The 57150-nt window shown below is 69.7% G+C and carries 47 protein-coding genes and 3 pseudogenes (2 of these 50 only partly in view); 34 read left to right on the top strand and 16 right to left on the bottom strand.

The features are described from left to right. The 13 genes from ME121_RS01290 to ME121_RS01345 form a co-directional block, all read left to right on the top strand. Window positions 1-2877: the 3' portion of an efflux RND transporter permease subunit gene (locus ME121_RS01290; RefSeq protein ID WP_059408129.1), read on the top strand. The gene continues 261 nt to the left of window position 1, outside the view; 2877 of the gene's 3138 nt are visible here — the last part of the coding sequence; the start codon falls outside the window, past its left edge; the stop codon is at window positions 2875-2877. Window positions 2878-2989: 112 nt separating this feature from the next. After that, on the top strand, window positions 2990-3205 hold the full coding sequence (locus ME121_RS01295) for a hypothetical protein (protein WP_059408131.1): 216 nt from the start codon (window positions 2990-2992) through the stop codon (window positions 3203-3205). Window positions 3206-3434: 229 nt separating this feature from the next. Beyond that, entirely contained in the window at window positions 3435-3842 is a 408-nt protein-coding gene (locus tag ME121_RS33080) for a Ros/MucR family transcriptional regulator (RefSeq protein ID WP_089230997.1), read from the top strand. Window positions 3843-4170: 328 nt separating this feature from the next. Then, window positions 4171-4830, top strand: a complete 660-nt coding sequence (locus tag ME121_RS01300) for a response regulator transcription factor (protein ID WP_059408134.1) — start codon at window positions 4171-4173, stop codon at window positions 4828-4830. Next, on the top strand, window positions 4827-6128 hold the full coding sequence (locus ME121_RS01305; RefSeq protein ID WP_059408136.1) for a sensor histidine kinase: 1302 nt from the start codon (window positions 4827-4829) through the stop codon (window positions 6126-6128). Before ME121_RS01300 ends, ME121_RS01305 begins: the two co-directional genes overlap by 4 nt. A gap of 92 nt (window positions 6129-6220) precedes the next feature. Then, window positions 6221-6997 carry a COG4705 family protein gene (locus ME121_RS01310; RefSeq protein ID WP_059408139.1) on the top strand — a complete coding sequence of 259 codons (777 nt, stop codon included), beginning with the start codon at window positions 6221-6223 and terminating at the stop codon, window positions 6995-6997. 67 nt (window positions 6998-7064) lie between these two features. Continuing rightward, a complete protein-coding gene (locus tag ME121_RS01315) occupies window positions 7065-7472 on the top strand; it encodes a hypothetical protein (protein ID WP_059408141.1) in 408 nt (135 codons plus the stop codon). 71 nt (window positions 7473-7543) lie between these two features. After that, a complete protein-coding gene (locus tag ME121_RS01320) occupies window positions 7544-8284 on the top strand; it encodes a COG4705 family protein (RefSeq protein ID WP_432442965.1) in 741 nt (246 codons plus the stop codon). Between the two features lie 29 nt (window positions 8285-8313). Then, a complete protein-coding gene (locus ME121_RS01325; RefSeq protein ID WP_059408145.1) occupies window positions 8314-9093 on the top strand; it encodes a COG4705 family protein in 780 nt (259 codons plus the stop codon). 254 nt (window positions 9094-9347) lie between these two features. Then, window positions 9348-11000: an anti-phage dCTP deaminase gene (locus ME121_RS01330; protein ID WP_089230995.1), complete on the top strand. Its 1653-nt coding sequence runs from the start codon at window positions 9348-9350 to the stop codon at window positions 10998-11000. 128 nt (window positions 11001-11128) lie between these two features. Further along, window positions 11129-11539: a hypothetical protein gene (locus ME121_RS01335; RefSeq protein ID WP_059408147.1), complete on the top strand. Its 411-nt coding sequence runs from the start codon at window positions 11129-11131 to the stop codon at window positions 11537-11539. Between the two features lie 619 nt (window positions 11540-12158). Beyond that, a complete protein-coding gene (locus ME121_RS01340) occupies window positions 12159-14372 on the top strand; it encodes an argonaute/piwi family protein (RefSeq protein ID WP_089230993.1) in 2214 nt (737 codons plus the stop codon). After that, complete coding sequence (locus ME121_RS01345; RefSeq protein WP_059408150.1) at window positions 14360-15709, top strand: PD-(D/E)XK nuclease domain-containing protein; 1350 nt, start codon at window positions 14360-14362, stop codon at window positions 15707-15709. The genes ME121_RS01340 and ME121_RS01345 overlap by 13 nt, the downstream gene beginning before the upstream one ends. Here the strand turns inward: ME121_RS01345 and ME121_RS33085 are convergent. The 6 genes from ME121_RS33085 to ME121_RS01370 all read right to left on the bottom strand — a co-directional run bounded on the left by ME121_RS33085 (window position 15706) and on the right by ME121_RS01370 (window position 22399). Then, entirely contained in the window at window positions 15706-15828 is a 123-nt protein-coding gene (locus ME121_RS33085) for a hypothetical protein (RefSeq protein WP_280951349.1), read from the bottom strand. The two genes, ME121_RS01345 and ME121_RS33085, sit on opposite strands and share 4 nt — an antisense overlap. A gap of 128 nt (window positions 15829-15956) precedes the next feature. Then, entirely contained in the window at window positions 15957-18401 is a 2445-nt protein-coding gene (gene gyrB, locus ME121_RS01350) for a DNA topoisomerase (ATP-hydrolyzing) subunit B (RefSeq protein WP_012317341.1), read from the bottom strand. Window positions 18402-18580: 179 nt separating this feature from the next. Continuing rightward, window positions 18581-19543, bottom strand: coding sequence for an aldo/keto reductase (locus ME121_RS01355; protein ID WP_012317340.1), 963 nt, complete (start codon window positions 19541-19543; stop codon window positions 18581-18583). A gap of 5 nt (window positions 19544-19548) precedes the next feature. After that, the gene (locus ME121_RS01360) at window positions 19549-20193 is read right to left on the bottom strand and encodes an MBL fold metallo-hydrolase (protein WP_012317339.1); all 645 of its coding nucleotides are present in this window, start codon (window positions 20191-20193) and stop codon (window positions 19549-19551) included. An 89-nt stretch (window positions 20194-20282) separates the two neighbouring features. Next, on the bottom strand, window positions 20283-20666 hold the full coding sequence (locus ME121_RS01365; RefSeq protein ID WP_012317338.1) for a hypothetical protein: 384 nt from the start codon (window positions 20664-20666) through the stop codon (window positions 20283-20285). 65 nt (window positions 20667-20731) lie between these two features. Further along, window positions 20732-22399, bottom strand: a complete 1668-nt coding sequence (locus tag ME121_RS01370) for an alpha-amylase family protein (protein ID WP_059408152.1) — start codon at window positions 22397-22399, stop codon at window positions 20732-20734. Window positions 22400-22555: 156 nt separating this feature from the next. Here ME121_RS01370 and ME121_RS01375 point away from each other — a divergent pair, with 156 nt between their 5' ends. Both ME121_RS01375 and ME121_RS01380 read left to right on the top strand, forming a co-directional pair. Further along, window positions 22556-25591 carry a penicillin-binding protein 1A gene (locus ME121_RS01375; RefSeq protein WP_059408154.1) on the top strand — a complete coding sequence of 1012 codons (3036 nt, stop codon included), beginning with the start codon at window positions 22556-22558 and terminating at the stop codon, window positions 25589-25591. Window positions 25592-25619: 28 nt separating this feature from the next. After that, window positions 25620-26681 (top strand): hypothetical protein, encoded by a 1062-nt coding sequence (locus ME121_RS01380; protein ID WP_024827733.1) that lies wholly within the window; start codon window positions 25620-25622, stop codon window positions 26679-26681. Between the two features lie 13 nt (window positions 26682-26694). Here the strand turns inward: ME121_RS01380 and ME121_RS01385 are convergent, their stop codons facing one another. Beyond that, window positions 26695-26913 (bottom strand): hypothetical protein, encoded by a 219-nt coding sequence (locus ME121_RS01385; protein ID WP_059408156.1) that lies wholly within the window; start codon window positions 26911-26913, stop codon window positions 26695-26697. Between the two features lie 268 nt (window positions 26914-27181). Here ME121_RS01385 and ME121_RS01390 point away from each other — a divergent pair, with 268 nt between their 5' ends. Next, window positions 27182-27430 carry a hypothetical protein gene (locus ME121_RS01390; RefSeq protein ID WP_012317333.1) on the top strand — a complete coding sequence of 83 codons (249 nt, stop codon included), beginning with the start codon at window positions 27182-27184 and terminating at the stop codon, window positions 27428-27430. Window positions 27431-27605: 175 nt separating this feature from the next. Then, window positions 27606-28244 carry a hypothetical protein gene (locus tag ME121_RS01395; RefSeq protein WP_012317332.1) on the top strand — a complete coding sequence of 213 codons (639 nt, stop codon included), beginning with the start codon at window positions 27606-27608 and terminating at the stop codon, window positions 28242-28244. 15 nt (window positions 28245-28259) lie between these two features. Here ME121_RS01395 and ME121_RS01400 read toward each other — a convergent pair whose 3' ends face one another. Continuing rightward, window positions 28260-28838, bottom strand: a complete 579-nt coding sequence (locus ME121_RS01400; RefSeq protein WP_024827735.1) for a polysaccharide biosynthesis/export family protein — start codon at window positions 28836-28838, stop codon at window positions 28260-28262. Window positions 28839-29027: 189 nt separating this feature from the next. Here ME121_RS01400 and ME121_RS01405 point away from each other — a divergent pair, with 189 nt between their 5' ends. Continuing rightward, a complete protein-coding gene (locus ME121_RS01405) occupies window positions 29028-31241 on the top strand; it encodes a GumC family protein (RefSeq protein ID WP_059408158.1) in 2214 nt (737 codons plus the stop codon). Window positions 31242-31254: 13 nt separating this feature from the next. Here ME121_RS01405 and ME121_RS01410 read toward each other — a convergent pair whose 3' ends face one another. Further along, entirely contained in the window at window positions 31255-32406 is a 1152-nt protein-coding gene (locus tag ME121_RS01410) for a GNAT family N-acetyltransferase (protein WP_245337752.1), read from the bottom strand. Between the two features lie 273 nt (window positions 32407-32679). On the opposite strand from ME121_RS01410, the gene ME121_RS01415 reads away from it, so the two are divergent. Beyond that, on the top strand, window positions 32680-33741 hold the full coding sequence (locus ME121_RS01415; RefSeq protein WP_029358503.1) for a polysaccharide deacetylase family protein: 1062 nt from the start codon (window positions 32680-32682) through the stop codon (window positions 33739-33741). Window positions 33742-33765: 24 nt separating this feature from the next. Here the strand turns inward: ME121_RS01415 and ME121_RS01420 are convergent, their stop codons facing one another. After that, window positions 33766-34422: a DUF2155 domain-containing protein gene (locus tag ME121_RS01420; protein ID WP_012317327.1), complete on the bottom strand. Its 657-nt coding sequence runs from the start codon at window positions 34420-34422 to the stop codon at window positions 33766-33768. Between the two features lie 128 nt (window positions 34423-34550). Then, on the bottom strand, window positions 34551-34967 hold the full coding sequence (locus ME121_RS01425) for an NADH:ubiquinone oxidoreductase subunit NDUFA12 (protein WP_012317326.1): 417 nt from the start codon (window positions 34965-34967) through the stop codon (window positions 34551-34553). A gap of 513 nt (window positions 34968-35480) precedes the next feature. On the opposite strand from ME121_RS01425, the gene ME121_RS01430 reads away from it, so the two are divergent. Next, window positions 35481-39212, top strand: coding sequence for a vitamin B12-dependent ribonucleotide reductase (locus tag ME121_RS01430; RefSeq protein ID WP_029358504.1), 3732 nt, complete (start codon window positions 35481-35483; stop codon window positions 39210-39212). A 278-nt stretch (window positions 39213-39490) separates the two neighbouring features. Here ME121_RS01430 and ME121_RS01435 read toward each other — a convergent pair. Then, a pseudogene (locus ME121_RS01435) lies at window positions 39491-40036 on the bottom strand (tautomerase family protein). On the opposite strand from ME121_RS01435, the gene ME121_RS01440 reads away from it, so the two are divergent. From ME121_RS01440 to ME121_RS01480, 8 genes are all read left to right on the top strand, one after another. After that, window positions 40011-40895: a LysR substrate-binding domain-containing protein gene (locus tag ME121_RS01440; RefSeq protein WP_059408162.1), complete on the top strand. Its 885-nt coding sequence runs from the start codon at window positions 40011-40013 to the stop codon at window positions 40893-40895. The pseudogene ME121_RS01435 and the gene ME121_RS01440 sit on opposite strands and share 26 nt — an antisense overlap. 332 nt (window positions 40896-41227) lie before the next feature. Then, a protein-coding gene (locus ME121_RS33090) for an IS630 family transposase (RefSeq protein ID WP_206406672.1) occupies window positions 41228-42171 on the top strand; the annotation gives its coding sequence in 2 pieces (ribosomal slippage) (window positions 41228-41564 and window positions 41564-42171; 945 coding nt in all). A 131-nt stretch (window positions 42172-42302) separates the two neighbouring features. Continuing rightward, window positions 42303-42686 carry a tautomerase family protein gene (locus ME121_RS01455; protein ID WP_059408168.1) on the top strand — a complete coding sequence of 128 codons (384 nt, stop codon included), beginning with the start codon at window positions 42303-42305 and terminating at the stop codon, window positions 42684-42686. A 278-nt stretch (window positions 42687-42964) separates the two neighbouring features. Next, entirely contained in the window at window positions 42965-44176 is a 1212-nt protein-coding gene (locus tag ME121_RS01460; RefSeq protein WP_012317321.1) for an ABC transporter substrate-binding protein, read from the top strand. Between the two features lie 102 nt (window positions 44177-44278). Beyond that, on the top strand, window positions 44279-45151 hold the full coding sequence (locus ME121_RS01465; protein ID WP_059408170.1) for a branched-chain amino acid ABC transporter permease: 873 nt from the start codon (window positions 44279-44281) through the stop codon (window positions 45149-45151). Window positions 45152-45189: 38 nt separating this feature from the next. Next, a complete protein-coding gene (locus ME121_RS01470; protein ID WP_051252236.1) occupies window positions 45190-47238 on the top strand; it encodes a branched-chain amino acid ABC transporter ATP-binding protein/permease in 2049 nt (682 codons plus the stop codon). Next, the gene (locus ME121_RS01475; protein ID WP_024827743.1) at window positions 47231-47953 is read left to right on the top strand and encodes an ABC transporter ATP-binding protein; all 723 of its coding nucleotides are present in this window, start codon (window positions 47231-47233) and stop codon (window positions 47951-47953) included. The genes ME121_RS01470 and ME121_RS01475 overlap by 8 nt, the downstream gene beginning before the upstream one ends. 315 nt (window positions 47954-48268) lie before the next feature. Then, the gene (locus ME121_RS01480; RefSeq protein WP_076729124.1) at window positions 48269-49624 is read left to right on the top strand and encodes a hemolysin family protein; all 1356 of its coding nucleotides are present in this window, start codon (window positions 48269-48271) and stop codon (window positions 49622-49624) included. A gap of 436 nt (window positions 49625-50060) precedes the next feature. On the opposite strand, the gene ME121_RS01485 is transcribed toward ME121_RS01480, so the two are convergent. Continuing rightward, a complete protein-coding gene (locus tag ME121_RS01485; RefSeq protein WP_012317316.1) occupies window positions 50061-50312 on the bottom strand; it encodes a hypothetical protein in 252 nt (83 codons plus the stop codon). A gap of 785 nt (window positions 50313-51097) precedes the next feature. Between ME121_RS01485 and ME121_RS01490 the strand changes: the two genes are divergently transcribed. Continuing rightward, window positions 51098-51355, top strand: a complete 258-nt coding sequence (locus ME121_RS01490; RefSeq protein ID WP_179239929.1) for a hypothetical protein — start codon at window positions 51098-51100, stop codon at window positions 51353-51355. Between the two features lie 144 nt (window positions 51356-51499). After that, window positions 51500-51751, top strand: coding sequence for a hypothetical protein (locus ME121_RS01495; protein WP_012317314.1), 252 nt, complete (start codon window positions 51500-51502; stop codon window positions 51749-51751). A 208-nt stretch (window positions 51752-51959) separates the two neighbouring features. Here the strand turns inward: ME121_RS01495 and ME121_RS01500 are convergent, their stop codons facing one another. Further along, window positions 51960-52244: a hypothetical protein gene (locus ME121_RS01500; protein WP_012317313.1), complete on the bottom strand. Its 285-nt coding sequence runs from the start codon at window positions 52242-52244 to the stop codon at window positions 51960-51962. 362 nt (window positions 52245-52606) lie between these two features. On the opposite strand from ME121_RS01500, the pseudogene ME121_RS33095 reads away from it, so the two are divergent. Continuing rightward, window positions 52607-52771, top strand: a pseudogene (locus ME121_RS33095) (MOSC domain-containing protein); the annotation flags it as partial. Between the two features lie 88 nt (window positions 52772-52859). On the opposite strand, the pseudogene ME121_RS33100 reads toward ME121_RS33095, so the two are convergent. Further along, window positions 52860-53300 (bottom strand): annotated as a pseudogene (locus ME121_RS33100) (FAD-dependent monooxygenase); the annotation flags it as partial. Between the two features lie 388 nt (window positions 53301-53688). Between ME121_RS33100 and ME121_RS01510 the strand changes: the two are divergent. Beyond that, on the top strand, window positions 53689-55311 hold the full coding sequence (locus ME121_RS01510; protein ID WP_024827747.1) for an adenylate/guanylate cyclase domain-containing protein: 1623 nt from the start codon (window positions 53689-53691) through the stop codon (window positions 55309-55311). A gap of 446 nt (window positions 55312-55757) precedes the next feature. Beyond that, window positions 55758-56093: a type 1 periplasmic-binding domain-containing protein gene (locus ME121_RS33105; RefSeq protein ID WP_127991801.1), complete on the top strand. Its 336-nt coding sequence runs from the start codon at window positions 55758-55760 to the stop codon at window positions 56091-56093. Window positions 56094-56347: 254 nt separating this feature from the next. Here the strand turns inward: ME121_RS33105 and ME121_RS01520 are convergent, their stop codons facing one another. Then, entirely contained in the window at window positions 56348-56881 is a 534-nt protein-coding gene (locus ME121_RS01520; protein ID WP_012317310.1) for a TetR/AcrR family transcriptional regulator, read from the bottom strand. Window positions 56882-57048: 167 nt separating this feature from the next. Between ME121_RS01520 and ME121_RS01525 the strand changes: the two genes are divergently transcribed. Further along, a protein-coding gene (locus tag ME121_RS01525) for an efflux RND transporter periplasmic adaptor subunit (protein WP_059408177.1) crosses the window boundary here: on the top strand, window positions 57049-57150 show its start. Its footprint extends 1059 nt past the window's final position; only the first 102 of its 1161 coding nucleotides appear in the window; the start codon lies at window positions 57049-57051; its stop codon lies beyond the right edge, outside the window.

Raw genomic sequence — 57150 nt, forward strand, 5'->3', positions numbered from 1 at the left:
GGCGTCTCGGCGGTCTACGTCACCTTCGAGGACGGCATGGCCGTCACGGAGGCGCGGGCCCAGGTCTTCCAGCGCCTGCCCCAGGCTAAGGCGATGATGCCGGCCGGCGTCGGCGACCCGCAGATGGGGCCGATGGCGACCGGGCTGGGCGAGATCTACCAGTTCGAGCTGCGCGGGCCGGCCTATTCGCCGATGGAGCTGAAGCGCATCCTGCAATGGACCATCGCCCCGCGGCTGAAGCTGACGCCCGGCATCGCGGACGTGAACATCTACGGCGGCCAGCTCCCGACCTACGAGGTGCGCGTCTCGGCCGAGGCGCTGCACCGCTACGGCGTGACCCTCGGCCAGGTCTACGCGGCGCTCGCCCAGAACAACATGGCGCGCGGCGGCGCCTACATCGAGCACAACGACCAGCAGGAGGTGATCCGCGGCCTCGGCCTGGCCAAGGGTCCCGCGGACATCGCCAACATCGTGGTGGCCACGAACGCGGGCGGCCTGCCCGTCGCCGTCGGCACCCTGGGCGAGGTGGTGGAGGCGCCCAAGGTCCGCCTCGGCGCGGTGAGCCGCGACGCGGCCGGGGAGACCGTCGTCGGCATCGCCATGATGCAGCAGGGCGAGAACGCGAGCGCCATCGTGGAGCGGGTCAAGGCCGCCATTACGGACCTGCGCCCGCAATTGCCGCCCGGCATCGAGGTCGTGCCCTACTACGACCGCTCGGCCCTGGTGGAACGCACGATCCGCACAGTCGAGCACAACCTGCTGGAGGGAGCGGCGCTCGTCGTGGTCGTGCTGCTCCTCCTGCTCGGCAACCTGCGCGCCGGCCTCGTCGTCGCGGTCGCGATCCCGCTCTCCATGCTGATGGCGTTCGCGGGCATGCGGCTCATCGGCCTGTCCGGCAACCTGATGAGCCTCGGCGCCATCGATTTCGGCCTGATCGTCGACGGCGCCGTGGTGATGGTCGAGAACGTGCTGCGCGCCCGGGGCGGGCAGCCCGGGCGGCCGGCCCTCGACGTCATCCGCGACGCCACCGCCGAGGTCGCCAAGCCCATCCTGTTCGCGGTGGCGATCATCATCCTCGTCTACCTGCCGGTGCTGGCGCTCGAAGGGGTGGCGGGCAAGATGTTTCGGCCGATGGCCTTGACCGTCATCCTGGCGCTCGCAGGGTCGCTGATCCTGACCATGACCCTGATGCCCGCGCTCGCGGCCCTCGCGCTCGCGGGCCGGGGCGTCGGCGAGCGCGAGACGCGCCTCGTCCACGGGGTTCGGGCGCTTTACACGCCGGTGCTGCGGCTCGCCGAACGCCGGGCGGGTGCCACGGTGCTCGTCACCATCGCCCTGTTCGCGAGCAGTTGCCTCATCGCCACCCGGCTCGGCGGCGAGTTCCTGCCCAAGCTCTCGGAGGGCTCGGTCGTCGTCACCTCGGAGAAGCTGCCGGGGATCAACCTCGACGCCTCGCTCAAGGCCGTCCACCGGATCGAGACGGTCCTGAAATCCTTTCCCGAGGTCAAGCGGGTCGTCTCGCTGACCGGCAGCGCCGAGATCCCCACCGACCCGATGGGCGTCGAATCGACCGACAGCTTCATCACGCTGGCCGACCCCGCCACCTGGACGACCACCGACACGCAGGACGGTCTCGTCGCGGCCTTCGACAGGCGGCTGAGCGAGGAGGTGCCGGGCGTCGCCTACTCCTTCTCGCAGCCGATCCAGATGCGCATGGACGACCTGCTGGAGGGCGTGCGCGGCGACGTGGCGATCAGCCTCTACGGCGACGACCTCGCCGTGCTGAAGGAGAAGGCCGACGCCATCGTGCGCGCCGTCTCGGACGTGCCTGGCGCGGCGGACGTGAAGGCCGAGGCGCAGGCCGGGATGCCGACCCTGTCGATCCAGGTCGACCGTGCGGCGGCCGCCCGCTACGGCATCAACGTCAGCGACGTCCTCGACACCGTCGAGGCCATCGGCGGCCGCCCTGCAGGCATGGTCTACCGCGACGACAACGCCATCACCGACATCGTGGTGCGGCTCGCCGCCGCCGACCGCGGCGACGTCGAACGCATCCGTGCGCTGCCGGTCGGACGCAACGGCAAGGCCCTCGTCCCGCTCTCACTCGTCGCGTCGGTCGACGTCGCCACCGGTCCGGCCCAGATCAGCCGCGAGCGCCTGCAGCGGCGGATCTCGGTCCAGGCCAACGTGCGCGGGCGCGACGTGCAGAGCTTCGTGTCGGAGGCGCGGGCGACGGTGAAGGCCGAGGTCAGCCTGCCGCCGCGCTACGCCCTCCGGTGGAGCGGACAGTTCCAGAACCTGCAGGAGGCGACGAGCCGGCTTTCCGTGGTGGTGCCGGCCGCCATGGCGGCGATCCTGGTGCTGCTCGTGGTGATGTTCGGCGACATCCGCCTCGCCGGGCTGATCTTCCTCAACGTGCCGGTGGCGGCCACCGGCGGGATTCTGGCGCTGTACTTGCGCGGACTGCCGTTCTCGGTCTCGGCCGCCATCGGCTTCATCGCCACCTTCGGCATCGCCGTGCTGAACGGCGTCGTGCTGACGAGCTACATCAGGGACTTGGAGCGCAAGGGCCTCGACGCGGTCCAGGCGGCGACCGAGGCCGCGGAGATGCGGCTGCGCCCGGTGTTGACGACCGCCCTCGTCGCGACGTTGGGCTTCCTGCCGATGGCGCTCTCGACCAGCGCCGGCGCCGAGGTGCAACGTCCGCTCGCCACCGTGGTGATCGGCGGCCTGATCACGGCGACGCTCCTCACGCTCGTCGTGCTGCCGGCCGTCTACCCCTACGTCTCCGGGCTGCGGCTGCCGTTCGGAGGCAGCGATCCGCACCGTGACGTCCGTCCCCCAAACGCCAAGCGCCGGGTCGGGTCCGATGCCTAGGAGGGCGGTATCGTACCCACTCGCCCTCACCGTGGTCGCCGTTTGTGGCGCCGCTGCACCTGCAGCCGTCGCTGCTCCCTTCGCGTGCTCGGACTTCTTACGGATGCATGGGTTGCTCCGGCGTGCCGCGGCGATCTGCGGCTACTCCGCCTACAACCCCGCCATCGTCGAGCGTGCGAGGAGTTGCTTCGAGGCGGTCGGGTCCCGGGAGGGCGCCCGCCAGATGTACGCCGGCGCGTCGGAGTACGACCGGATGGCGGCCGTGCGCAATCGGGACGCGCTCTGCCTCAGCCTGGCCAGCAAGTTCCCGATGGTGGTGCGCCCGTGAGGAAAGCGTCCGAGGCGTCCGGGAGGTGGCTCCGAGGGGGCAGCTCGCCACAGCCGCCTGCTCTACGGCATCTCAGTCGAAAATGGGGGCGGCATCGAACTACGAGGTCGACGCAGGCCTATGCACCGAAGTGGCGCAAGATAGAATCTTTATCGTTCATAGTTCTCCCAGTTCATGCTCAAGATAAAAATGCAGACTGATGACTTTTCCACCGATGAGGATTCGGGATATGCCAGACTTTCAGCTCCCTGAGACGGAAATTCGCGCGAATCTGACCATCAGCATAGTTTGCGCCTATGTGCGAAACAATGCCGCCGCACCACGCGAGTTGCCTCACCTGATCGCGTCCGTCCACTCGGCCTTGACGGGCTTGTCGGAACCCGCCGCCGCGGCGTGCGAACGGCCGCCCAGACGCTCGCCGGCGGAGGTGAGAAGTTCGATCACGCCCGACGCGCTCGTCAGCTTCATCAACGGCAAGGCCTACGCGCTCCTCAAGCGGCATTTGGCTAGCCATGGATTGACCCCCCGCGCGTACCGGGAACGCTACGGCTTGCCCGACGACTACCCGATGGTGGCACCCCGGTATTCGAAACGTCGGTCGACCTTGGCAAGGGCGACCATGTTGGGTCATAGGTGACCCCACGCGGGAAACCCTTCTCCGCCGCATTCTCGGCGCCGGCCTCTCCGACGGTGCGAATCCGGGTCGGGCCATGCCGCCCGCCCTGACCGGTGACGGCACGGGGCGAAAGGCGTGTCGGCGGTCACGGGATTCCGGTGCGCCCGCGCACCGCGACCCCGGGCAAGCCCGCAATCGTCCTCCGGTCGACCGTCGAGCGGTCTTGCCGTCGCGGCTGCCGGGCTGCAGGCTGGGCCGGTCCGTGGCGCGGATCCGTCCCTATCGCGGCTCGCCGAGCGGGGGCGGCCTGCGCGGCGCCGCGGCGGCCCCGACCTGAACGAAGCGACCCATGCGCGTGCTGCTGATCGAGGACGACCGCATGATCGGCGAAGGGCTGTCGCACGGCCTTGCCGCCGAAGGCTACTCGGTCGATTGGGTGCGCGACGGACCCACGGCCGAAACGGCGCTGCGGGTCGGCGGCCATGCCCTGGTCCTGCTGGACCTCGGCCTGCCGGGCGCCGACGGACTGCAGGTTCTCAGGTCCGCGCGGACGGCGGGCAACGACACGTCGGTGCTCATCATCACGGCGCGGGACGGACTCGACAGCCGCGTCGCGGGCCTCGACCTCGGGGCCGACGACTACCTGGTCAAGCCATTCGAGATGCGCGAGCTGCTCGCCCGGATGCGGGCCATCCTGCGGCGCCGGGCCGGGCGGGCGAGCGCCCGGCTCTTGGCCGCCGAGACCGAACTCGACACGGAGAGCCACGTCCTGTCCCACGCCGGGACCGTCGCGCTCCTGTCGGCGCGCGAATACGCCCTCGTGCACGCGCTCATGGAGCGACCGGGGCGCATCCTCTCGCGGGCGCAGATCGAGGAACGCATCTACGGGTGGGGCGAGGAGGTCGAGAGCAACGCGGTGGACGCCCTGATCCTCACGGTCCGCCGCAAGGTCGGAAAGGGCGCGATCCTCAACGTCCGCGGCGCGGGCTGGATGGTGCCCAAGCCATGAGGGCCGCCTCCGTGCGCCGCACGGCGCTCGGCTGGATGACCGCCCTGCTGGCCGGCATCGGCCTGGCCGCGATGGTCGCGGCCTACGCCCTCGCGCGGATCGAGGCGGCCGATTTCCTCGACGGGCAGCTGCGGCAGGTTGCCCTCAACGCCGGTCCCGGGCTCCCGGACGCGAATGCGGACGCGCCGCCCGCCGCCGACCAGGACCCGGAGGACCAACTCGCCGTCACCATCTGGAAAGACGGGCAGGTCCTGCGCGGCGACCGCGGTGCCGACGTCCGCCGCCCCGGGCGCACGGGATACGCGAACGCCGTCATGGGCGGCGAGCTCTGGCGTACCTACACGACCGTCAACGGCACCATGACCGTCAGGGTGGCCCAGCGCGACGTGGTGAGGGCGGAGTTCGCACGCAATGCGGCGCTCGGCGCCGTGGCCCCCCTGCTGCTCCTCGTCCCGCTGTCGTGGATCGTGGTCGGCTGGGCGATGGACCGGGCGCTCGGGCGGCTCGACGGCTTGGTGCATGACCTCGCCGGGCGCGGGGCCGCCGCCCAGGGTCCCCTGCCGACGCGCGGCGTGCCGACGGAGGTGGCGCCCCTCGTCGAGGCCATGAACGGGCTCATCCTGCGCCTGCAGGCCGCTCTGGCCGCCCAGAAGCGGTTCGTCGCCGACGCCGCGCACGAACTGCGTACGCCGCTTGCCGCGATGCAGATCCAGCTCGACGCCCTCGGCGTGCCTGCCGGTGGCGGGGGCGACGCGCGGCGAATGGCGCTCGCGGGCGGCCTCCGGCGGGCGAACCGGCTGGTGGATCAACTGCTCCGTCTCGCCCGGCTCGACGACGGTGCCGAGGCCCGTCCCGCATCCGTCGACCTCGGCCAGCTCCTGCTCGACTGCGTCGCCGACCACGTCGTGCTCGCCCAGCGCAAGGACATCGACCTGGGCGTCCACATCGAGACGCCCGCGACGCTTCACGCGTCGGAGGACGAGGTCCGCGTCCTGTTCGCCAACCTGGTCGACAACGCCCTGCGCTACACGCCGTCGGGAGGCCGGGTCGACGTCCGTCTGCTGAACCGGGACGGTGCGTGCGTCGTCACGGTTCGGGACACCGGCTGCGGGCTGCCGCCGGGAAGCGAGGGCCGCCTGTTCGACCGCTTCTTCCGGGCCGCGCCACCGGAAGTCGAAGGCACGGGGCTCGGGCTCGCCATCGCCCGCCGCATCGCGGAGCGCAACGACCTCGGCCTGACGGTCGAAAACCGACGGGACGGACGGGGGACCCTCGCAACGGTCAGACTGCCGGCCTGAGGCCGAGCCCGCGGCTCCGCCGGACGAAGCTCATTCCGCCCTCATTCTGGCTCGCTATCACCGTGCCCGACCATGACGGACGGGAGACGGGGATGAGCGAGATCCAGCGCCAGGTCTTGAACAAGGTACCGGAGGTCACCGCGGCCTTCTGGGTCATCAAGATCCTCTCCACGACCGTCGGTGAGACCGGCGCGGACTACCTCGCGGTGAACGTCGGCCTGGGTGCCGCCGTCACCGCCTCCCTCACGGCCGGCCTCCTCGCGGCCGTCCTCGCCCTGCAGGTGCGCGAGCGGCGCTACGTGCCCTGGACCTATTGGTCGACCGTCGTCCTCGTCAGCGTGGTCGGCACGCAGGTCACCGACATCCTGACCGACAAGCTCGGCGTGAGCCTCTTCGTCAGCACCGGCGTGTTCGCGGCCGCCCTCGCCGCCGTGTTCGCCCTCTGGTACGCGACCGAGCGGACGCTCTCGATCCACGCCATCGTGACCCGGCGCCGCGAGGCGTTCTACTGGCTCGCCATCCTCCTGACCTTCGCGCTCGGCACGGCCGCGGGCGACCTGGCCACGGAGGCGCTGGGGCTCGGCTTCAATCTCGGCGTCGCCGTCTTCGGCACGATCCTGGCCGCCCTCGCCCTCGCCTGGCGCCTCGGCGCGAACCCGGTGACGACCTTCTGGCTCGCCTACATCGTCACGCGCCCCCTCGGCGCATCGCTGGGCGATCTGCTGTCGCAGGCACAGGAATACGGCGGCCTCGGGTTCGGCACGGCCTCCACCAGCCTCGTCTTCTTCGCCGTCATCGTCGCCCTGGTGACGTCCCTGAGCCTTGTCTCCGGACGCCCGGACGAGCCGGCCGGACAGCGGCGGTCCTGACCGTCCGCCGCCTCCCGCATCCCATCCTCCAGTCCTTACAACGCCGCACGACACGGAGCGAACGACCATGCGAAACGTCCTCCTCGCCGCCATCGCCGCGACGGTCATCGGCGCCACGGCCGCCCCCCTGGGCCTGCTGGCGATGCAGGACGCCGCCGTCGGAGCGACGCCCGCCGCGATGGCGGCGTCGAGGCTCGGCGACCTCTCCAAGTTCCGGGCCATCGTCGTCGACGTGAAGGCACTGGCCGACCGGGGCGACCTCGCCGCCGCCAAGACGCGCATCAAGGACCTGGAATTGTCCTGGGACGCGTCCGAGGCCGGCCTGAAGCCGCGAGCCGCCGCCGACTGGCACGTCGTGGACAAGGCCATCGACCGCGCCCTCGACGCGCTGCGGGCGTCGAACCCCGATCCGGCCGCCTGCCGTCGCGCGGTCGACGACCTGCTCGCCATCATCGACCGGACCCACACCGCCTGAGCCGGCCCTCGCTTTCCCACGGCAGCCCGATGACACCGAGCGAGCGACCCGGACACGTCGAACCCGCCAAGGTGCCAGAAGCCACCGCCGGGTTCTGGGCCATCAAGATCGTGGCCACGACCCTGGGCGAGGTCGGCGGCAACGCCGTCACGCTGACGCTCGGCCTCGGCTATCTCGCCGGCACGGCGATCTTCGGGGCCGCCCTGGCGGTGCTGCTCGTGGCACAGGTCAGGGCGGACCGCTTCCATCCGCTCCTGTACTGGGCCGTGGTCACGGCGACGACGCTCGCCGGCACGACCCTCGCCGACTTCTGCGACAGGTCCCTCGGCATCGGCTACGCGGGCGGGTCCCTGGTGCTGCTCGGATCGGTCGTCGCGACCCTGTTCCTTTGGAAGCGCACGCTCGGCACCGTCGCCGTGGAGACGGTGCGATCCCCGCGCGCCGAAGGTTTCTACTGGGCCACGGTCATGTTCTCCCAGACGCTCGGCACCGCGTTGGGCGACTGGATGGCCGACGGCAGCGGGCTCGGGTACGACGGGAGCGCGCTCCTCATCCTCGTCGCGCTGGCCGCGGTCACGGCCCTCCACCTGCGAACGCGCGCTTCCAGGCCGATGCTGTTCTGGACCGCGTTCGTCCTGACGCGGCCGCTCGGCGCCACCCTCGCGAACTCGCTCGACAAGCCGGTCGCTTCCGGCGGCCTGGGCATCGACGACATCACGATCTCCGGCGTGCTCGCGCTCGTCATGGCCGCGCTCGTCCTCCTCATCCCGCAGCGTGCCGACCGCCGGGCGGCCTGCGCCGACGCGCCGTGAGGTTTCCCCTCGAAGAAGGAGCAGGTCCGATGGACGACCGTTACGAACGCGCCCTGAGCAAGGTACCCGAGGTCACGCTGGGCTTCTGGATCATCAAGATCCTGGCCACGACGCTCGGGGAGACCGGCGGCGACACCGTCACCATGACCCTCAAATGGGGCTACCTCGCCGGCACCGCCCTGTTCGCCGTGCTGCTGGTCGCGCTCGTGGTCGCCCAGGTCATGTCGAGGCGGTTCCACCCGGTCCTGTACTGGTCCACCATCGTCGCTTCGACCACCTTCGGCACGACGATGGCGGATTTCGCCGACCGCTCGCTCGGCATCGGGTACACCGGCGGGTCGGCCCTGCTCCTCGCCTGCCTCGCGGCCGTGCTCGGGCTCTGGTACGCGACCGAGGGCACCGTGTCGGTGGACACGGTTTCGACCCCCCGGGTCGAGGCGTTCTATTGGGGGGCGATCACCTTCTCGCAGACGCTCGGCACTGCGCTCGGCGACTGGCTCGCGGACACCGGCGGCCTCGGCTACGAGGGCGGCGCCCTCGTCTTCGCGGCGGCGCTCGCGGTGGTCGTCGCCCTGTATTATCGGACCTCCGTCTCACGGGTCACGCTCTTCTGGGCGGCGTTCATCCTGACCCGCCCGCTCGGGGCCACGGTGGGCGATTTCCTCGACAAGCCGGTCGCCGACGGCGGGCTGAACCTGAGCCGGCCGCTCGCTTCCGTCGTGATCGCGGCCTTCATCGTCGCGCTCATCGTCCTGCTCCCGCAAAGGGCCGGTCGGCATCCGGCAGAGGGAGCACAGGCGTCGCGGTGACCCGGACGTTCCCGTGCGGGCGCCGAACGGCCATGGGTCGCTCCGCCCGCCGGCGCGCCCGTGAGGCCGATTCCGCGCAGCGCATCCGCGATCCCGCGCGGACCGGCCGTCCGGGGAGGCGGAACATGCTCCAAACCGGCTGGGCGGTGGGAGACGACCCTGGATAGCCACTTCACAGGCCTGTGCCGCCGTGGCATCTCCGCGGCGTTCCAGCTTTGCTGCCGTGACCACGGCATTCCAAGAGTCGACCCCCAATGGCCGATGCAGCGACGACCGGACGTTTGCCGACCGCGGCCGGCCCGCGCCCGGGCGAGACGAGCCAGAGCCTGCTCCGGAACCTCCGCGCGAACGAGCTTTTCATCGCGGTCGTCGGACCGGGCGGTTCAGGGGCGGGCCGGGCAGCCCAGATCGTCAAGGAGTTCCTCGAAACGCAGTCGGTCGAGGACGGCGGATACGAGGTCCGCATCGTCAAGGCGAGCGCGGAGATCAAGGCCTGGGCCCGGAACAACGGGCGCGACCTCGGCCCGGCCGGCGGTCGCAAGACGCTCGCCGGCGTCGTGCACATGCAGGATCTCGGCGACGCGATGCGGCTGGCTTTCGACGACAATGCGGCAGTCGCCCGCGCCGTCATCGCGCGCATCCGCGCCCTGCGCGCGGAGGCGAGCGGCAGGCCGGAGGGCGAGGTCGACGGGAAGCCGCGTGCCTACATCATCGACTCCCTGCGCCATCCTGCGGAGGCGCACCTTCTCCGCCGGATCTACCAGGACGCCTTCACGCTCGTCGGCGTCGTGTGCGACGACGATGCCCGCCACGGCCGGCTGACCCGGGAGCTGTTCGACTTCAACGACCGGGGCCGCCAGGAGACGCGCCGGGCCGTCACGGCCTTCATGGATCGCGACGGCGACGCGCCGGAGAGGCACGGCCAGCACGTCGTCGACACCTTCCACGAGGCGGATTTCTTCGTCGACAATTCGAAGGATGCCGGCGACGACCCGAAGAACACCGGGATGAACGAGCCGCTGCGGCGCCTGGTGCGGATCCTCACGGCGTCGGACGTCATCAGACTGAACGTCGCCGAGACGGCGATGCATCAAGCCCATTCGGCCCAACTGAGGAGCGCGTGCCTGTCGCGACAGGTCGGCGCGGCGCTCGTGGACGCGAAGGGGAACATCGTCGCGACCGGCACCAACGACGTGCCCAGGGCGGGCGGAGGGCTCTACGGGACCGATCTCGACGGGGAAGCCCCCGACCATCGCTGCGCGTTCCGGCCGGACAAGTTCTGCAGCAGCAACCGCGAGCAGAACGAGATTATCGGTGAGCTCATCGACAAATACCCCGCCCTGGCCGAAGGAAGGGAGAAGGGACAGGCGGTGGCCGAGCTTCGGCGCACGAAGATCGGCGGCCTGATCGAGTTCAGCCGGGCGGTCCACGCGGAGATGGACGCGATCCTGACCGCCGCCCGGACCGGCACCTCGCCGAGGGGATGCCGGCTCTATGTCAGCACGTTCCCCTGCCATTACTGCGCCCGCCACATCGTCGCCGCCGGGATCGACGAGGTGCAGTACATCGAGCCCTATCCGAAAAGCCGGGCGATCGGCCTCCATTGCGACGCCATCACGACGGGTGTGGACGGCTGGGAACCGCCCTCGGGCGTACAGGGTTCGGGAACTGTCGGCTCCGCACGGCCCGGTGTCCCGGCCGCCCGGGCCAACGCCAAGGTCCTGTTCCACCCGTTCGTCGGGGTCGCACCGAGGATGTATGCCCGGGCGTTCCTGAAGGACCGAGACTACAAGGACAAGCTGACCGGGGATTACCGGGTCGGCGAACCGGTTTGGGGTGGTCACTCGGAAGTGCTGCGGGTACATTATCTGGATCTCGAATCGGGCCTGGGAGCGCTGCAAGCGTGAGCAAACCACTCCTCCGCCTCGTCGAGACAACACCCTGGGAAACCGAGGGTTTTCCAGGGCCTTCGGCGCCGGTTCGACAGCTCTCGCTCTTCGACCATCGTCCCGTTCGCCGCGTCTCGTGCCTTCCCATGGCCGACGTCCACGGCGTGACGTTCACGCGCGCGGTCTCCATGAGCCGGCACGCGCTGGTGGTCGACGCCCGGCTCTACCCGTACTTCGATCTTCCCGGGCTGAGCAGGCCGTCCGTCTTCCGCCTGTTCGACGATCTGTCGTGCCGTTACTTGCACGCGCCGATCGACCTGCGTCCGCCCAGGGACCAGTCGGCCCGGTGGCAGCGGCGACAATGCGTGCGGGAGGCGATGGCGCGTGTCGTCGGACAGGACGGCGTTCCGGGTCGGTCGTCGACCATCGTGTTGGTCAACCGCATCCCCGAGGTCGATGTCCTCGACGAGACCCTGCGCGGCGTGTTCGGCGACGGGGAACATGTCTGGAAGGTTCAGCCACACGACGCGCTCGTCCTCACCGGAAACGGCGGATGAGCTGACCGAGGAGCTCCGAAGCGCGCCGGACGGGCCGTCGGGGCGTTTCCGGCCGGCGTGCCCGAAACGCCGGATCGAGCCCCCGAGGCCGGCGTCGCCGTTGGCGCGGGGATAGCCATCGCATCCCGGGGCGGGATGGGCCCATGACTCCACGCGATGCCGGAGCCGTTGCCCTATCGGGCGACTTTCGACGGCCCCGTGTCGATGACGGCGGGAAGCCGGGCCGGAACTTGCACTCACCTGCGCGCACGGCGGGTACGGAACCGGGCGTTGCGGTCGGGGCCCGTGGGCCAGCATGTTCCGACCGACCGACGACGCGGTCGCCGCCCCAGGTATTCGGTCAGGCGCATCCAAGTTGCGCCCCGGCCGAGGGGCATTCCCTCGAAGCGGTCGCGCGACGTGCCGAAGGTCGACCTACGAGGTCTTTCGGCTTTGATCGCTCCAAGGTTTTTAACGGCATAGGGTGTGGACGGCCGCGCCTTGGGACGGTTACGCCTCGTCTAGAGGTGGCTACCGCGTATAGTGCGGCATGGCTTTCCGTCCCGGCGAAAGGGTCCGCCCGCAACTCGCCTTGAACGCGATCCGCGTCCTGACGCCTCCGGGTACGATCCCGGCTTCGGTGGTCCCGTTCGACCGTGCGCTGCTCCACGCCTACCTCGACCGGTCGGGGAACGACGTGTTCGCGACCCGGCACGACGGGACGGACATGGCGGTCGTGCCCCTCACCGCCGGGGCGAACCTTCCGACGGACACGATGGAACTGCCCGCGGCCGAGCACCTTCGGCTCGTGTCGGCGTTGACCCGCGAGGCGGTCTTCCGGCTGCTCGCGGCCTCCCCGGAGGCCGGCCTCCTGATCCGCAGGAGGCCGCCGACCGTCGCCGGAAAGCGGCAGAACGTCCTCGCCGAGGACGTCGGCCTGCCCGATTGGCTGAGGAAGCGGCTGGTCCTGGAGTTCGACACGCGCATCCTGCGGCCGACCCGGGGCGACGCTTACGTCGTCCTGACCTGCGCCAAGCGGCTGCGCACGATCATCGACGCATCGTGCCGGACGCTCCTCGAACTCGGCGTGCCGCTGACCGGCGCCGCGGTCTCGTCCTGGCGCGAGGATCCCGACCCGAAGGTGTCGCGGCGGCTCGCCTACGCGGGCCGCGTCGTCGAGGTCGGGCGGGACACGCTGACCCTGGACGATCACGGCGCCGGCCCCTCCGTCGTGTCGAGTGGGGAGGTCTTCCTCGAACCCACGCGCGCCAACTTCAACAAGGTGGTCGAGGTCATCACGCAGGGGCAGTCCGAGCGGGCGCTCAAGGCGGTCCAGAGAGCCGAGGCGGAGTGGCATGGCGGCGCGCGGACCATCGAGATCGTGCACGGGGTGCTGACCCAGCTCGGGAACCGGGCGATGGACCTGGCCGACGGCGTCCCGCTCCGTCTGGGAGGGCTGCTCGACCAAGCCGTCGACGCAGCCTCCTTACCGCCCGCGGAGGCCGTGTGGAGGCCGAAGCTGTCGTTCGACCCGGTCCGTTCGCCCGAGACCTCGAACGGCTGGAAGCAGCAGAGCCTCGACCGCATCGGACCGTTCGACCGGCAGACGTTCGAACCGAAGAGGCCGCGCATCGCGGTCCTTCACGAGGCCGGCCGCCGCGACGAGGTCGCCGCTGCAATGCGGGATTTCCTGCACGGCAGGCCCGACATCGCGAGCGAAACGGGCCTCGTCCCCCACGGCGGCGGGCTGCTCGGCCGGTTCAGGCTGGACGAGCCCGAGATCCGTTATTTCGAGGCCGCCGGTCGCAGCGGTCCGGCCTATGCCGACGCCGCACGGGCCGCCCTCAGGGATGCGGCGACGCGCGACGAACCGTGGGACCTCGCCATGGTGCAGGTGGAGCGGGCCCTGCAGGACCGGCCGCACGCCGATAGCCCGTACTGGATGAGCAAGGCGACCTTCCTCAAGCGGGACGTGCCGGTCCAGGCGCTCTCGACCGAGATGCTGGGCCTCGACGCGTTCGGGTACGCGAACGCGCTGGCCAACATGGGCCTGGCGACCTACGCCAAGCTCGGCGGCGCTCCCTGGCTGCTCGTCGCGCGTTCGCCGACCGATCATGAACTGGTCGTCGGGCTGGGATCGCACACGGTCAAGGAGGGTCGCCGCGGCCCCGGCGAGCGGTTCGTCGGCATCGCGACGGTCTTCTCCAGCCAGGGCCACTATCTCCTCGACGCCCGGACGGGGGCGGTTCCGTTCGAGGCCTTCCCTGCCGCGTTGAGCGACAGCATCGTCGACGCCATCGGGCGCATCGGCCGGGAGGAGGCGTGGCGTCCCGGCGATGCGGTGAGGCTCGTCTTCCACGCGTTCACGCAACTCAGCCGGGAGACGGTGCAGGCCGTCGAGACGGCGGTCGCGGGGATCGGGGCGATGAACGTGAGCTTCGCGTTCCTGCACGTCGTCGAGGATCATCCGTTCACGCTGTTCGACCGCGCCTGGCCCGACGGCAAGGGCGCCTTCGCGCCGGAGCGGGGGCAGGCGGTGCGGTTGAGCGAGCGGGAGTGGCTCCTCTCGCTGACAGGACGCAAGGAGGTGAAGTCGGCCTCGCAAGGCCTGCCCGGTCCGGTGCTCCTCCGCCTCCACGACAGCTCGACCTATCGGGACATGGCGGTCCTCGTGCGTCAGGCGTCGGATTTCGCGTTCCATTCCTGGCGCACGTTCGGGCCGTCCGGCCTGCCCATCCCGCTCGTCTACGCCGACGAGATCGCCAAGCAGCTGTCGGGCCTGGAGCGGACGCCGGGCTGGGACGCGGATGCCGCCGAGGGCGGTCGCGTGATGAGGAAGCCGTGGTTCCTCTGAGCGACGGGCCCGGCGTCGCCGACATCCGGGCCGGCCTCGCGGCCGCCTCCCGTGAAGGGGACGCGGCCCCCCTCGTCCAGGCCTTTCGGGCGTGGGTCCTCGGGGTCCCGGATCCGATGGGGGATCTCGCCGCGGCTGCCGCGGTGGCTCTCGGGTCGTCGGGTGGTCGCTCCGCCGGGCACGTGGCGATCCTCGGCTACGGCGCCACCGGCCCGGAACTTGCCGAGGCGTTCGCCGATACGTTCCGCGAAGGCGTCGCGTGGCTCGGCGCGCGGAGCTGGTTCAGGCCGCATCTGCCGCCGACCCTTGAGGCCGACGGATTGTCCGCCCTCGGCCTCGCGCTGGGCGTGAACCGCCTGCTCCACCGCCGCGATGCCGCGTGGCTCGGCGCGCTGGTGGTGCGCGGCGCGACGGCCGCGGGGCTTTCGGATCTCAACCGTTCCCTGATGGTCGCGGCGGCACACATCCTCGACGCGCCCGCCCGGCGCGACCTCGCGACGATGCTGCCGGAGGCACGGGTCGCGCTCGTCGATCTCGGCATCGTCCCGGCCGACGCGGAATGCCGGCGGCCCGCTTGGCGCAACGTGTTGCGCTTCGAGACCGCCATGGGAGATCCGGCGCGGGCGGCGCTGACCCTCCGGGCCTTCGACGCCTTGTGCGAGACCAACATGCCGGCCCGCCTCGGGCGTCTCGAACCGGAGGACGTCCTGCGGGTGCTGCAGGGCGTCGAGCGGTCGCTGCGGCTCTGGACCTGGGAGGAGCGACCGCGCACGCCCAGGTCACCACTGGTCCGTTGGGACATCGAGAACGAGTACCACGTCCAGAACCTGCTCTGGGCGACCTTGGCACCGCTTTTCCCCGACCTCAACGCGGAGGAGTACACGCCGCCGGTCGGGCACAAGAACCCTCGGATGGACCTGACCGTACCGAGCCTGGGCCTGGTCATCGAGGTGAAGTTCGTCCGGGCGGGCGTATCGTTCGCCAAGATCGTCGAGGAGATCGCGGCCGACGCGGCGCTCTATCGCGTGGACCCGAAATGGCGCGTGCTGATCCCGTTCGTCTGGGACGACTCGTTCCGCACGGAGGAGCACCCGAAGCTGATCGAGGGCCTCCGTAAGCTTGAGATGGTCCACGACGCGGTGGTGATCCCGCGCCCCGGCAAAATGGGGAGGGATGCCGGAGACCACATTCGTCCCGCGCGGACCGGAACCCGTCGCGCTTCAAAGGCGGGAGCACCCGGGATCGATGACATCGCACAATGCCCGGATTCCGAAGCATCCGAGTCCACGCCCCGGCGGGGCAACCGGCACGTCGGGGTCTTAAATTCCCGGACCTAGGCGATCCGTACCCCGAAGGCCTCGGCGGCCACGGCGCTCAGCAGGTAACCGCCTTCGAAGCGTTGGATGTCTGTCTCCCAAAGCACCAACGAAAGTTCGACGTTGACAGTGAAGAGCATCTCTGAATCAATGCTCTCACAGCTTGTTCCGGCCGGCGGATACGCCACCGGGGTCAGGCTTCTCAGTAAATCGGTCCAAATAATTCGCTTCTTGGGACATGCTTTACTGAGAAATTACAATGCACGCCTCAAACGTCCAGATTCGCGACGCTCAGTGCGTTCTCCTGGATGAACTCGCGCCGCGGCTCGACGACGTCGCCCATCAGCTTCACGAACAGGTCGTCGGCGTCGGTGACGTCCTTGACCCTGACCTGCAGCAGCGAGCGCACGTCGCGGTCCAGGGTGGTCTCCCAGAGCTGCTGGGCGGTCATCTCGCCGAGGCCTTTGTAGCGCTGGAGCTGCAGGCCCTTGCGGCCGAAGGCCATGACGGCCTCGAACAGGGCCACGGGCCCGTGGAGCACGGTCTCGTCGGACTTCCGCATGAGCGTGGCCGGCTCGCCGTAGATCTCCCGGAAGGCGTCGGCTCGCTCGGAGAGGCGCCGGGCCTCCTGCGAGGTGATCAGGCCGGCGTCGAGGATCGAGACCTGGCGGACGCCCCGGAGCGTCCGGCTGAGGCGATAGCCGCCCTCGAACGACTCGCCCTGCCAGCCGCGTTCGATCTCGTCCGCGATGGCGTCGAGCCGGCGGGCGGTCATGTCGGCCAGCACCTCGGCCTCGCCCGCCCGCGACGCCGCCTCGGCATCGAAGGCCCCGGCGAGCACCGCCTGCTCGACCACGGAGCGGTCGTAGCGGGTGTGCAGGCCCTGCAGGATGCTCCGGAACGTCCGGGCCTCCTCGACGAGGCTCTTGAGCTGCGCGCCGGCGAATTCCGCGCCGGATGAGAGGCGCAGGACAGCGCCCTCGGTGCCCTGGTCGATCAGGTAATCCTCGAGGGCGCGCTCGTCCTTCAAGTAGATCGCCCGGCGGCCGCGCTCGGCTTTGTAGAGCGGCGGCTGAGCGATGTAGAGGTGGCCGCGCTCGATCAGCTCCGGCATCTGCCGGAAGAAGAAGGTCAGCAGCAGCGTGCGGATGTGCGAGCCGTCCACGTCCGCGTCCGTCATGATGATGATGCGGTGGTAGCGCAGCTTCTCCGGGTTGAAGCCCTCCCGGTCCGTGGAGGAGCGCCCGATCCCGGCGCCCAGCGCCGTGATCAGGGTGCCGATCTCGGCGGAGGACAGCATCCGGTCGGCGCGCACCCGCTCGACATTCAGGATCTTGCCGCGCAGCGGCAGCACGGCCTGGAAGGTCCGGTCGCGGCCCTGCTTGGCCGAGCCGCCGGCGGAGTCGCCCTCCACCAGCAGGATCTCGCACTTGGTCGGGTCGCGCTCCTGACAATCGGCGAGCTTGCCGGGCAGCGAGGCGATGTCGAGCGCGCCCTTCCGGGTCACGGTCTCGCGCGCCTTGCGGGCGGCCTCGCGGGCGGACGCCGCCAGCACGACCTTGCCCATCACCGACCGCGCCTGGCTCGGATTTTCCTCCAGCCACGTGGACAGGCCCTCGTTGAGGACGTTCTCCACGGCCGGGCGCACCTCGGACGAGACGAGCTTGTCCTTGGTCTGCGACGAGAATTTCGGGTCCGGCACCTGCACCGAGATCACCGCGGTGAGGCCCTCGCGGCAATCCTCGCCGGTCAGCGAGACCTTCTCCTTCTTGGCGATGCCCGAAGACTCGGCGTAGCCGGTGACCTGACGGGTCAGGGCCGCGCGGAAGCCGGCCATGTGGGTGCCGCCATCCCGCTGCGGGATGTTGTTGGTGAAGGGCAGGACCGTCTCGTTGAACGAGTCGTTCCACCAGAACGCGACCTCGACGCGGATCCCGTCGCGCTCGGAGCTGACGACCACGGGGCTGGTCATCCCGTCGATCGGCTTGCGGGAGCGGTCGAGGTACCGGACGAAGGCCTCGATGCCGCCCTCGTAGTACAGCTCCTCGCGCTTCTTCTCGGCGTGCCGGGCGTCGGTCAGGACGATGCGGACGCCGGAATTGAGGAAGGCGAGCTCGCGCAGCCGCTTCTCCAGCGTCGCGTAGTCGAACTCGATCATCGTGAAGGTCTCGGTCGAGGGCAGGAAGGTGACTTCCGTGCCGCGCCGGCCGTTCCCGGGTCCGATGACCTCCAGGGGCGCCACGGCGTCGCCGTGGCGGAACTCCATCGCGTGCTCCTTGTCGTTGCGCCAGATGCGCAGGCGCAGCCACGACGACAGGGCGTTCACCACCGAGACGCCGACGCCGTGCAGGCCGCCGGAGACCTTGTAGGAGTTCTGGTCGAACTTACCGCCGGCGTGCAGCTGGGTCATGATGACCTCGGCCGCCGAGACGCCCTCCTCCTTGTGGATGTCCACCGGGATGCCGCGCCCGTTGTCGGAGACGGTGCAGGAGCCGTCGGCATTGAGGGTCACGGTGACGAGGTCGGCGTGGCCCGCCAGCGCCTCGTCGATGGCGTTGTCCACCACCTCGTACACCATGTGGTGGAGGCCTGAGCCGTCGTCCGTGTCGCCGATATACATGCCGGGCCGCTTGCGGACGGCGTCGAGGCCCTTCAGCACGCGGATGGATTCCGCGCCGTAGACGGCGGGCTCGGTCTGGGGGGTGTCGGCCATGAACTTCCTCGGGCAGGCGGGCCTGATCGCGGCGGTGGCAGATGCGCCGTCGGGCGCCCGCGCCTGAACTCTCGCTTGGTCCGCCTGATATAGGGGTTCCGCGTTGAGATTGCACGATTTTACGGGTCCGCGGTTGGCCCGTCCCGTCGCTTTTGTGACGCCCGCCGCTTAACGCTGCGTTAGCCCTCGATGCCGCCCGCGCTCGCCGCATCCAGGCGGTCGATCGCCTCGGGCGCGAGGGTCAGCCGGACGGCGCCGAGGAGCTCGTCGAGCTGCGCCACCGAGGTGGCGCTCGCGATGGGCGCGGTGATGCCCGGGCGGGCGATGATCCAGGCGAGCGCCACCTGGGCCGGGCTGGCGCCGCAAGCCTGCGCGACCGCGTCGAGGACGTCGAGCAGCGCGAGGCCGCGCGGGTTGAGGTACTTGGCCACCCGATTCTCGCGCGCGCGCCCCGCCGCGTCCCGGGCGCTCCGGTACTTGCCGGTGAGGAAGCCGGCCGCCAGGGAGAAATAGCCGATCACGCCGATCTGCTCGGCGCGGCAGAGCGGCTCCAGCTCGGCCTCGTAGCCGCGCTGGGCGAGGCTGTAATCCGGCTGGAGGCACTCGTAGCGCGGCAGCCCCGCTGAGGCCGCGATGCCCAGCGCCTCCGCGAGCCGCGCCGCCGTGTAATTCGAGGCGCCGATGGCCCGGACCTTGCCGGCCGTGATCAGGCGCTCGTGGGCCCTGAGGGTCTCCTCCAGCGGCACCGTCGCGTCGTCGAGATGCGACTGGTAGAGGTCGATCCGGTCGACCCCGAGGCGCCGCAGCGAGGCCTCGCAGGCCCGCTCGATATGGGCCGCCGAGAGGCCCTGGCCGGCCTCACCCAGATCCATGCCGACCTTGGTCGCCAGCACGATCCGGTCGCGCGCACCCGGCCGGGCAGCGAGCCACTTGCCGATCACCGTCTCGGACTCGCCCCCGACGTGGCCGGGGGCCCAGCGCGAGTAGACGTCGGCGGTGTCGATGAAGTCGAAGCCGCTCTCGACGAACCGGTCGAGGATCGCGAAGGACGCGGCCTCGTCGGCCGTCCAGCCGAAGACGTTGCCGCCGAGGCAGAACGGCGCGACCGTCAGGTCGGAGCGGCCGATGTGGCGCCTGTCCATGCGCGTCAATCCTGCAGGAAGGGGTTGGACACGCGCTCCGCGCCGAGGGTGCTGGTCGGTCCGTGGCCGGGAATGAAGGCGACGTCGTCGCCCAGCGGCAGGACCTTCTCCTTGATGGCGTGGATGAGCTGCTCGTGGTTGCCGCCGGGCAGGTCGGTGCGGCCGACCGAGCCCTTGAACACCACGTCGCCGACGAGGGCGAAGCGCGCGTCCCGGCTCACGAACACGACGCTGCCGGGCGAGTGGCCGGGGCAGTGGAGGATGTCGAAGGCGAGCCCGCCGACCGTTACGGCATCGCCCTCGTCGAGCCACCGGTCGGGTGTGACGGGTCGGGCGGCGCCGAGGCCGTAATTGGCCGCCGTCTCGGGCAGGGAATCGAGGAGGAACTTGTCGGCCTGATGCGGACCCTCGATCGGCACGCCGAGGCGCTCGCGCAGCTCGTCGGCGCCGGCGGCGTGATCGACATGGCCGTGGGTCAGCAGGATCTTCTCAACAGTGACGCCCTGCTCGCGGATCGCCGCCTCGATCCGGTCGAGATCGCCGCCGGGATCGACCACGGCGCCGACCTTGGTCGCGTCGTCCCAGATCAGGGTGCAGTTCTGCTGGAAGGGCGTCACCGGGATGATCCCGGCGCGTGGCGTACCTGGCATGTCGTCCCGCGTGTTGGCAGCGTCGCTCCCGACGCTCTCGGCCCGAGTCTACCGCAGAACGCGGGTGGGCGGCACCCTGTGCGAGACGCTCAGGCCACGTCGCCCCTGTGGCGGCGCAGTCCGTCGTGAAGCGCCAGCGTTTCGGTCATGCCGAGCGCCCGCGAGCTCCAGCGGGTCTCCACGGCGTTGACCTGCGTGAACCGGTCGTGGGACCGTCCGCCATAGGCCCCGAACAGGGTTTTCCCCGCCTCGACGGTCCCGTCGCCGCGCGCCGTCTCGTCCGGCCGGTCGATCCGGTAAGACGGCGTCGGCGATCGGCCGGTCACGCCGATCCGCACCCAGGCGTCGCCGTAATGCTTCTGGCACATCCGCATGGTGACGAGCACCTGGCGCAGGTAGTCCTCACCGTCGGCGAGGTCCGGCAGGACGTCGGCGATCGTCGCGTCCGGGGGGTAGTGCTTCGTCCGGGCCATGTCCCACCTCTCGGAGGTGTCCTACCGTGTCGGCCGGCCGAGGGCGAGCCGGGCCCCGGTTTCCCTCACGCCGGCCGCCGCTTCAGCAGCGCGTCGAGCCCGCCGACGCGGAACCAGTGGTAGCCGTACCCTTCCATGAACAGGCAGTGGCGGCCGTCCTCACCGACCTCGCTGCGCGAGCCGGTGAGCACGTCGACGAGGATGTCGTGCTCCGGATCAGGGGATCCCGACGCCATCGCGACCTCGACGGGCTCCGGCGCGAGGTTGTGGACGCACAGGATGGCGTTGCCGCGCCATTCGTAGCGCAGTGCCAGGACCGAGGGGCGCTCCGTCTCCATCGCGACGACGTCGCCCCAGCCAATCTCCGGCGCCTCCTTGCGCTGCCGGATCATGCTCTGCATCCAGTTGAGCAGCGAGCCCTCCTCGTGGCGCTGATCGGCGACGTTCACGTGCGCGTAGCTGTAGGGCCCGTGATCGATCAGCGGCAGCACGGTCCGTTCGGCCGTCGAGAAGCCGCCCTGGTGCTCGCTCGTCCACTGCATCGGTGTGCGGGCGCAGTCGCGCTCGGGCAATGCCAGCTCGTCGCCCATCCCGATCTCGTCGCCGTAGCGCAGGACCGGCGTTCCCGGGAGGGTGAACATCAGCGAGTAGGCGAGCCGGATGCGGCGCGGGTCGCCCGCCAGCATCGGCGCGAAGCGGCGACGGATGCCGCGGTCGTAGAGTTGCATCCCCTTCTCGGGGCCGAAGGCGTCGAACACGCTCTGGCGCTGCTTGCCGGTGAGGCGCCCCAGGTCGAGCTCGTCGTGATTCCGCAGGAAGATGCCCCACTGGCAGGAGAGCGGACGGGGCTTCGTCTGCTCGATCGCCTTGACCAGGGGCCGGGCATCGTGGGCCGCCAGGGCGTAGAAGGTCGCCTGATTGACCTGGAAATTGAACATCATGTGCATGCGGTCGGCGTCGTCGCCGAAATAGTCGAGGTCCTGCTTCGGCAGGATATTGGCCTCGGCCAGGATGATGGCGTCGCCCTGGCGCCACTGGAGGAACTCGCGCAGGTCGCGGAGCATCTCGAACTGCTCGCGAGGCTTGCCGCCGACATGGGCGCCCTTCTCGGCGATGACGAAGGGCACCGCGTCCATGCGGAAGCCGGAGACGCCGAGCTGGATCCAGAAACCCATGATCTTCAGGATCTCGGCGAGCACCTCCGGATTGGCGGTGTTGAGATCCGGCTGGAAGTTGAAGAAGCGGTGGAAGTACCACGCCTTGGCCTTCGCGTCGTAGGTCCAGGTGGTCTCCTGCACGCCCGGAAAGACCATGCCCTCGTCGGCGGTCGCCGGCCGCTCCTTCGACCAGACGTACCAGTCGCGGTAGGGCGAGTCCGGGTCGGACCGCGCCGACTGGAACCACGGGTGCTGGTCGGAGGTGTGGTTGACCACGAGGTCGATGAGGACGCGCAGGCCCCGCTGCTTAGCGGCGTGCGCGAAGGCGACGAAGTCTCCGAGCGAGCCGTAATCCGGATCGACGCCGTAATAGTCGGCGATGTCGTAGCCGCCGTCCTTCTTGGGCGAGGGCTGGAACGGCATCAGCCAGACCGCGGTGGCGCCGAGTCCCTGGATGTAGTCCAGGCGTCGCTCGAGTCCGGCGAAGTCCCCGATGCCGTCGCCGTTGGCGTCCATGAAGGTGCCGACCGACAGGCAGTAGATGATCCCGTTCTTGTACCACAGGTCGTTGATCATGGGCCCCCCGGCGTCGTCGCGCCTGACGAACGTGGGAGCCGGCCAAAGCGTTGCCGTTCGGCGTCACCTTAAATCAGCCGCGTTGTGCACGCCCTGTTCAGGCGCGCTCCCGAAAGGTCCGCGCCCGCCCCGTCGCGTCCCCCGAACCCGGCCCGTATGAACGCCATCCTGATCAAGCTGTTCGCGACTGCCCTGACGCTGAGCCAGGTCACGACACGGCCGGACGCGGTCCGGACGCAGTTCGATCCCGCGACGGACGGCCCGGAGGTGGTGCGCCTGTTGCGCGACGGCTGCGCCCACATGCGCAAGGCGTTCGACATCGAGGACATCAATCTCGATGAGTTGATCACCACCGCGATGGAGGATCCGTCGACGGTCGCCGGGCCGGCCGCGCCGAAGATCCTGCACGGGCTCGATCTGAACGAGCTGAACACGAGCTACAAGCAGTTCTGCAAGGGCGAGAACCCGGCGAACTCGCCCTTCGACGCGAAGGCGGTGATCGAGTTCTACGACAACGCCACCAAGGACCTGCCCAGCGCCGAGGCCCTGCGCGACAAGGCCCTGCCGGGCATGACCCGGATCCTCGACGGCGCCGGCAAGCCCTTCGCGGAGGCGTCGGAGCCGAACGGCCGCCGCATCGTGGTGCCGATCACCGCCGTCCCGAACCTCGTGCAGAAGGCCTTCATCGCCGCCGAGGACAAGCGCTTCGAGACCCATCACGGCATCGACGAGCGCGGTGTGATCCGCGCCTTCATCGCCAACCTCGCCTCGCCGGGGCGGCCTGCGGGCGGCTCGACCATCACCCAGCAGGTGGTCAAGAACCTCTCGGTCGGCGACGACGTCACCTACGAGCGCAAGATCCGCGAGATGATCGTTGCGTCGCGTCTGGAGCGCATCCTCACGAAGCCGCAGATTCTCGGGCTCTACCTCAACGGCATCTATCTCGGCCGCGGCGCCTACGGCATCGAGATGGCGGCGCAGAGCTATTTCGGGAAGCCGGTGGGACAGCTGACCCTGCCGGAGGCGGCGCTCCTCGCCGGCATGCCCAAGGGGCCGAACTTTTACAGTCCCGACAAGTATCCCGACCGGGCGCGGGAGCGGCGCGCCTACGTGCTCGCTCGCCTCAAGGAAGAGGGCACGATCACCGAGGCCGAGATGAACGCGGCGATCAAGGCCGATCTCGGCCTGAAGCCGATCGAGACCGCGCGGCGCGATTCCGGCTTCTACGTGGTGGACTTCCTCAACCGGGAGGCCCGCACCTTCGCGGGGGTGGATTCGCTGACTTCCGGCTCCCTGACCGTCCGCTCCACGATCAACGCGGGCCTGCAGCGCGCCGTCGAGGAGGCCCTGCAGGACGGCCTCGCCAACTACGAGCGCGGCACCGGCCGGCAGGTCTTCACGGGGCCCGAACTCAACCTCGCCGACAGCGTCCGCCGAATCCAGGCCGCGACCCCGGCACCGGAGGCCTCCGCCTCGGCCGCGCCGGCCGTCACCGGCGCGCGGCCGGAGGCCGCGAAACTCGACGCCAAGCCGGACGCGAAACCGCGCCGCGGTGAGAGGGTCGCGGCCGTGCCGCAGAAGAAGCCGGCGTGGCTGCTGGCGCTGGAGAGCGCCCGCCCGGTGCTCTACGACGTCCACTGGCCGCTGGCGGTGGTACTGGAGACCGGCCGCGGCGGCACGAAGGTCGGCCTGGCCGACGGCCGCACCGCCTTCCTCGACCCCGGCATCGCCCGCGGAAAGCTGCAACTCTACGACGTGGTCCGGGTGAAGATCAGTGCCGGCAAGGGCGGCCCGCGCGCGCAGCTTCGCGTCCGGCCGACCGTCCAGGGCGCGGCCCTGGTGATGGAGAACCGGACCGGCCGGATCCTCGCGATGGCCGGCGGTTTCTCCTATCCGCTGAGCCAGCTCAACCGGGTCACCCAGACGGTGCGCCAGCCCGGCTCGACCCTGAAGCCGCTGACCTATCTCGCCGCGCTCAACGGCGGGCTGCAGCCGAACACCCTGGTGATGGATTCCGCCGTGACCCTGCCGCCGATCGGTGGGACCGGCGATTCCTGGTCGCCGAAGAACTACGAGGGCGGCGGCTCGGGGCCCACGACCCTCCGGCGCGGCCTCGAATTCTCCAAGAACCTCGTCACCGCCCGGCTCCTCCAGGGCGGGATCGCCCCGAAGGCGCCGGCGAGCCTGAAGCGGGTCTGCGATATCGCCCTCGAGGCGCAGATATACGCCGAGTGCGAGCCCTACTATCCGTTCGTGCTCGGCGCACAGCCGGTGCGGATGCTCGACCTCGCGGGCTTCTACGCGGCGGTGGCCAACGAGGGCGCGCGTCCGGCCCCCTACGCGCTCGAGTCGGTCGAGCGGGACGGCAAGCCCCTCTACACGCACGCGACCAAGGAGCCGGTGCGTATCGCGTCGGCGGACCGCGTGGCCTTCTACCAGCTCAAGACCATGCTGCAGGGCGTGACCCAGCACGGCACCGCCGCGGCGCTCGCGAAGGTCTCGGCCTACGTCGCGGGCAAGACCGGCACCTCCGAGAACGAGAACGACGCGTGGTTCGCCGGGCTGACCAACGAGATCAGCGTCGTGGTCTGGGTCGGCTACGACAACGCCGACGGCACCCGCAAGACGCTCGGCCGCGGCCAGACCGGCGGCCACGTCTCGGTGCCGATCGCCTCGGCGATCCTGCAGGCGGCCTGGGCGAACGGCGTCGCCAAGACGCCGCTGCGAGGCCCCTCCCCCGAGGCGCGCCCGTTCATCGCCGACCTGCCGATCGACCCGCGCAGCGGCGTGCGGGTCGCGGGCGGCGGCTTCCTCGAGCATTTCCGCACCAGCGGCGACGGGCAGATGGCGGACACGCAGTACCGCCTCGTGCCCCGCGAGACGCTCTACGCCATGCGGCCCGACGCGCAGGACGGCGATCTCGCGGGCGCCGACGACGGCGCGAGCGTCGCCGGCGACTACTACGGCAACATGACCGGCGAGCGGCCGCGATCCGACTTCCTGGATCCGTTCGGCGAGCGTCCCGCGCCGCGCAGCCGCCGCGCGCAGGGCGATGTGGATCTCTACGGGCAGGATCCCTACAAGCCGTGGCCGGGGCAGACGAGTCGCTCGCCTTTCGGCGGGGATGACGACGTGCGCCGCCCGCGCCGCCGCGATCCCGACTACCTGTTCGGCGAAGACCCCGGTTACTGACAGCCCTCCCCGACAGACGAGAATCCCGTTGCGCCAGCAGCTTCCCGCGGCCCTGGCGGCCGCCCTCACGGTCGCGCTCCCGGCCACCTCGGCCCGCGCTCAGACGCCCGCCGCCAACACCGCCCCGGCGCCCGGGCCGGAGCGGATCAAGGAGGTGCCCTCCGTCACCGCCGTCGATCCGGCAGCGATCAAGCCGGGCCAGATCCTGTTCACCGACCACCGCGACAACCCGTCGGCGCCGGAGAACGGCCTGATCCCGTATCTCGACTGGCTGAAGGCGCGGCCGGCCGAGGCGGCGGCGCTCGCCCCCTATCCCGGCTACAAGGAGCCGGACTACACCGTGACGGTGAACGGCGTGACGAAGCCGCGGCACGAGACCCTGAAGGTCTACGTCGCCGAGGGACGCTTCGTCGTCCCGCGACCGCCCGAGGCGATCGACCTCCAGGCCTTCGCCAACCTCGCCTTCGTCCAGAAAATGGATCCGGCGATCAAGCACCACACCCTGGCGGTCGCCGACGTGACGCCCAACAAGGATCCGGCCGCCGCCTTCGCCAAGCGGCCCGACCGTGCGTGGTGCGAGGGCGCGGGCGCCTGCATCGAGTCGCGCTACGACCTGGAGGGCAAGCTGCCGCTCGGCGTGAAACTCGCCAACAAGCTGGAGGAGGGCTCGGCCAAGAAGATCGCCGAGTTCGTCTCGTTCCAGAGCGAGCTGCGGGTGCTCGGGCCGGACCAGGGCGACCGGCTCAGGGCGCTCACGAAGATCGATACCGCGGTGACCGGCGGCCTGGAGCAGACGATCTTCTGGGTCAACCAGATCCTGCGCTTCGGCAAGTTCCTGGCCGTGCTCCAGCCGATGCCGAACGACCCGACCAAGACGGTGGTCACCGCCTACATGGCGCTGGCGATCAAGGGCGACGTGCTCGACCGCAAGGCAGAGTACGCCCGCGTGCCCGTGCTCAAGAACCTGCTCCCGGCGCAGGTGCTGATGGGTAATTCCAGCTTCAACACCGGCAATTCCATCAGCGCCGGCCTGCCGGTCTACGCCCGCAACCGGATCGCCACATTCGCGGACGCGCTCACCAAGCGGTGACGCGCCGCGCGCCTCACATTCCGCGGTTGCCGATCGTCGGCAGCGTCGGCTGGGTGTAGGCGCGGTTCACGTCGCGGCGGGTCTGCGTGCCGTTGGTGTTCCGGGACGCCCGGTAGTTGTCGAGGTTGAAGGTCTCGGCGAGGCCGCTGCGGGTATCCGGGCCCTCGCTGGTGGTGCAGGCGCAGAGGCCGCCGAGGGTCAGCGCGGAGAGGGCGAGAAGGGTCAAGCGCATCGTCGATCCTGAATGCGGGCCGTGGCCGGGCCGTACCCGGCGAGGGCCGGACCGAACCCTCACGGGGCGTCTGGCGGCATGGTCAGCGCGGCGGAGCGTCCGTCAAGGTCGCGCGCAAGATGTAAATCGGTTCTGCCGTCTCCGATGCGCAGCGGCCACGGAAAATGCACCACACGTCGGGATTGCGGCGGATAGGGGCGGTCATTCGTGTTGAGTCCGGTCCTCGCCCCCTGGCGAATCCCGGTCGTTTCGGGCGACAACCCACGCGATGAGCAACGTCTTGCCCTTCCGTCCGCGCCCGACCGTCACGCGTCTCGCTCGCTGCGAAGTTGTGACCGTGGCCGGTGATCTCCTCGCCCTGCTGGAGCAGCTCGAGGATGTGAGCGCCCGCGCCGCCGCGATGGGGCGTCCGGCGATCGAGGTCGAGCGCACCGTGCAGCACCTCCTGGATGCGGTGAGCGCCGTCGAGCGCGCGCTCGACTGCATCGGCGAGGGCGAGCAGTCGGCGCCGGGCTAGCCCGCGTTCTCCGTGCCCAAACGCGCCGCGATGGCGTCGTCGGAAGCGTCGAATCCTGCACCATCGGGCCACTGCCCGTCGTTCCTGAGCAGACTCTAAATCATCCGGAACCCTCCAGTACGCCTTGCGGTTGAGGGTCGGATGCTCACGTCGGGCGTCGGTTCCGGAGGGTGCTATGAGGCTTCGCACGAGCAGCTTGCTGGCCGTCATGGCGGCCGGCGGTCTCCTCGCCGGAACGGCGATGCGCGCCCAGGCCGCGGAGGTCGGCTTCCTCGAGATGCTGTTCGGCGCCCGGCCGCCCGCCCAGCAGGCCCAGCCGGCCCCTGCCCCGGCGCCCGCCTTCGAGGGCCGCGCCTTCGGCCGCCACGCCACCCCGCGGCTCGGGGCGGCGCGCCGACGCTTCCAGACCCGCTACGCGGCGCTCCCGCTCAAGATCCGCGTGAAGGAGCGGGAGATCAGCGAGCGCCAGACGCCTATCGACATGAAGGCCGGCGCGACGGCGGCGCTCCTCAAGGATGAGACGCTGCGGCCCGGTGACATCGTGGTTCTGAATACCGGTGCCCGGGTCTTCACCGGGAATCCCGAGAAGCGCCACGCGATCCGAGACTTCGAGCCGGTTCAGAACTCGCGCTTCGTGAGCCGGGGCACGCGGAAGGTCCTGGCGGGCCTGTTCACGCCGGTCGGTGCGGTGCCCGCGCAGGAGGCGCGCCGGATGATGGCGCGCGCGCGTCAGCCGATGCCCGAGGTGGCGACGCCGATCCCGGCGCAGAAGACCGCCATGCGGGTCATCAACCCGTGGCAGAGTGGCCAGTGACCGTCGGGGCGCCGCTCAGAAGAATCGTTCCTTGATGACGATCGTGTCGCCCGGTCGGACCGCGTAGGTCATCGGCACGATCCCGGAGATCAGCGAGCCGCCGGCATCGCGGGTCAGGACAGCGTAGTCCCGCGCGGCCCGGGGGCCGAAGCCGGCCGCGATCGCGACCGCCGTCTCGACGGTCATGCCGTTCACGAACGGGTACTGGCCGGATGTCGTGACCTCCCCGAGGATGTAGAACGGCCGGTAGGCGTCCACCTCCACGGTGACGTGCGGCTCGCGCACGTATCCGGCGGCCAGCTTCGTCTCGATCGCCTTGGCGGCCTGCGCGGTGGTCTGGCCGCCGACCTGCACGGTCCCGATCAGCGGCATGGCGATGCGCCCGGCGCCGTCGACCGCGTAGATGTTGGACAGGTTGTCCTGGCCGAACACGATCACCCGCAGCTTGTCGCCGGCCGCCAGCGTGTACCGCGCCGCGATCGAGCCCGTGCCGGTGGCATCGAGCTGATCGGTGCGGAAGCTCGGTCGCAGGCAACCGCCGAGCGCCAGAGTCGAGCCGAGTGCGAGGAGCAGAGCGCGCCGGTTCATCACCATCGCCGTCATGGATGCAGTTGCGGGATGATCTAGGCCGTTAAGGTTAATGAACCTTGATCGCCGTTCGGCCGGCATTGCCCCGCCACCGGTCCCCGCGCGCCTTAACTCTTGAGCAACCTTAACATCCACTAATGGCGGCGGGACGGCAGTAATGCCTGTTCGGTTTGTCTCCGCGTTCAGAGCGTCCGCATGTCCACGATCCGTCAGCGCTCGATCTATGCCGTACCCGGACCCCAGCCGCGCGCCGAGGAAGGCCTCGGCCTCGCGCAGCTGCCGCGGATCCTGCGGCGCTCGATCGGCTGGATCGTCGGGCCGACCCTGGTGGTTGCCCTGGGCGCGAGCGTCTTCGTCAACGTGGTCAGCCCCCGCTACACCGGCGAGGCGAAGGTTCTCCTCGAGAGCCGCGACCCGGCCTTCGCCCGGACCGCGCAGGAGCGCGGCGACCAGCTCGCACCGATCGACGAGCAGGCGGTGGCGAGCCAGGTGCAGGTGGCCATGTCCCGCGATCTCGCCCGCGAGGCGATCCGCCGGCTCAAGCTCGTCGGCAACGCCGAGTTCGATCCCGGTGCGGGCAGCATCGGCGCGGTTCAGCGCGTTCTGATGATGCTCGGCATCGGCGCCAATCCTCTCGACCGCCCCGCAGAGGACCGGGTGCTCGACGCCTATTTCGATCACCTGCTGGTCTATCCCGCCGGCAAGTCGCGGATCCTGACGATCGAGTTCCGCGCGAAGGATCCGAAGCTCGCGGCCGAGGCCGCCAACACCATCGCGAAGCTCTACATCGGCTCGCTCGAAGCCGATAAGGTCGACACCGCCCGGTACGCCTCCACCTGGCTCGGCGGCAACATCGACGGGCTGCGCAACCGCGTCGCCGAGGCCGAGGCCAAGGTCGAGGCGTTCCGCGCCAGGAACGGCCTCGTGGGCAGCACCGGCGTTGCCGGCCGGCCGCTCAACGCCCAGCAGCTCGGCGAATTGTCGAGTCAGCTCTCCGCGGCGCGGAGCCTGAAGGCCGACCTCGACGGCAAGGTGAAGGCCATCAAGGATCTGATCAAGGACGGGCGCGCCTTCGAGATCCCCGACGTCGCCAACAACGAGGTGATCCGCCGGATCGTCGAGAACCGGATCGCCGTGCGCGCGCAGCTCGCCCTCGAGTCTCGGACCCTCCTGCCGGCCCACCCGCGGATCAAGGAGCTGAACGCCCAGCTCGAGGACCTCGACGCGCAGATCAAGGCCTCGGCCGAGCGCGTCGTGCGCACGATGGAGAATGATGCCAAGATCGCCGGGGCCCGGGTCGAGAGCCTCCAGGCCGCCGTGGACGGCCAGCAGGACGTCGTCGTCCGCGGCAATGCCAGCGAGATCCAGCTCCGGGCGCTGGAGCGCGAGGCGAAGGCGCAGCGCGAGCAGCTCGAGTCCTATCTCGGCCGCTATCGCGAGGCGGCGGCGCGCGACGGCGAGGCCGCGACGCCCGCCGATGCCCGCATCGTTTCCCGCGCCGTGACGCCCGAGCTCCCGTCCTTCCCGAAGAAGCTGCCGATCGTCGCCTTCGCGACCCTGCTGACGCTCATGCTGTCGGTCGGCGGCGTCATCGCCAGCGCGCTGCTCGCGGAGTCCGGCCGCCCCGCCGGCGACCGCGACGGCGACCCGGCGGACGATCGCCGGCGCTGCGAGCCGGTGCTGGATCGGCCGTCCTTCACCTTCCCGGAAGCGACGCCGGCCGCGCACTGGTCCGAGCCTCCGCGGACGGCCGCCGAGACGGCGCCCGTCGCGCCGACGGCGATCCGCAGCGCCGACACGTTCGATCTCGCGCCCCTCGTCGCCCGGATCGCGGCGGCGCCCCGCGCCCCGGAGGCGCAGGCCGGTCGCCGGATCCTGATCGTCGAGACCGAGGATCGACGCGGCGTCCCGACGCTTCCCGAGGCCCTGACCCGCGCCCTGGGTCGCGAGGGTAGCCTCGTCGCCGTCGACCTGAACCTGCCGCACGACGGTACGGCAGGGCTCGGCTTCTCCGACCTCGTCGCCGGCGAAGCCGCCTTCCTCGACGTGATCCAGGCCCGCCGGGACAGCGGCTATCACCGGATCGAGGCGGGCTTGCAGGATTCCGCCGTCCTCTTCGACGAGTTGGATGCTCTGGCGCTGACCTTCGAGGCCATGGCCGAGGCCTACGACTGGGTGATCTGCCGGCTCTACGCTGCGCCGCGGGCCGTCGACCTCCTCGAGCTGGTCGCCGGTTTCATGGACAGCGTCGTCATCGCGTCGAACGCCGATGCCGAGGATCCGGCGCTGGCCGACCTCTACGCCCTGGCCGAGGAGGCCGGTGCGGGGCAGATCCTAGTGGCGCAGGATCGTGCCGCCGCATCCGAGGTCGCGGACGCCCGGGCGGAATTGCGCCTCAACGCCGCCTAGGCCGGGACGCCGGTCACGATCGGCGCAGGGTGCGGAGCTTTTTCAGGACGGCGTAGAGGCGCGGGTCGCGCTTGATCCGCCGCTTCGTGCGGTTCAGGCCGCGGCGGAGCGCGCCGTAGATCCGGCCCCGGAGGGTCACCGGAATGATGGTCTCGACGAGGCCGATCGTCTCGTCGCAGATGCTGGCTTTGTAGCGGGCCTCACCGACGCCGAGGTCGAAGCCCTGCCGGCCGCGCGCGGTCTGATCGCGCACCAGGTGCTGGAGCAGCAAGTCACCGGGGCTGTAGCGGGCGATCTCGGGGTCGCCGTCGAACGCCGTCATCATGCCGCTGAAGCGCCGCTCACTGACGGCGCCGCCGAAGGTCGCGAGGACGCGGCCGCTCTCGGCGAGGCACAGGGCGTACAGCTCCACCGCGGGCTCGGCGCCGGTCGCCGCGGCCGTCAGGAAGGCCCGGATCGCGGGGTCGGCGTAGGGGTCGGACACTCCCATGCCGGCGAAGCGGGCCGATTTCTGCGCGAAGAACGCCGCCAGCAGGCGCGCCGCCTCGTCGGCGGTCTCGGCGCGGCGGTAGGTGATCGCGCCGTGCGCCTCCACGAGGCGCTTCTCCTTGGACCGCAGCTTCTTGCGGGCATCCGCGCTGAAGGCCCGGCGTACGGTTGCCTCAGGGTCCGGCCCGAGCATGAGGCCGTAGGCGTCGCTGGCCTCCGCCTCGCCGCTGGCGGCGAGCGGGTTCGCCGCCCCGTCCCACATCCGGGGCTGATGCTTCAGGGCGAAGGCGTCGATCCCGTCAGCGCGGCCGGCGCGGATCAGGGCCGCGACGATGCTGCCGGGCGCGATGGCCGCCGCGCCGCGGGTGGCGAAGAGCGGCAAGTGATAATTGGCGTGGGTGTCGCCGACCGTCCGCGCGAGGCGCAGGCCGTGCTCCCGCTGAAGCGTGAACGGGATGAGGATGCGCGGCCGGCCGTCCGCGTCCCGCAGGACCGCGACGCGCGCGCGCTCGGCCTGCCCCGTCGCCCGCAGGTAGGCGCCGATCCAGTCGAACCGCTGGTAGGGTGTGCCGAGGCTCGCCGGATCGGCCTCGAGGCGCCGCCAGAGCGCCTCGGCCGCGGCGAGGTCCGGGATGATCTCCGCGACGAGCCCCCCGGCGATGCGCGTATCGACCATGTCCGTTCCCGTTACTTGGACACCGACCGCCATGACCTGATCTCCCGGGGACCGCTCACGGTCCCGTGGCGCCCCAACCCTGACGGGAGGCGACTGAACAGCCCGTGACTTCAATCGACGATGGTATGATCCCGGTGCCGGATGGTCCGGCAAAGATCAGTCGTGGCTAATGACAGCTTGCGATGAGCGCCGCTGCGCATGCTTTCGGGTTTGTTTACCCCGGCACGCCAAGGCTGTGCCGCGCTGGGCCTCGGGCCCGAACGGTTCAGGGCCATGCTGTCGTCGCGTGCCAAGCATCGGGTCTTCGCGTCGGGCTTCCGCGCGATCCAGGCGCTGGGGGCAGACCGCTGGCTCAGCCCCGCGGCTCGCGGCCTCGGCGTGATCCTCACGTTCCACCACGTCAGCCCCGACCCGGTGCCGGCCTTCGCGCCGAATCGGCTGCTCGGCATCACCCCGGACTTCCTCGACCTCACCCTGCGCGAGCTCGACGCCCGCGGCTTCGAGATCATCGGCCTGGATGCGGTGCCGGAGCGGCTGGCCGAGCCGGATTACGGACCGCCCTTCGCCGTCCTGACCTTCGACGACGGCTATCGCGACAACGTCGTGCACGCCCGTCCCGTGCTGGCCCGCCACGGCGCGCCGTGGACGCTGTTCGTCACCAGCGGCTTCGCCGATCAGGCCGGCCGGCTGTGGTGGGTCGAACTGGAGCGGGCGATCGCGCGGCTGGACCGGGTGCGCATCGAGATCGGTGCGCGGAGTCTCGACCTTCCGGCGCGCAGCCCGCAGGAGAAGGCGCTGGCGTTCGAAGCTCTGTACCGCGACCTGCGCCACGGCGACGAGGCGGACCTCCTCGAGCGGATCGCCGCCCTCTGCCGGCAGGCCGGCTTCCCGCCGGGGCGCCTCGCCGCCGATCTGTGTCTGTCCTGGGACGAACTGCGCGACCTCGCCGTCGACCCGGCCGTCACCGTCGGCGCGCACACGGTCAGCCACCCGATGCTGGCCAAGCACGCCGCCGCGTTCGCATCGCGCGAGATCGCCGAGGGGCGCGCGCGGATCGAGACGGAACTCGGCCGACCGGTGCGACACCTCTCCTACCCGGTCGGAGACCCATCTTCCGCCGGCCCGCGGGAATTCGCGCTGGCGCGGGAGATGGGCTTCGCGACGGCGGTGACCACGCGGCCGGGCCACCTCTTCGCCGAGCATGCCGGCCATCTCCAGGCCCTGCCCCGGGTGTCGGTGAACGGCTGCCACCAGACGCGCGCCGCCCTCGCCGGACTGCTCTCCGGCGTCCCGTTCCTGGCCTGGAATCGGGGGCGTCGCCTCAACGTCGCCTGAAGCGACGACGCGCTCGCGACGGCTTCAGCGGAACAGCGCGTCGAACAGGTTCTGCGGCTGCTGCTGCGGCGGCGGGGCCGGCGCCGGGCCCTCGTTCGACGGGAAGAACTTGCGCGAGGGCTTCTGGCGGGGCTGCACCGGCACGCCGCGCGGCGCCTCCACGTCGACCTGGCCGTTGGCGTTGAGCTGCTGGGCGGTCTTGGTCGCGTCCTTGCCGGGGCGCTTCGCCTTCTCGGGCTTGGCCGCCACGGCCGGGACGTCCTCCTGCTCCTTGGCCTCGGCGATCACGTCGCTGCCGCCCTTACAGTCGACCAGCCACACGTCGTAGATCGGGTGTTCGATCGCGTGGAGGCCGGGGCTCGACGCGAACATCCAGCCGGTGAAGATGCGGCGGTACTTGTTGTCGAGGGTGACCTCGTCGACCTCGAGGAACGCCGTGGTCTTCGCGCTCTCGGTGGGCGGGCGCGTATAGCAGACCCGCGGGGTGAGCTGCAGGGCGCCGAACTGCACGGTCTCGTCGACCGCGACCTCGAAATTGACGATCCGGCCGGTGATCTTGTCGAGCCCGGAGAACACCGCGGTCGGGTTCTTGATCTTGTCGGCAGCGGCGGGGCCGGCGCAGACGAGGAGCGCGAGGCTCGGGGCGAGCGCGCGGCGTGCGAGGGCGGTGATGCGGCTCAAGGCTCGGACCCCTAGACGAGGGTGGCCGGCCGCGCCAACGGCTGCGCGGCGGACGATCGGGATTGGCCCGTCATGAACACCGGAACGGTGGCGGCAAAAGGGCGCCCGGCCCGAGGCGGCGCGCGGACCTACTCGCCCGGCGTCCAGGACACGTAGTCGCCGGTCGCTGCCGGCCGCTGGCCCCAGGAGAGCTGCGAGCCCGCCGGCCGGTACGCGTTCGCGGTGCCGGTCTGGTTCTCGATATGCGGCTTCTGCCACGCCTTCGGCTGGTACTTCTCCTCGCTCGGCGCGACGTCGACGTTGTGGCAGAGCCAGCCCCGCCAGCCGGGGGGCACCTTCGAGGCGTCGGCGTAGCCGTTATAGACGACCCAGCGGCGCTCCGAGCCCACCGAGCGGTCGATCAGCGCACCTTCCGCCTTGTAGTACTTGTTCCCGAACTCGTCCTCGCCGACGAAGATGCCGGTGCGCGCGGTCTGGAGCGCGACGGAGACGGTCTGACCGTTCCACCACGTGAAGATGCGCAGCAAAGTGTCCTTCAGCGCCATCGCCGGTCCCGGAATCGTGCCGCGCCGCGAGGGCGCTCGTCGGCGCCGTTATGGTGACCGCGCGCGTGCGAGTCCAGCCGCATGACGGAAGTGTCGCTGCCGGGCAACGCTCGACCGCGGTTTCGGCCCCCGGGTCCGGCTGTTCGCCAGGTCCGCTCCCTAGGGTTGTGAATCTAAAATTTTCCCGATCCGATTCCCGAAAGCCGGAAGGACACTTATCCCGGTCCGGGACGATATCCACAGACTTTTGCGAGCCGGCACAACATCTAGCGGGGAACAAGCCCGCCGAACACCACTTGTTGACGTGAGAGTGAAGGCGGCGGTAATCTCCCTGCATCGGTCGCGCCCCGCGGAAGTGGTGCGTTGGGCAGGGGCGACCGTTCCTAATTTTCGTTCGCGGGACCGGGGCACGTCTCTCAGCCGGGCGTGGTCGGCCGCGAATCCCACTATCGGGCTAGACCCCGCGTCGCGCGGGGCCGGGACGTTCGCGTCCCGTCGGGAGAGGTGTGTTTCATGCGGTTCGAGCGTCGCTACACCACGGCCGGACAATCGCCCTACGCCGGGATCCCTTTCCGCAAGGCGCTGAGCGAGATCCGCAACCCGGACGGCTCGGTGGTGTTCCGCCTCGACGGCATCGACGTGCCGGAGAGCTGGAGCCAGGTCGCGAGCGACGTGCTCGCGCAGAAGTACTTCCGCAAGGCGGGCGTCCCGGCCCGTTTGCGCAAGGTCGAGGAGAACGCGGTTCCGTCCTTCCTGTGGCGCTCCGTTCCGGACGACGCCGCCCTGGCGGAACTCCCCGAGGACGAGCGCTTCGTCTCCGAATCCTCCGCCACACAGGTCTTCGACCGGCTCGCGGGTTGCTGGACCTACTGGGGCTGGAAGGGCGGCTACTTCTCCTCGGAGGAGGACGCCTCGGCCTTCATGGACGAGCTGCGTTTCATGCTGGCCCGCCAGATGGTGGCGCCCAACTCGCCGCAATGGTTCAACACCGGCCTTCACTGGGCCTACGGCATCGATGGACCGAGCCAGGGCCACTACTACTGCGACCCGCAGACCGGCGTGCTGACCAAGTCGGCGTCGGCCTACGAGCATCCGCAGCCGCATGCCTGCTTCATCCAGTCGGTCCAGGATGACCTCGTCAACGACGGCGGCATCATGGACCTGTGGGTGCGTGAGGCGCGCCTGTTCAAGTACGGCTCGGGCACCGGCTCCAACTTCTCGATGCTGCGCTCGGAGAACGAGAAGCTCGGCGGCGGCGGCAAGTCGTCGGGCCTGATGAGCTTCCTCAAGATCGGCGACCGGGCGGCGGGCGCCATCAAGTCGGGCGGGACCACGCGGCGCGCCGCCAAGATGGTGATCGTGGATATCGACCACCCGGACATCGAGGCCTTCATCGACTGGAAGGTGAAGGAGGAGCAGAAGGTCGCCGCCCTGGTGACGGGCTCGAAGGTCGTCTCCAAGCACCTGACGCTGGTGATGAAGGCCTGCACGCAGTGCGAGGCGGAAGGGGATGCCTGCTTCGATCCGGAGCGCAACCCGGCTCTCAAGCGCGAGATCAAGGCCGCCCGCCGCGCCTCCGTGCCGGATTCCTACATCAAGCGCGTGGTGCAGTTCGCGCGCCAGGGCTTCACCAAGATCGAGTTCCCCGTCTACGACACCGACTGGGATTCGGAGGCCTACCTCACGGTCGCCGGCCAGAACTCCAACAACTCGGTCTCGCTGACCGACGACTTCCTGCGCGCCGTCGAGGCGGATGCCGACTGGCAGCTCACCGCCCGCACCACCGGGAAGGTCACCAAGACCCTCAAGGCCCGTGACCTGTGGGAGCGGATCGGCGAGGCCGCCTGGGCCTCGGCGGATCCGGGCCTGCACTTCAACACGACGATGAACGACTGGCACACCTGCCCGGCGGGCGGGCGGATCCGGGCCTCGAACCCGTGCTCCGAGTACATGTTCCTCGACGACACCGCCTGCAATCTCGCCTCGGCGAACCTGCTGACGATGTACGATCGCGAGACCAAGCGCTTCGACGCCGAGGCGTTCGAGCACCTCAACCGCCTCTGGACGGTGGTGCTCGAGATCTCCGTGATGATGGCGCAGTTCCCGTCGAAGGAGATCGCGGAGCTCTCCTACCGCTACCGGACGCTCGGCCTCGGCTACGCCAATATCGGCGGCCTGCTGATGACCATGGGCCTGCCCTACGATTCCGACGCGGGTCGGGCCCTGGCCGGCGCGCTCACGGCGATCATGACGGGTGTCGCCTACGCGACCTCGGCCGAGATGGCTTCGGAGCTCGGCACCTTCCCGGCCTATGAGGAGAATGCCGACGCGATGCTGCGCGTCATCCGCAATCATCGCCGGGCCGCGCACGGCGAGGCCGAGGGCTACGAGTTCCTGAACGTCGCGCCGGTCGCCCTCGACCACGCCAACATCCCGCAGGCGGATCTGGGTGACCACGCCCGCGCCGCCTGGGACCGGGCGCTGAAGCTCGGCGAGGAGCACGGCTACCGCAACGCCCAGGCCACCGTGATCGCGCCGACCGGCACGATCGGCCTCGTGATGGATTGCGACACCACCGGCATCGAGCCGGACTTCGCCCTGGTGAAGTTCAAGAAGCTCGCCGGCGGCGGCTACTTCAAGATCATCAACCAGGCCGCGCCGGACGCCCTGCGGGCGCTCGGCTACCGCGAATCCGAGATCGCCGAGATCGAGGCCTACGCGGTCGGCCACGGCTCGATGGGTCAGGCGCCGGGCATCAACCCGACGACGCTGCGGGCCAAGGGCTTCACCGACGAGAAGATCGCCGCGGTGGAGAAGGGCCTGAAGTCGGCCTTCGATATCAAGTTCGTGTTCAACCGCTGGACGCTGGGCGACGATTTCCTGACCCAGACCCTGAAGGTCCCGGCGGAGAAGCTGTCGGACCCGACCTTCGAGCTGCTGCCGTTCCTTGGCTTCTCTAAGAAGGACATCGAGGCCGCCAACACGCACATCTGCGGAGCGATGACGCTGGAGGGCGCTCCGGGCCTGAAGCTCGAGCACTACCCGGTCTTCGACTGCGCCAATCCGTGCGGCCGGATCGGCAAGCGCTACTTGTCGGTCGAGAGCCACATCCGCATGATGGCGGCGGCGCAGCCCTTCATCTCGGGCGCGATCTCCAAGACCATCAACATGCCGAACGACGCCACGGTGGAGGATTGCAAGGCGGCCTACCTGCTGTCCTGGCGCCTCGCCCTGAAGGCGAACGCCCTCTACCGCGACGGCTCGAAGCTGTCGCAGCCGCTCAACTCGGCCCTCATCTCGGATGACGATGACGAGGCCGATGAGGGGATCGAGGCCCTGATCCAGGCGCCGGCCGCCGCCAAGGCCGCCGCCGCCGCGGAGAAGATCGTCGAACGGGTGATCGAGCGCGTCGAGCGAATCCGCTCCCGGGAGAAGCTGCCGGCCCGCCGGAAGGGCTACACCCAGAAGGCGGTGGTGGGCGGCCACAAAGTCTACCTGCGCACCGGCGAGTACGACGACGGCCGCCTCGGCGAGATCTTCATCGACATGCACAAGGAGGGCGCGACCTTCCGGAGCCTGATGAACAACTTCGCCATCGCGATCTCGCTGGGCCTCCAGTACGGCGTGCCGCTGGAGGAGTACGTGGAGGCCTTCACCTTCACGCGGTTCGAGCCGGCCGGCTTCGTCCAGGGCAACGACGCGATCAAGAACGCGACCTCGCTCCTCGACTACGTGTTCCGCGAGCTGGCAGTCTCGTATCTCGGCCGCGCCGATCTCGCCCATGTCAGCCCCGCCGAGATCGGCGGCACGGTGATCGGCGGCGGCGAGAGCGGCGATACGACCCGCGAGGGTCCGAAGCCGGCGCCGGCCTCCTCGGTCGTCTCCCGCGGCCTGCTGCGCGGCTCGGCCGACCGCCTCACCCTGATCCAGGGCGGCCCGGCCGGCGCCAGCCTCGGCGTGGGTGCGGCGAGCGCCGGACAGTCGGCTCCGGCCGGCGGTACGGTCCACGCGATCCGCGGCAGCGCGGCGCTGAAGGCGGAGCCGGCGACGGCCGGTCAGGCCGAGACGATCGCCGACACCCTCCCCTTCGCCAAGGCCGAGCGGAGCGTCGCCGACCGCCGCGCGGAGGCGAAGATGAAGGGCTACGTCGGCGAGGCCTGCCCGGAATGCGCGAACTTCACGCTGGTCCGCAACGGCACCTGCCTGAAGTGCGACACCTGCGGTTCGACGACAGGGTGCTCTTGAGCCCCTGACACTTCGAGCCTGAAGCGGCGGGCGAGCCATCGGTTGCGATGGCTCGCCCGCCGCGACTCGGTCGCTTCCGAGACCGCGAGCCTGCCGTCGCCGTCGGCGCAATCGCGGAGGGTGGCGCGAGATGCTCGGCGCAGCTGTGCCTCGCGAACGCGGCGATCGCGACCTCGACCGCGGCATCCGCGGGTGCGGCGGCGGCCTGTGTGAAGACCGCCGCAGTCCAGCCATCGAGAAGGCATCCCTCCCCTACACCGCGCGGCGCGCCGGTCGGGTCAGCGCACGTCGTTCTGGACGTAGGACGCCAAGCCGTTGCCGAAGGACCACTCGTCGCGCGCGTTCGGCGACAAGACGATGAGCACGTCTTCCGGACGCAGGCCTGGATCGGCGACGAGGTTGTCGGTGATCGCCCTTTAGAGCGCCTTCTTCTGCGCCGTGTCCCGCCAGTTCCCCGCGACGATGTTGATGATCACCACGTCGTCCGTGCGGTGTAGCCCGAGATACTCGGAATCGTAGATCAGCTCATCCGGCGCGTGCTGGTGAATGAGGTGGAAGCGGTCGTCGGCCGGTACGCCGTAGACGTCGCGCAGCCCGCGATGAACGCCGTCGGAGAGGGCGCGGATGTGCTCCGATGACTTGCCCTTTATGAGCGAGATCCGAACGAGAGGCATAGGTGACGGTCTCCAGCGACGTCTCTCGGCACGATCCGGCCGGCTTGACGCCTCCCCCGATACCTGCCCATCATCGTCCGGAATATTTGAATTTCTGAAACTAAAACTTCCGTAAAACCGAACGATGGCCGCGCGCACCAATCTCGACATGGACGTGCTCAGAACCTTCGTGACCGGGTTCGAGCTCGGCAGCTTCGCCCGCGCCGCCGAGCGGCTGGGACGGTCGCAATCCGCCGTCAGCACCCAGCTCCGGAAGCTCGAGGAGCAGGTCGGGCAGCCGCTCGTGCAGAAGGCCGGACGCGGCCTCGCGCTGACAGCCGCCGGCGAGAGCATGCTCGGCTACGCGAAGCGGCTTCTGGAGCTCAACGACGAGGCGGTCGACCGACTGCGCGGAACGGAACTCGAAGGCTGGGCGCGGCTGGGCCTCGCGCAGGATTTCGCCGAGAGCTGGCTTCCGGCGGTGCTCAAGCGGTTCTCGCGGGCCTATCCGAGGGTGCGCATCGAGGTGCAGGTCGGGCTCGGCGCGCAGCTCATCGAGAAGACCCTGAAGGACGAACTCGACGTGGCGCTGGTCTGGGGCGACGGCGGCGGCGCCCCTCACGCGCAGCGGGTTGCGGACGTGCCGATCCGCTGGATCGGCCCGCCGGACTGGCCGGGTCTCGCAGGTCTCGGGCGGGAACCCGTTCCCCTCGCGGCCTTCGCCCCGCCGTGCACCTTCAGGTCCGCGGCCGTGTCTGCCCTGGACGCTCGCGGCCTGCCCTGGCGGCTGGTCTTCACGAGCCCCAGCCTCTCGGGCCTCTGGGCCGCAGCCGAGGGTGGCCTCGGCATCACCGCGCGCACCGCGGTCGGCCTGCCGAAGACGCTGAGCGTCCTCGACCCCGCCGCGACCGGCCTGCCATCCCTCCCGAACGCCGCTCTGACGCTCCATCAGGCGGAAGCCGAGCTGTCGCCGGCCGTCGCGCGCCTGACCGACATCCTTCTCGAAACGATCGGCGCTCACGTGGCGTGAGGCGGAGACTTCCTTCGCTCAGTCCTCTCCGTGAATCACGAATGTTCCCGGGGAATCGGGAAGCGCCGTCGTGACGGGTGTCAACGGAGAGACCGACCTTCGGTGGAGGTGATCCGTCCCAGCGCTGTCGCGGACCCGGATCGCGACGACGGATCGCGTATCGATCGGTTGGAAGGGGCCCGCTCGTTCACCGGTGCACCGCTGTCAGCCCGCGTCGCGACGCTCCGGCTCGATGTCCTAGAGCGTTTTCGGTTTGGGCTGAGTCGGCTTGGTGGGGTTCACGCGGCGCTGGGAGGCTGATTCACTAGGCCGGTCGACAGCCGGAGTGATGCATGGGCCGCCCCTACAGCTTGGACCTGCGCGAGCGGGTGGTGACCGCGGCTGCGGCGACCTCGCGCCGTCAGGCGGCCGCCCGCTTCGGGGTCGGCCAAGCAACCGCGATCCGCTGGATGGCGGCGCTCGCTGCGACTGGGACGGTGGCCGCCCGGCCGCAGGGGCGTGCCCGCCGCTCCAAGCTCGACCCGTACGAGACGTTCCTGCGTACGCTGATCGACGAGAAGGTTGACATCACCCTGGAGGAGATGCGCGCCCGGTTGCAGGAAGAGCATGGCCTCACCGTCGGGCTCGGCACGCTGTGGGCCTTCCTCGACGCGCGCGACCTGACGTACAAAAAAAGACGGCCCACGCCGCAGAGCAGGATCGGCCGGACGTGAAGGCCGCCCGAGAGGCGTGGTTTGAGAGCCAGCCCGATCTCGACCCGGACCGGCTGGTGTTCCTCGACGAGACGTGGACCGCCACCAACATGGCCCGCACCCGCGGGCGCTGTCCCCGCGGCCAGCGGCTGCGCTCCCCCGTCCCACACGGTCATTGGAAGACCACGACCCTGGTGGCGGGCCTGCGCCTGTCCGGGATCGCCGCGCCGTTCGTGCTCGACGGGCCGATCAACCGCGACGCCTTCCAAGTCTACGTCGATCAGGTCCTGGTGCCCGAACTCGCACCCGGGGACATCGTGATCATGGACAATCTCGGCAGCCACAAAGGCCCGGCCGTGCGCGCGGCGATCGAGGCGGCAGGCGCGCGGCTCCTGTTCCTTCCGCCCTACTCGCCGGACTTCAATCCGATCGAGATGGCGTTCTCGAAGTTGAAGGCGGGGCTGCGCAAGGCCGTAGAGCGCACGCGCGAAGGGCTCTGGACTACAATCGGGCGGCTCGTCGATGCCGTCACGCCCGACGAGGCTGCAAACTTCTTCGTCGCGGCAGGATACGACCCCGATTAAACCGAAACCGCTCTAGCGTTCGATTTTGCCGAAGTATCTCCAGAGAAATCCCGAATTTTCCGAACTCGACCTCTCAGCTAGACCTGCGTCGCGGACCGCTCGGGCGGTCTCGAACAGCGAGAGCGGCGTCCATGCCCTTCATCAACGTCAAAATCGCGGGCCGGCCGCTGGCGCGAGACCAGATCGCGTCGATCCAGGCGGGCACCACCCGACTGATGGTCGACATCCTGCACAAGGTCGGCCCTCTCGTCGGGGTGCTGGTCGAAGAAGTACCCCTGGCGGGATGGCGCGTCGGCGGCGAGCCGGTTTCCCGCGTCGCGCAGGTGGATGCCACCGTCAGCGCCGGCACGAACACGGCCGACGAGAAATCAAGCTTCATCGCCGAGGCGAACAGGCTTCTGAAGACTGTTCTCGGGGCCGATCTGACCGAAGTGTCCTATATCGTCATCCACGAGGTGCCGAAGGACAGCTGGGGATACGATGGGCTGACCCAGGCGGAGCGAGCGCGTTCATGAGCGAGCGCCCGAAGCGTGAGACGCCTCTGAGAGTAGATCACCCCGGCCGGCGGCGCCTCCATCACGTACGCCCTCCGCGCTTAATCCGCCGTCAGCGACGACCTGCCGTAAATTTGCTCACCTGCAGCTTTTCGGTCGTCCCAGACCGACAATCTGTATTAATCGTCTGGGATCCAGCAAAATGGTAGCTTGACGGCTCGACCTGAGTCGGGAGATCAGCCTTCCAGAGTGCCACGTCGAAGGGCACACCGCGCGTGCGGAATCTTGGAGAGGAAACGATGGTCTTCGCAGGTCGCGCTGCAGCCGCGGTGCTGTTATTGACGATGGTGTCGGCCCCGGCGCGGGCCGCGGACCCGATCAAGATCGGGCTGAGCGGCCCCTTCACGGGTGGGTCGTCTTCGATGGGTGTCTCGATGCGGGACGGCGCCAAGCTCGCCGCCGCCGAGATCAACAAGGCCGGCGGCGTGCTCGGCCGGCCGATCCAGCTCGTGGAGCGCGACGACGAGGCCAAGAACGAGGTCGGCGCGCAGGTCGCTCAGGAGCTGATCAACAAGGAGAAGGTGGTCGCCACCGTCGGGTTCATCAACACCGGCGTCGCGCTGGCCGCCCAGCGCTTCTATCAGGAAGCCGAGATTCCCGTCTTCAACAACGTCGCGACCGGGACGATCATCACCAACCAGTTCAAGGAGCCGGATTACGACGCGAACTACGTCTTCCGGAACTCCGCCTACGACGTGCTCCAGGCCGGACTGATGGTCGACGAGGCGCTCGCCCAGGGCCACAAGAAGATCGCGATCCTCGCCGACTCGACCAATTACGGTCAGCTGGGCCGCGAGGACATCGAGAAGTACCTCGCGACCAAGAACGTGAAGCCCGTCGCGGTCGAGAAGTTCAACATCAAGGACGTCGACATGACGGCCCAGCTGCTGAAGGCGCAGCAGGCTGGCGCCGAGGTGATCCTCGCCTACGGCATCGGGCCGGAGCTGGCCCAGATCGCCAACGGCATGGCCAAGCTCGGCTGGAAGGTCCCGATGATCACCAGCTGGCCGTCCTCGATGCAGAGCTTCATCGACATCGCCGGCACGAACGGCAACGGCGTGATCATGCCGCAGACCTTCATCGAGGATCAGACCCTGCCGAAGCGCAAGGCGTTCCTGGAGAACTACTACAAGACCTACGGCGTGACGAAGATCCCGACACCCGTGGCCGGCGCCCAGGGTTACGACTCGATCTACCTGCTGGCCGCGGCGATCAAGCAGGCCGGCGGCACCGACGGCGCGAAGATCCGCACGGCGCTGGAGAATTTGAACGAGAAGGTCGAGGGCGTCGTCACTACCTACGACAAGCCCTTCACCGCCAAGGACCACAACGCGATCTCGCGCAACATGGTCGTGTTCGGGAAGGTGCAGGACGGCAAGATCGTCTACGCGAAGGACGAGGACGCCAAGAACGCGGGCGTGGTCCGCGTCAAGGAGAAGTCCTCGAACTGAGGCCCGGTGAGGCCGCGCCTTCCCGGGCGCGGCCGCCGCTACGCAGCACGGTTGCGCGGCCCTCGCCGCGCGACCGGACGTCCCTCCGGTGACAGCGATCCCATGGAAATCCTGCTCCAGCTCATCGCCTCCGGCGTCGCGGTCGGCATGATCTACGCCGCCATTGCCTTCGGCTATCAGCTCACCTTCGCGACTTCGAAGACGCTCAATTTCGGCCAGGGCGAGGCCTTGGCGCTCGGGGCCCTGTTCGGGCTCACCCTGGTACCGTTCGTCGGCTACTGGCTGATGATCCCGCTGGTCCTGGTCTTCGGCTTCGCCCTCGGTGCGGTGGTCGAGCGCCTCGGCGTGCGTCCCGCCGTGAAGATCAAGTCCGAGTACGGGTGGATCATGGCGACCATCGCGCTCGGCATCATCTTCAAGAACGTCGCCGAGAACATCTGGGGTCGCGACGACTTGAAGTTCCCCTCCCCGCTCCCCGACACGGCGCTGCAGGTCGGCGGCGTGCGCATCCTGCCGATGGAGCTGCTGATCGTCGCCGGCGCACTGCTGATGATGCTCGCGGTGGAGATCTTCAATCGCAAGTCGATCTGGGGAAAGGCGGTGGTCGCCACCTCCAACGACATCGACGCCGCCGGGCTGATGGGCATCAACACCCAGAAGGTAATCACCCTCTCCTACTCGATCAGCGCCATGACGGCGGCCTTCGCGGGCGTGCTGGTGGCGCCCGTCACCCTGACCGGCGCCACGATGGGCTCGGTCCTGGCCCTCAAGGCCTTCGCGGTGGCGATCATCGGCGGCCTCGAATCCGGCCTCGGCGTCATCGTCGGCGGCCTGATCCTCGGCGTCGCGGAGACGCTGACCGGCTTCTACATCTCGACCGGCTACAAGGACGTGCCGGGCCTGATCCTGCTTCTCGTCGTCCTCTCCATCCGCCCGGTCGGCCTGTTCGGCAAGGCCGTCATCAAGAAGGTCTGACCGTGACCGCCCGCGCAACCCTCACGGCAGCCTGAGCCATGGCGCAGACTCTCGCCCCCACCGACGCGCCGATCCCGGCCGCCGCCCCCAGCCTGTCGCGCCACATGGGCGTCCTCGGTGCCGTGCTGCTGGTCGTCGGCCTCGCCGTGTTCCCACACGTGGTCACGAGCTCGTACTACATCCACCTGATGGTGGTGATCGCCATCTACGCGATCCTGATCCTCGGGCTCGACATCGTGGTCGGCTATACCGGCCAGGTGAGCCTCGGCCATGCCGGACTGTTCGGTGTCGGTGCCTACTCGGCGGCGGTGCTGTTCCTGCACTTCAAGCTCGGGATCTGGTGGGGCATCCTGGCCGGGATCGGCGTGACCTCCGCCTTCGGCGTGCTGCTGGCCGTGCCGGCCCTGCGGGTGACCGGCCCGTACCTCGCCATGGTGACGCTGGCCTTCGGCACGATCGTCCAGATCTTCATCAATGAGCTGACGCCGCTGACCAACGGCCCGCTGGGCATCACCCTGCCCCCGGCCCGCGTCCTCGACTTCTCGCTCCTCGGCCTGCAGGCCCCCTGGGGCGCGGCCGGGCGCAAGCTCGAGTTCTACTATCTCGTCTGCTTGGCGCTGCTGGCCACCATCCTGGTGGTCAATCGGGTGGTGCGCTCGCCCTATGGTCGCGCCTTCGAGGCTCTGCGCGACTCGCCGATCGCCTGCGACTGCATGGGCGTGAGCGTCTACCGCTACAAGGTCTACGCCTTCGTGATCTCGGCGGCGCTGGCGGGCCTCGCTGGCGCGCTGTTCGCGTGGTCGGAGCGCTACGTGGCGCCGAACTCCTACGGGTTCGAGCTGACCGTGCTGTTCCTGCTGGCCGTGACGATGGGCGGCCGCAAGTCGCGGGCAGGGCCGATCATCGGCTCGGCAATCATCGTGATGATGCCGAACGTGCTCGCCGATATCGGCCTCGTCCGGATCATGGCGGGGATCATCGCCGCCGCGGCGCTGGTGGTGGGCGGGCTCGCCTTCCTGCGCCGCCGGGAGAACCGGTACGCCCTGTTGGTGCCGGTCGGCCTCTGCCTCGCCTTCTTCCCGGCGACGCTCGCGCTCGAATCCGTCACCGACTTCCGGCTGACCGTGTTTGGCCTGATGATCCTGTTCGTGGTCTACTACCTGCCGGACGGGATCGTGGGCTTCCTCCGCGAGAAGATCCCCGCCCTGCGCCCGGCCCACACCGCCGAGGGCAAGAGCCTCCACGCCGAGGGCGCGGCGCTCAGCGTGCAGAGCGGCGACCGGGGCGCCGACCCGCTCCTCTCCGTCGAGCAGGCCCTGATGCAGTTCGGTGGCCTCAAGGCCCTGGCGGGCGTCGACCTCACCGTGCGGCCGGGCACGATCCACGGCCTGATCGGCCCCAACGGCTCCGGCAAGAGCACGATGATGAACGTGCTCACCGGCATCTACCGGCCGACCGGCGGCAGCGTGACGCTCGCGCGCGGCCAGGGGACGAAGCGCCTCGACGGGCGCACGCCTTCCGAGATCGCCGCCGCCGGCGTCGCCCGCACCTTCCAGAACGTGCAGCTCTTCCGCGAGATGACGGCTCTGGAGAACGTGCTGGTCGGGCTTCACCACAGCTTCCGCGGCACCTTGTTGGACGCGATCCTCGGCACGCCCCGCCGGCGCCGGGAGGAGCGGGAGCAGCGCGCCCGCGCCATGGCGATCCTCGACTTCGTCGGCCTCGGCGCCCTGGCACAGGTGGAGGCGCGCAACCTGCCCTACGGCAAGCAGCGCCTCCTCGAGATCGGGCGGGCGCTCGCCCTCGACCCGGTGCTCCTTCTCCTCGACGAGCCCGCCGCGGGCCTGACCGCCCCCGACATCGCCGAGCTGACGGCGATCATCCGCAAGATCCGCGACGCCGGGATCACCGTCATCCTGATCGAGCACCACATGGATGTCGTCATGGGGCTCTGCGACCGCGTCAGCGTCCTCGATTTCGGCCACAAGATCGCCGAGGGCAGCGCCCGCGAGGTCCAGGCCGATCCGAAGGTGGTCGAGGCCTATCTCGGCAGTCCCGTCGCCGACGAGGAGATGACCCATGCTTGAGGTCACGGGTCTGTCGGCCGGCTACGGCCAGGTCGAGGTCCTGCACGGCCTCGACTTCCAGGTTCCGAAGGGTCAGGTCGTGGCGCTGATCGGCTCCAACGGCGCCGGCAAGACCACCACGATGCGCGCCCTCTCGGGCATGATCCGTCCGCGGGCGGGCTCGATCCGCCTGAACGGGCGCGAGATCGGCGGCCTCGACAGCCACGATGTCGCCCGGTTCGGCCTCGCGCACTCGCCGGAGGGCCGGCGGGTCTTCCCGACGCTCTCGGTCGAGGACAACCTGACGCTCGGCGCCTTCCCGCGGCTCACCGGCTCGCGCCCGAAGGGCGACGTCGCGGCCGACCGCGAGCGCGCCTTCGAGATGTTCCCGCGGCTGAAGGAGCGGCGCACGCAGCTCGCCGGTACCCTATCCGGCGGCGAGCAGCAGATGCTCGCCATGGGCCGGGCCCTGATGCTGCGGCCCGAGATCCTCCTGCTGGACGAGCCCTCGATGGGTCTCGCCCCGAAGCTCGTGGAGGAGGTCTTCCGGATCATCCGGCTGCTCAAGGCCGAGCAGGTGACGATGCTGCTCGTCGAGCAGTTCGCCATGGCGGCGCTCGGCGTCGCCGACCACGCCTACGTGCTGGAGAACGGGCGGATCCGCTTCCAGGGCCCGGCCCAGCAGATGCGCAACGATCCGGCCGTGCGGGCGGCGTATCTCGGCGGCAGCCACTGACACCGCAAGGGGCGGGCTCGTGCCGCGGGGCACGGGCGCCCCGAGTCTCGGCGCGCGGGGATGTACCGATCCCCGGAGCCGGCGGGCGATGCCCGGCGCACCGCCGTCTGCGAAGCTCGAAGCCGCCTCGCGACCGGCCGCATCACCCCGCTGATAGGTGCGCTCTCGATCACCTGCAGGATCGGTCTGGGCCAGAGGCAGCCCGCCGAGGTGTCCCGTGGTTCGTCGGCGACAACGCCGAGGCCGCTCGGGCCCGGAAGCCCGTAGGCCGCGCGGCCTCTCTCCTGTACAGACCGTCGGGACGCTGGCGGCACGATGGCCACAAGGGAGGTGTCGATTTTGGACGACGGTTGGGCGACTGCCTTAGGGTTGTTTGCCGTCCTCGCCCTGGTTCTGGCGAACGGCTTCTTCGTGGCAGCGGAATTCGCCCTGGTCGCGGTGCGCAGGAGCCGCGTGGCCGAACTCGTCGCCGAGCGGCGCGTGAACGCGAAGGCGCTGCTCTGGGCCACTGACCACCTCGACGCCCACCTCGCGGCGACTCAGCTCGGCATCACCATCTCGTCCCTCGCGCTGGGCTGGGTCGGCGAGCCGGCGCTGGCCCACCTGATCTTGCCCGCCTTGACGTGGCTGCCGGACATGCTCTCCACGGCGGCCGCGCACACGGTCGCGGTGGTGATCTCGTTCGTCATCATAACGGCGCTGCACATCGTGCTGGGTGAGCTGGCACCGAAGAGCCTCGCGCTCCAGCGCAGCGAGCGCACGGCCCTCGCGGTGATCCGCCCGCTCAGCGTATTCCTGTTCGTGTTCCGCCCGGCCATCCTGTTCCTGAACGGCCTCGGCAACGGCGTCCTGCGCCTCTGCGGATTGCAGCCCGGCCACGGCGAAGGTGGGCACCATTCGACGGCGGAGCTCAATCTTCTGGTCGAGGCGAGCCGCGAGGCCGGCCTCATCCGCGAGGCGCAGCAGGAAGCGGTCGAGCGCATCTTCCGATTGGGAGATCGGCGGGTCCGCGAGATCATGACGCCGCGCCACGAGGTCGAGTGGGTCGACCTCGACGGATCGCCCGAGGAGATCACGCGGGCGGTCCGCGCCTGCAGCCACGCCCATGTCTTGGTGAGCCGCGGCGGCATCGACGAGGTCGTCGGCGTGCTGCGCAAGCAGGATCTGCTCGATCAGATCCTCGACGGGCAGCCCCTCGACATCGCCGCCGCCATGCGGCCGCCGAACGTCGTCCACGAGGGCATGACGGTCCTCACGGCGCTGGAGAGCTTCCAGCGCAACCCCGTGCAGCTGGCGGTGATCGTCGACGAGTACGGCAGCCTGGAGGGGCTCGTCACGCAGACGGATCTCCTCGAGGCCATCGCGGGCGACATTCCCGAGATCGGGGAGGATCCGGCCGTGGTCGAGCGCGAGGACGGCTCGCTCCTCATCGACGGCATGATGCCGGCCGAGGACGCGTTCGAGCGCCTCGCCTTCACCGACCCGCCCGACACGGACGACTACACGACGCTGGCCGGCTACGTCATCTTCCAGCTCGGCCGCATCCCGGCGGCGGGCGACGCCCTCGTCGCGGAGGGTTGGCGCCTCGAGGTGGTCGATATGGACGGCCGTCGCATCGACAAGGTCCTGGCCACCCGATTGCCGGGGTGGGCGCTGACCGGGACGGCGTGAGCGCGGGTCGTCGGGTTGAGGAGGGTGCGACGCTCGCCCCGTTAGTCCACCCGGCCGTCGCCTGACGATCAGCCGATCATCCGCTCCAAGACGCGCATCCAGATCCCGAGCGCGGGGTTCCCAATCAGGGCCCGCCCGAATCCTCACGCGGCGAGGGCCCGGAAGGTCGCCTGCGTGCCGGCCATCGAGCGGATGGCGTTCGAGACGACGGCCCCGTCGAAGTCCGAGCCGAGGCCGGAGCGGGTCTCGCCGAAGCGCTCGACGAGCGCCCTTTGCCAGAGGGCGTGCCCGCGCGGCTCGAAGACGGCCGAAGCGACGGTGCTCGCCTCGTCCCGTCAGCGTTTTACGACGCAGCGCTGGTGTGCAATCGTCTGGTCGACGCGGCCAGGCGAGGCTGGATGCTCCGGGCAGCACCGCCGCGCGAGCGGCCCGTCGCTCAGTAACGATCGTAGCGGTAACCGCCGTAGCGTCGCCCTTCGTAGAACCGCGCATCCCGGCGGCCGTACCCGCCGAATTCGTGCTGGCGGCGATAGCCGTGAGCGGGCGCCCAGGGTGGCGGGCCGCCGTGCCGGAAGCCGCGCTCCCCGCGGGCCCAGGGCGGATCGGCCATGGCGGCCGACGAGGACCCGAGAATACCCCCGGCCAGCGCCAGTGTGCCGAGGAGGATCAACGTTGGCGTGCGGATCATGGATGGCTCCCTCGTAGCGGGGATTGCCCCGCGTCAGTCCAGATACGGCGTCCGGCACCGAACCGTTCCCGGGCGTAACGAAGGCGTGGCTAAAGCCCGGCATTCCCGCGAGCAACGCTGCAGTATTTGGCATCACGCGAGACCGAGCGCAGATCCGGACCGCGGTCTACCCGCATCGCGATGCCCGAAACGCGCGTGCTGAGCGTGGCTGCGTGCCGTCACGACATCGAAGGCGGCGCGGGTCCCTGGAACGGTCTCGGCGAAGCTGCCGTGAGTGCCTCCAGAACAGGAGATGCGCGATGCCACGCTTGCCGATTATCGTCCTCGCTACCCTGGCTCTCGGGGCCAGCGCAGGCGCTACGAAACAGGGCGCATCGTCCACGTCTCCAGGCCGCGAGATGCAGCATCGTGGGCGCTTTGCCGGAAGATCCGGCGCGTCCGGCTGCGCAGCCGGCCACGAGACGAAATTCGGCGGAACGAAGTCGACCGGCTTGACCACGCAGAGCGGCGGCGGCGGGGCTGGCAGCGTCGGAAGCGACACGACCGTCACCCGTCGCTGACAGAGACTTCGTCCCGTCCGGAGCTTTCGGCCGGCTGGGTCGGCCTGAGCAGAGACCGGTCATTCGAAGATGTCGAACACACGTGGCCGAGCTTGGGCTCGGAACCGGGGCGCGGATGAACATGAATTTCGGATGAACAACGCTGGATGATGAAAATTGCCCTCGATGGAACGCGATAAGTGCCTTCTGCATTTGTTGTTTGAAATCGCAACTAGAGGATTGATCATGAAAAAGCTCTTCATGACCTTGACTGCCGGCGCGGCGGTCCTGGGCGCCGCCTCCGCCGCTCAGGCCCACGAGTGGGGTAGCGGCTACGGCTACGAACCGGGTTACGGCCATTCCCGCGTGATCGTGCGCGAGGGCTACCGCGACGGCTATCGCGGCGTCCGCTTCGGCCACCGTGACTGGGATCGTCCGGGTGTTCGCGTGATCGAGCGTCGCGGGTACGGCTACGGCCACCACGATGGCGACTGGGACGACTGATCGGACTGGAACACAAGTGGCTCAGAGGGGCGCCCGGCCGGGCGCCCCTTCGTTTTTTATGGTCGCGATCGGTTCATCGCATGCAACGGTTTCCCGCCCCTTCGGCTTTCTGAGCGGTTCATCGACGCGAGGAACAGCATCACCATGCCGGTACGTCTGATTACGACCGCCCTGCTTCTGTCCGTGGCGGCCACGGCGGCTCTCGCCGCCCCTATGTCGGCCGACGACAAGGCGACGCTTCAGCAGCAATGCATGGGCGACTTCACGACCTTCTGCGGTGACATGCCGCCCGACGAGGGGGCCGAGACGCAGGCCTGTTTCGAGAAGAACATGGCGAAACTCTCGCCGGGCTGCCAGGGCGCTATTCAGAGCTACAAGCAGGGCAAGAAGGGCTGACCGAACCGACCGGTCGGAACTCGAAGACCGGAGCGGCTGCCCTCACCGGGGTGACCGCGCCTCCGCGCTGGGCGAACCGGCACGCCGTCGGCTCGTCTCGGTGCATTGGATCAGCCTTGAGATGGTCTGACGGGGTTCCCCCCGCGCACGGAACGTGCCGGTTCGACTACGAGGGGTGCGGGGCGGCCCGAGCCGCCCCCGCTGTCTGTCAGTAGCTGTAGGACCGGCGCGGGTAGGCCTGGGGCGCGCCGTAACCGGTGTCGCGCGGCTGGACCCGCGAGCCGTACTCGATCTCCCTGCGCCGCGCCTGCCGGTTGGCGAGGTAGCGGCCGCCGAGACAGCCGGCGACGGCGCCGACGACGCCGCGCTCGGCCAGGTAATGGCCCGCCAGACCGCCGATGATCGCGCCCTTGATGCAGCCCTTCGCCTCAGCAGCGCCGACGCTCATGAGTGTCACGAGAGCGATGACGGATGCTTGTCCAATGATGCGCATGCTGATGCTCCTCTTCGATCCGGAAGAGAATGCACCTGCGACACGACTGTTCCGGCCGTCGCCGAACCGCCAGATGATCCCCTCCAAGCATCGGAGCAGGACGAGCCTCCATCGCACGCGCCTGCCTCAACGATCGCCCCCGACCGAGGCCGCGGTGTCGCCGCGCTCCGATGAGATCGAGCACCGAACCGGGACGACGCCGACCTTGCCGAGGGCGACGGCGATCGCGCACCTCGGCGGAACACCTGTCTCGCCCCTCGCTCCGCCGGATGCGGCGGTTGCCGCGGAGCCCCAGAGCCTCGTGGAGCCTCTAGGGACGGTCGCAGAAGCCGGCCCGGCAAGCGTCCGACCTCCGCTACCGTGGCGACTCTGATAAGACGCTCCATCCGTATCCGCAGGACAAGCACGCCGCCTGGGCCTCGGAGATCGGCGATCATCCGCCGCGCTCCCCACTGGGCGCTCTCGGCGAGAACGTCGCGGCGACAGGCTGGACCGGGCGATACGTCTGTATCGGCGACATAGCCCGTGTCGGCTCCGCCCCCCCTGCAAGTCAGCCAGAGGGCGCCGGACCGTGCTGTGGGCGCCGTCGCAGCCGACGACGTGGCGGAAGCCCGCCTCCGCGACCGCTCCGCCGTCATCCTGCAGTCGCACGCGGACACCGGCATCGTCCTGCTCCAGGGCGGTCAGGCGCAGGCCGCGCTCGACCCGCAGGCCGCAGCGCTCCAGGTGGCGGGTCAGGACACGCTCGGTCTCGGACTGCGGAAGTCCGAGCGACGCGTAGGGCAGGTCCAGGGGCGGACTGAGCGCGTCGACCGGCGGCTGGCCGTAGAGAACCGTGCGCAGACCCGTGAGCCAGAGACCCGCGTCGATCATCTCGCGGGCGAGGCCCATGTCCTCCCAGACTTCGAGGGTGCGCGGGGTGACCCCGATCGCGCGGCAATAGGGCGACGGCTGCGCCGCGCCGTCGACGATCCGGCAGCGCGCCCCGTGCCGGGCGAGTTCGCAGGCGAGGGGCAGGCCGACCGGTCCGGCCCCGACGATCGGAACATCCGCCATCGCACCCTCCCCGGGTCGACGCTGCAGCGACACGGTTCTCCGTCCGGTCCCGCGTCCTCGCGATCAGACACTCGAGGCGCCGACTATAGGGGCCGTTCGCGAAATCCCATGCTGGGAGGGCCCGGAGCGATCTGAGCGAACCGGACGACGGTGTGCCGAGCCGGCGGCGATCGGCCTGGCGCCAGGTCTCGGTGTCCGGCGCGGCTGTCCATGCGCAGCACGACATCTTGTGGTTGATAGACTCTGTTGACTTCATGTCCCACAGACACTGAATTGGCGCCGCGGTCCGCGTTTCGGACGGAAAGTAAATACGTCCCGGCAAAGAATTGCCTGTATATGGAAGGAGCCAAGCAAGGGGCTATGTGCTGGTGCCTCGGGGTTGTGGGTGATGTCGGGTTTTGACGAGTCGGTCGCGCGCCAGCAGCGATTCATGGGGCCGCTCCTCGTGGCGGCGATCCTGTTCGGCCTGGTCGGGCTGCCGGTCGCGGTGTGGCTCGACCTGCGCGGCCTGTCCGAGCGCATGCTCGCCACGCAGGCGATCGAGACCGGCCGGATCATCGATCAGATGCGCAGCTTCTACGCCAGTGACGTGGTCCAGGCGGTCAACGCGGCGACGGGCCGGGTCGAGACGCGGCACGATTACAAGGGCGTACCGAACGCGATCCCGATCCCCGCGACGCTCTCCCTGGAGCTCGGCGAGCGGATCAGCGGCGGGGACGGCGCGGTGAAGTATCGCTTCGTCTCCGATCTCCCTTTCAAGGACCGCAAGCCGCACGATCTCGACGCGTTCGAGATCCAGGCGCTGGCGGACCTCCGGGCCCGTCCCCAGACCGGATTCGTCAGCGAGACGACGGGATCGATCTTCGATCGGCAGGTGCGCATCGCGGCGCCGATCCGCATGGAATCCGCCTGCGTGCGCTGCCACAACGCCCATCCCCTGAGCCCGAAGACGGACTGGAAGGTCGGCGACGTCCGCGGCATCCAGGAGATCGTCCTGCACCAGCCGATCGCCGCCAACGTCTTCGCCTTCAAGTACCTGCTCGGCTACTTCATCCTGGCGGCGCTCGCCGGCACCACCGTCCTGCTGCTGCAGGCGCGACAGTCGCGCCTCATCGACCGGATGAATCGCGAGCTGACCGAGTCCAACGGCTTTCTGGCGTCGGTCTCGGTGCAGATCGCGAAGTACATCTCGCCCCAGGTCTACAAGAGCATCTTCAGCGGCGAGCGGGACGTGTCGGTGGCGACCGAGCGCAAGAAGCTGACGATCTTCTTCTCCGACATCAAGGACTTCACCGCCACCACCGAGCGCCTGCAGCCCGAGGAGCTGACCGCACTCCTCAACGAGTACCTGACCGAGATGACCGCCATCGCGGTCAAGCACGGCGGCACGGTGGACAAGTATATCGGGGACGCGATGCTGGTCTTCTTCGGCGATCCGGAGAGCCGGGGCGTCCGCGAGGACGCGCAGGCCTGCGTCCGGATGGCGATCGAGATGCAGACGCGCCTCGGCCAGCTCAATGCCCGCTGGCGGCGGTCCGGCATCGAGCGCCCGTTCCAGGCGCGGATCGGGATCAACACGGGCTACTGCAACGTCGGCAACTTCGGCAGCGACGAGCGGATGGACTACACGATCATCGGCGCGGAAGCGAACCTCGCCGCCCGCCTCCAGGCGGCCGCGATGCCGGGCGGCATCACCCTGAGCTACGAAACCTACGCGCTGGTGAGCGATATCGTCCAGGCGAGCCCGCAGGAGCCGATCCGCATGAAGGGCATCAGCCGCGAGGTCGTCCCCTACGCCGTCGAGGGCGACCTCACCGCCGAGGCGACCGAGACGATCTTCTCCGAGCACGCCCGGGGGATCGACTTCTACGTCGACGTGGACGCGCTCGAGTTGGAGGGTGCGGCGCGGCTCCGGAAGCGCCTGCTCGATACCCTCGCCGCCGTCGACCGCCGGATGATCGGCGCGGGCGCCCCACCGGAGGCCGGCCCCCGGCCCTCCGCGGCCAGCTGACGTCCGGCCAGTGGTCACGAGCTGCCAGGTCCCCGCGAGCCTCACGAGGGAGAAGAGATCAACCGACGGTTTGGCGCCGACCACGGAGGTGTCCGGTATGTTTCTGTGGCGCAATGGAAATCGGGTCTGATCCGGATCGTCGATGTTCTGGCGCTTCGGTGGCAGCCGGAGCCCCGGGTTGATCTGGATCCCCGGATCCAGCTCCATCATGGCCTGCTCGGGATCTCGTGGACCGGTCCCGGCGCGCTCCGCGTCCGGGCGCTGCTGGACAGGGCGAGCGGGCCGCAGGCTCGCCTCTCGAAGACGACAGCGACCGCGTCGAGCGGCCGGCCCGCGAAGGTGCCGGTCTACCGGGCGCCGATCTCCAGGGAGGGCTCCCCGACGGGCCGGCCCGATGTGCCGGCCATCGCGACGCGGAGCGGCGTCAGGCCACAGATCTCCCCGGGATGCGGCCGCCACACGATCTGGTCGAACCGGGCTATGCCCGAGCGGCCGAACCGGATCATCGCCGACAGGCCGCTGAGCACCGCGGCACGCCCGGTCACAACCCGCGTCGGATCGACAGCCTGTTCGGATCGTCGAATTCGGCCGCGCAGGAGCGCCGCGCCGCCTATCTGGAGGCCATGGGGCGGCACGGTCTGGCGTTGCAGGTCCGGAGTGTCGCCCCGAACGCGGCGGCCGCGAGGGAGGAGGCAACGCGCTGGCTCGAGGAGCCCGGCCAGCCGGTGGCGCGCGTCGTCCCGAACGGGCTCATCCCGACGAGCGCCGTGCGGGCGGCCTAGGCCGTGAACCTCGTGCTCCCGCGCCACCTCGCACCTGCCGGCTTCGGCAACGAGCCCTGACCGAGCTCGCTGGGCCGGCCCTCACCGTGATCGAGCAGCCAGTCGCCGAGATCGGCACCCCGGGCGATGCGCCTGCTGTTCGAGGGGATCGAGCGGCCGGATCAGCCGGCCCGGGAGGTGTTCCTCAGCGGCAGCCACCTTGCCCGCGAGTCGAGAGCGGTGCGGTGACGGTCGTCGCTCCGGATCCCGGAGGTTCAGAGGAGCGCGAGGATGTCGTCGAAGACGGCGTCCCATTGGCCCTGGTCCAACGCCACGAGGCCGAGACTGCGCAGGAAGAAGGCGCCCTCGGCGGCGAAGAAGGCCGCGCGGGCCCTCCGCTCCGCCTCGGAGCCGGGTTCGAGGCGCGTCAGCCACGCCGCGTACCAGCCGCGCGCCTGCTCCCGATGTTTCGGCGATTGCAGCAAGCTCACGAGCATGCCGGCGATCTTGGTCTGTGTGGCCTCGTCGATCCGTGCCGACGCCGTCACGTAGCCGCGCACGTGGTCCACGCGGGTCCCGTCGGCCGGTGTGTGGCGGGCGACCTCCGCGTCGAAGCCCGCCAGCCAGCGGTCGGCCATGGCGGCGACCAGATCGTCCTTGCTGCCGAAGCAGTATTGCAGGCCACCCTTGGTGATCCCGGCCGCCCGCGCCACGGCGTCGAAGGTCAACGCCGTCGCCCCCTCCTCGCGCACGATCCGCTCGGCGATGTCGAGGACCTTGTCCCGGTCGATGCTCCGCGGCCGCCCCATCCAGACCTTTCCCCTTTTCAATCCATACGGATGGAATTAAACAGCCGGCCGCCAAGGCGCAAGCGCCGGAGCGGCGCGACACCCTCGTCGCGCCGACGCGGGCCGGATTTCAGGATTCGGCCGACCGGTGTGCCGGATCCCGCTCGGTGAGAGGAGAATTCTGGTCCATGTCGATCTCGACCGCGCGCGGCTTCCGGCGCCCGACCCTCGTCGCGCTCGTGGTGAGCGCGTCGCTGACCGGCTGCAAGCCCGCCGCCACCGACACGGCC

This window comes from Methylobacterium sp. ME121 (genome assembly GCF_000974725.1).
Taxonomy (GTDB): domain Bacteria; phylum Pseudomonadota; class Alphaproteobacteria; order Rhizobiales; family Beijerinckiaceae; genus Methylobacterium; species Methylobacterium radiotolerans.

Excerpts from the sequence above, each read along its gene's own strand:
- ME121_RS01370 (WP_059408152.1), bottom strand. The coding sequence starts at position 22,399 with ATGATCAACGACCTGTGGTACAAGAACGGGATCATCTACTGCCTGTCG.
- ME121_RS01520 (WP_012317310.1), bottom strand. The coding sequence starts at position 56,881 with ATGGGGCGGCCGCGGAGCATCGACCGGGACAAGGTCCTCGACATCGCC.
- ME121_RS01355 (WP_012317340.1), bottom strand. The coding sequence starts at position 19,543 with ATGGACAGGCGCCACATCGGCCGCTCCGACCTGACGGTCGCGCCGTTC.
- ME121_RS01495 (WP_012317314.1), top strand. The coding sequence starts at position 51,500 with ATGCCGGTACGTCTGATTACGACCGCCCTGCTTCTGTCCGTGGCGGCC.
- ME121_RS01500 (WP_012317313.1), bottom strand. The coding sequence starts at position 52,244 with ATGCGCATCATTGGACAAGCATCCGTCATCGCTCTCGTGACACTCATG.
- ME121_RS01310 (WP_059408139.1), top strand. The coding sequence starts at position 6,221 with ATGAGCGAGATCCAGCGCCAGGTCTTGAACAAGGTACCGGAGGTCACC.
- ME121_RS01405 (WP_059408158.1), top strand. The coding sequence starts at position 29,028 with ATGTCCACGATCCGTCAGCGCTCGATCTATGCCGTACCCGGACCCCAG.
- ME121_RS01485 (WP_012317316.1), bottom strand. The coding sequence starts at position 50,312 with ATGATCCGCACGCCAACGTTGATCCTCCTCGGCACACTGGCGCTGGCC.
- ME121_RS01325 (WP_059408145.1), top strand. The coding sequence starts at position 8,314 with ATGGACGACCGTTACGAACGCGCCCTGAGCAAGGTACCCGAGGTCACG.
- gyrB (WP_012317341.1), bottom strand. The coding sequence starts at position 18,401 with ATGGCCGACACCCCCCAGACCGAGCCCGCCGTCTACGGCGCGGAATCC.
- ME121_RS01475 (WP_024827743.1), top strand. The coding sequence starts at position 47,231 with ATGCTTGAGGTCACGGGTCTGTCGGCCGGCTACGGCCAGGTCGAGGTC.
- ME121_RS01440 (WP_059408162.1), top strand. The coding sequence starts at position 40,011 with ATGGCCGCGCGCACCAATCTCGACATGGACGTGCTCAGAACCTTCGTG.
- ME121_RS01415 (WP_029358503.1), top strand. The coding sequence starts at position 32,680 with ATGCTGTCGTCGCGTGCCAAGCATCGGGTCTTCGCGTCGGGCTTCCGC.
- ME121_RS01335 (WP_059408147.1), top strand. The coding sequence starts at position 11,129 with ATGGCCGACGTCCACGGCGTGACGTTCACGCGCGCGGTCTCCATGAGC.
- ME121_RS01410 (WP_245337752.1), bottom strand. The coding sequence starts at position 32,406 with ATGGTCGATACGCGCATCGCCGGGGGGCTCGTCGCGGAGATCATCCCG.
- ME121_RS01510 (WP_024827747.1), top strand. The coding sequence starts at position 53,689 with ATGTCGGGTTTTGACGAGTCGGTCGCGCGCCAGCAGCGATTCATGGGG.
- ME121_RS01315 (WP_059408141.1), top strand. The coding sequence starts at position 7,065 with ATGCGAAACGTCCTCCTCGCCGCCATCGCCGCGACGGTCATCGGCGCC.
- ME121_RS01490 (WP_179239929.1), top strand. The coding sequence starts at position 51,098 with ATGAAAAAGCTCTTCATGACCTTGACTGCCGGCGCGGCGGTCCTGGGC.
- ME121_RS01395 (WP_012317332.1), top strand. The coding sequence starts at position 27,606 with ATGAGGCTTCGCACGAGCAGCTTGCTGGCCGTCATGGCGGCCGGCGGT.
- ME121_RS01480 (WP_076729124.1), top strand. The coding sequence starts at position 48,269 with ATGGCCACAAGGGAGGTGTCGATTTTGGACGACGGTTGGGCGACTGCC.
- ME121_RS01470 (WP_051252236.1), top strand. The coding sequence starts at position 45,190 with ATGGCGCAGACTCTCGCCCCCACCGACGCGCCGATCCCGGCCGCCGCC.
- ME121_RS01385 (WP_059408156.1), bottom strand. The coding sequence starts at position 26,913 with ATGCGCTTGACCCTTCTCGCCCTCTCCGCGCTGACCCTCGGCGGCCTC.
- ME121_RS01465 (WP_059408170.1), top strand. The coding sequence starts at position 44,279 with ATGGAAATCCTGCTCCAGCTCATCGCCTCCGGCGTCGCGGTCGGCATG.
- ME121_RS33105 (WP_127991801.1), top strand. The coding sequence starts at position 55,758 with ATGCGGCCGCCACACGATCTGGTCGAACCGGGCTATGCCCGAGCGGCC.
- ME121_RS33085 (WP_280951349.1), bottom strand. The coding sequence starts at position 15,828 with ATGCTCTTCACTGTCAACGTCGAACTTTCGTTGGTGCTTTGGGAGACA.
- ME121_RS33080 (WP_089230997.1), top strand. The coding sequence starts at position 3,435 with ATGCCAGACTTTCAGCTCCCTGAGACGGAAATTCGCGCGAATCTGACC.
- ME121_RS01360 (WP_012317339.1), bottom strand. The coding sequence starts at position 20,193 with ATGCCAGGTACGCCACGCGCCGGGATCATCCCGGTGACGCCCTTCCAG.
- ME121_RS01375 (WP_059408154.1), top strand. The coding sequence starts at position 22,556 with ATGAACGCCATCCTGATCAAGCTGTTCGCGACTGCCCTGACGCTGAGC.
- ME121_RS01460 (WP_012317321.1), top strand. The coding sequence starts at position 42,965 with ATGGTCTTCGCAGGTCGCGCTGCAGCCGCGGTGCTGTTATTGACGATG.
- ME121_RS01305 (WP_059408136.1), top strand. The coding sequence starts at position 4,827 with ATGAGGGCCGCCTCCGTGCGCCGCACGGCGCTCGGCTGGATGACCGCC.
- ME121_RS01300 (WP_059408134.1), top strand. The coding sequence starts at position 4,171 with ATGCGCGTGCTGCTGATCGAGGACGACCGCATGATCGGCGAAGGGCTG.
- ME121_RS01455 (WP_059408168.1), top strand. The coding sequence starts at position 42,303 with ATGCCCTTCATCAACGTCAAAATCGCGGGCCGGCCGCTGGCGCGAGAC.
- ME121_RS01390 (WP_012317333.1), top strand. The coding sequence starts at position 27,182 with ATGAGCAACGTCTTGCCCTTCCGTCCGCGCCCGACCGTCACGCGTCTC.
- ME121_RS01365 (WP_012317338.1), bottom strand. The coding sequence starts at position 20,666 with ATGGCCCGGACGAAGCACTACCCCCCGGACGCGACGATCGCCGACGTC.
- ME121_RS01430 (WP_029358504.1), top strand. The coding sequence starts at position 35,481 with ATGCGGTTCGAGCGTCGCTACACCACGGCCGGACAATCGCCCTACGCC.
- ME121_RS01400 (WP_024827735.1), bottom strand. The coding sequence starts at position 28,838 with ATGGTGATGAACCGGCGCGCTCTGCTCCTCGCACTCGGCTCGACTCTG.
- ME121_RS01425 (WP_012317326.1), bottom strand. The coding sequence starts at position 34,967 with ATGGCGCTGAAGGACACTTTGCTGCGCATCTTCACGTGGTGGAACGGT.
- ME121_RS01330 (WP_089230995.1), top strand. The coding sequence starts at position 9,348 with ATGGCCGATGCAGCGACGACCGGACGTTTGCCGACCGCGGCCGGCCCG.